The organism is Coprococcus sp. OM04-5BH (assembly GCF_003482105.1).
GTDB lineage: Bacteria > Bacillota > Clostridia > Lachnospirales > Lachnospiraceae > Coprococcus.
Window position 1 is genome coordinate 173,446 of record NZ_QULM01000003.1, and the last position, 57,671, is coordinate 231,116.

Here is a 57,671-nt window from a genome sequence, read left to right on the forward strand (position 1 = left end):
ACCTCTACAATGATGGAGAGTTATATTACTTCATGGACCCTGAGACATATGACCAGTTGCCAATAAATGCAACAGTTATAGGTGATTCATTAAAGCTCGTTAAGGAGAATGAATTATGTAAGGTATGTTCACACAATGGTTCAGTATTCGCTGTAGAGCCACCATTGTTCGTAGAACTTCTTATTACAGAGTGTGAGCCTGGTGTTAAGGGTGATACAGCTACAGGCGCAACAAAGCCATGTACAGTAGAGACAGGTGCAACAATCTACGTTCCTTTATTTGTAAATGAAGGAGATACAATCAAGATCGATACACGTACAGGAGAGTACCTTTCAAGAGTATAATGTGCGGGAACCGTAATATATCTGCAGATTGAACTGCGAGAGTAAAAGAACTCTGAAATGTGAGATAATCATGTTTCGGAGTTCTTTTTTTGCCTTCTGCCACATATATAACTATAAAGGTCATAAAAGGAGATTGAAGGCTGGAGATAAGGAGATTATGAATCAGGACATAACGGGAATATTGAATATATTGTCGGCAAATATCAGAAATCTGTGCACAAGGCTTGACATAAAGAAGAGCAGACTCATAGAGGTGAGACTCAGGGTAAATGAGCCTCTGATCCTTATGTACGACAATATGGAATATATGGTTACGACAGATGGCAGGATGAAGAAAAGCAGTGAGGTATGCAAAAGCGGGCTGTATATAGTCACTATAAAGGACATAAATGAGACTGTGGAGCATATAAGCAAATATTCCTTATACGCATACGAGGACGAGGTGAGGCAGGGCTTTATAACCATAGAAGGGGGACACAGAGTCGGCATAGCCGGCAAGGTTATTCTTGAAAATGGCAGGATCAAGAACCTTAAGCATATAACATTTTTAAATATTAGGATTGCCCATGAGGTGAAGGGCTGTGGCAGCAACATAATACCGTACATAGTAAAGGACAATCTGGTGTGCCATACGCTGATCATTTCCCCGCCGAGATGCGGCAAGACAACTCTGCTCAGGGATATTGTAAGGCAGTTGTCAGATGGAAGCGAGATCATCCGGGGGCAGTCGGTGGGAGTTGTGGATGAGCGGTCTGAGATCGCTGCATGCTTTAATGGTATGCCTCAGAATGACGTGGGTATGAGAACGGATATACTTGACTGCTGCCCAAAGGCATATGGAATGATGATGCTTATAAGATCCATGTCACCTGCTATAATCGCTGTTGACGAGATAGGCAGCCATGAGGATATAGCGGCAATATATGACGCTATAAATTCCGGCTGTAAGATAATCGCAACTGTGCATGGAAATTCAGTTGATGATGTGTTATGTAAACCTGGCTTGCGGAAGCTGGTGGAAGAGAGAGTATTTGAAAGATATATAGTGCTGAACAACAAAGGGCATATCGGAAATGTACAGTACATATTTGATGAGAGAGGAAGTGTTCTGGCATAAAACTGTTAGGGGCAGGTATTATATTCGCAGCCTGTGTCCTGCTTGCTGTCAGATATGCCCACTACAGGAACAGTCTGTTCAGACAGCTTAAGGGTCTTATATCTCTGGTGGAAATAACAGAAGGGGAGCTTAGGTACAGCTCCACCCTGTTATGGGAGATATTTGACCGGGCTGTCCCAAGACTTGATCCCTGTTTTGAGAACTGGCTTAATTATCTTAAGGACAGGCTGGTGAATACAGATATGGCAACATTTGCAGAGATATGGGCAGATGGGGAGGCTGTGCTTTTTGCGGACACGTTTCTTATGGAGGCTTACGGAGAGTATGTGGAGGAGCTTGGCGGCGTGTTAAACTATCTTGATGTCACCACGCAGCTAAGCCGTATAGAGTATCTGAAGAGCAAGCTGATGGACGAGCTTGACAGGCTTAAGGAGGACAATGCAAGGAACATAAAGCTTGCTTATTACATATGTATCCTGGCCGGGGCTTTTCTGGTGATCCTGTTGTGGTAAAGGTTGCAGGGGTGAGGTGAGACATGGGAATACAAATACTTATAAAAATAGGTGCTGTGGGTATTCTTGTGGCACTGCTTAATCAGGTGCTCAAGCACTCGGGGAAGGAAGAGCATGCGTATCTTCTTAACCTTGCGGGGCTTATAATCGTTTTGTCCTGGCTCATACCCTACATAAAAGACCTGTTTAATGCCATAAGCGAGATTATGTCTATAGGGGGGTAGAGCTTATGAGTGTTATAGATATTGTTTTGTGTATGATCCTGGTGGTATTCCTGGGGTTAAAGCTTAAGAGTGTATACGGGGAGATAAATATCATGCTGAGCCTTGGGGCATGTCTCTTCATCACATATGCAGTGGTTACCAGACTTAACATACTCATACAGTACATAAGTCGTATCACCTCTGCCATTAATCTGGACATACAGTACATAGGGATAATCGTTAAGATGTTGGCGGTGTCGTATATATGCCAGCTTGGCTCGGCGGTATGCCGGGATGCCTCATACACAGCCATTGCGGTACAGATAGATATTATAGGACGTATATCAATGGTGCTTATAGGTATGCCTGTGATCATGGGAGTAGTGGAGCTGCTCTCGAAATTAATTGCGTGATATGGTATTTGTAAATGTTTATTTGCTGGTGATATTAAGTGCATTCACACCGGGAATGAGAGAAAAACAGAATTATGTAAACCAATATGACGCGAGCAGGTGTAGTTATTTGAGTGAGTTGTCCTGTAATGTGCATGGCAGAATAAATAGTGTTGATAGTCTGGATGGTGATGAAGGTGATACATCAAGCCCGGGGTTGCTTGATGATGTAAGGGATTACTCTGATGAAACCTATGATGATTGCATAGATTTTGACAGACTGGACGCAGTGTCAGGAGACAAGCTTTCCTTCAGTCGGGTATACGAAAGGCTTGAGAACTTTGATGTGGATGGATTATTTGCAGATATAGGGGATAGTATCCTTGGGACTATCAGCGATGAGATACTGGGGAATCGTGCAATGCTGGCAGAGCTTATTATCATAATTGTAATAGGCGGTATCATGTCAGTGGTGGCGTCACAGAACAACAGCGGCGTAAAGGAAAGCAGCTTTTATGTTATTTATCTGGCACTGTCGGGGCTTATGCTGGGATCATTTGCTGTGGTATATGATCTGGCAGGAAGTGTGATCCAGAGGATAAACGATTACATGATGGCGTTTGTCCCATCCATGTCCGTTGTCCTTGAAATGACAAATGGCAGCAGAACTGCGGTGTACGCCTACGAGGCAATAATCCTCACTGCATATCTGTGCGAGAAGGTGCTGGGCAGGATTGTTCTCCCTTTGATCAAGAGTATTGCCCTGATTTCCCTTGCAAATAAATTAAATACCGAAGGCTATTTCTCGAAGCTGATAGCCCTCATGACCAGCGTTGTAAACTGGATCATCAGGATACTTCTGGCACTTGTAACCGGGGTAAATGTAGTCAAGGGCATGCTTGCGGGAGCGGCGGATTCAGTTGAGAGAACAGGCTTCTTAAAGGCTGTCGCAATGCTCCCGGGCGGCAGAGCGTACTCGGTCATTGCGGATATATTTGTAAGCAGCGGGGTTGTTGTTAAGAACATATTGGGCATAGGCGGCTGCGTGGTACTGATCTCAATACTTATAGTTCCTGTAATCAAGGTGATCATAATAATGTTCTTATACAGAGTGACCGCTGCCATAACAGGGCCTGTTGGAGACCGGAGGTACTCTGACGGTGTAAGTATAATGGCGGCAGATATAGCCCTGCTCTTAAAGTCCTTGATGGTTGCACTTCTGATGTTCCTCATCTGCATAACTATAATACTTTATTTCGTTAAGGGGACAGGTTGATGGGAATGAAGCTTTTGTAGCGGGCGATGAAAGAATGGCGGAGTGCGGTTTGTGATGTTGAATTGGCAGGCTTGATTAAGGAGGAAGAGCGTGGGAGAGTGGATAAGGAATATTTCGTTATTTGCCATATTTTCATCATTGGTCCTGATGTTAGCTCCGGACTCCAACTACAGACACGAAATAGAGATAGTTACAGGACTGATCATGCTGATATTGGTGATCAATCCTGTAACTGTTTTTTTAAACGGAGATTACGACAATGAACTCCGTGCCATAATTGCAAATGAGAACAGCAATATCCGGGATATCCTGCAACAAGATAACACTTATGTAAACCAAAAAGATGACATGATCCTTGCCCTTGCCATAAAGAAATACATATATTCAGAGATGAGCATGGATTGTGACGTAACTGTAAGCGGAAGCTACGGGGTGAGTGGAGCAGCGAGCAACAAAAGAGGAGAGACAGGCAGCAAAGCAGGGGAAATAGCAGATAGTAAAACAGTAGGGTCAAGTGGTTTAATGCAAGTTTACATAACTATAAAGGGGCGCTATGCAATGTCACAGGGAATGGAGGATAATAATGAAATTATTGAAAACCAGGTTGTAAAGCTTGTTTGTAACGGCTTTGGAATTGATGAAGAGTGTATCAGCGTAAAACTTGAGATTAAATAGAACAGCAACCATTGGAATTTGCCTACGGCAAGAGGTTGCTGTGGCGTAACGATGTCGCAGACATCATTACAATAAACAAAAATAATGCCGGGCATAGCCACCGGAAATTAAACATAGTACTTCGCCTAAAAGAAAGGAGGGCTTGATCTTTATGCGTGCATTACTTAATGACAAGAAAATAAAAAATATAATAATGGCAATACTGATAGGCGTATGTATATTGATAATATCATGGCCCTCGGATAAAAGCACCGGAACATCCGGCAATTCAGGAGCAAATGGCAATTCCGGAAGCTCATACAACAATACTGGGAATTCTTCCGGAAATAACGCGGGAAACTATATTGGGACAGAAAATAATTCCGGTAACTACGGAAGCTCCGGAAACAATTCTGACACAACCGGCAATAATTCCGGCACCGGCTCAGCCCGGGCGGATGCATATATAGACAATAAAGAGGCGGAGCTTAAGGCGTTGCTTGAGAAGGTGTCCGGGGTTGGCAGCGTTGAGGTTATGATAACTCTTGAAGATGACGGCGAGGATATAGTTTTACGGGACAGCACCGGGGAAATATCCAGTGAGGCTGATGCCAGCAGGAGCAGCAGCTCCACAAGTGCGGTGGAGGGAAGCAACGGAGATCCTTATGTTGTAAGGAATGTGAAGCCTCAGATCAAGGGAGTAGTGGTGGCATGTGAGGGTGGAGGAGACCCGGAGGTGGCACTTAAAATTTCAGAGGCTGTACAGGCATTATTTGGACTTCCTGCACATAAGATTGTAGTGTTAGAAATAAAATGATGGAGGTTATTATGAAGAGGAAGATCAAGAAGAATACTCTTGTAGTAATGGCACTTTCAGTAATGATAGGCGTAGCAGGCTATCTGAATTTCAGCGACAATGCACATAGCAGCAATAAGGCTAAGACACCTTCCGATGACAATGTGGAGGTGATTAATTATCAGGGGAATGTGAGTGCGGCAACCTCAGGGGACGCAGCGCAGTACAGCAGTGTGGATACATATAATACACCTGATGATGTGGATAAGGTGGAGCTTAACGGCGATGAGGATGATATAGGCAAGGCAGTGCTTACAAGTGCCGAGATTGCCAAGAACAATGTGGCAACTGCCAAGCTCAACAGGGAACAGAACAGATCCAAAAACCTTGAAGCTCTGCTTTCTGTTATAAATGATGAAAATAGTACTGACGCAAGGAGACAGGAAGCTATTGATTCATACGTTGAATTAAGTGATATAATAAAGATGGAGTCCGACGCAGAGACCATACTTACTGCAAAGGGCTTTGAGGATGCAATAGTAACAGTTAATGATAGCTATGTTGATGTTACTCTTATACAGGATGAGATAACGGATACCGAGAAGGCACAGATAGAGGATGCAGTAACAAGAAAGACCGGATATGATATAGACAAGGTCGTTATATCATTTGCAAACAGTAAATAAGATGCCTTTTTGTTGCCAAATACCATAAAGTTGATATATAATAATACTTTGAAGTGGTTTGAGTAAAAATAGAATAAACAGTGATAAGCTGATGTTCGAGAAAGATACTTATTATATACGGAGGTATAATTATGAGTGAAGTAATAGAAGATGTATATGATATTAAAGAGGAAACTTCCTATGGACAGGTGCAGATAGCAGGTGATGTGGTTGCTGTTATTGCAGGCATTGCAGCCAGTGAGGTTGATGGTGTGTATAAGCTTGCAGGAAACCTTTCAAATGAGATCGCCAGCAGGCTGGGAAGAAAAAATCCTGCAAAGGGAGTTAAGGTGGATCTTATTCCCGGAGAGGTCAGAGTAGATCTTGGTATAATAGTTTATTATGAGTACAAGATAAAGAAGGTTTCTGAGCAGGTTCAGGAAAAGGTTAAGCAGGCTATAGAAACAATGACAGGATTAAATGTTACTAAAGTAAATATAAGGGTGGCAGGCGTTAAGATGAACGATGCCAATTAGGATTAGATCATGACTAGAAGAGAAATTAGAGAAAAAGTATTTAAGATATTATTTGCACTTCCGTTCAACAGTCCGGAAGAGATGGAAGAACAGGTGGAGATGTCATTTGCCACTTATCCTGATGACGACGAGGAGGGAAGCATCCTTGATGCGTTGATGTATGAGGATAAGGACAAAGAGTATATCAAGAAGAGAGTTCTGGATATAACAGCCCATGTGGATGAGATCGACAAGATCATAGATGGAATATCAGAGGGCTGGAAGCTTAACCGTATAGGTAAGGCGGAGCTTGCAATCCTGAGGCTTGCCATTTACGAAATAAAATATGATGATGACATTCCTGAGAAGGTAGCTATAAATGAGGCTATTGAGCTTACCAAGTTATATTGTGACGAAGAAGCAAGAAAGTTCATCAACGCATTACTTGGCAAGCTTGTATAAAGAAAAATAATACACAGCCGGCAGAAATGATGAGAAAAAGTTCATCAAAACACTGCCTGACAGGCTGGTGTAAGGAGTACTATGACAGAGTACACTGTAGGACAGGTAAACAGCTATATTAAGAATATGATGGCCACTGATCCATTCCTTGGCAATATATATGTTAAGGGCGAGGCTTCAAATGTTAAGTACCACAGCTCGGGACACATATACTTCTCCATTAAGGACGAGACAGGGGCGGTGGCATGCGTTATGTTCAGGAGTAATGCCATGACAGGGCTTGGCTTCCGTATGGAGAACGGACAGCAGATCATCGCCCACGGAAGCATTAATGTGTACGAAAGAGACGGCAGATATCAGCTCTATGTACAGGACATAAGGCTTGCAGGAACAGGCAGTCTGTATGAGGAATACGAGAGACTGAAGCAGAAGCTGTACGATCTGGGTGTGTTTGATTTTGAGATAAAGAAGGAGATTCCCCGCTATCCTAAGCGTGTGGGAATAGTGACTGCTGCCACCGGGGCAGCTATACAGGATATAAGGAATATTGCCCGGAGAAGAAATCCTTATGTACAGCTTATATTGTATCCGGCACTGGTTCAAGGTGACGGAGCGGCAAAGGATATTGCCAGAGGTATAGAAACTCTGGATTCCATGAACGTAGATACTATTATCATCGGCCGTGGTGGCGGATCTATTGAAGACCTTTGGGCTTTCAATGAAGAGATTGTTGCCATGGCGATTTTCCATGCCCGGACACCCATAATCTCAGGTACGGGACATGAGACAGACAATACTATAGCAGATTATGCGGCAGACAAACGTGCCCCAACACCTTCTGCGGCATGTGAGCTGGCAATACCTGATGTGATGACCACCGTAAGGAGATTTGAGGATGCGGAAAGATCCATCAACAGGCTGATGGGTTTTAAGGTCAGCCAGGCATTGGCAAGGCTTGACAGTGTAGAGGAGAAGCTAAGGATATTAAATCCGAAGCAGAAGCTTATTGATCACAGCATATATGTGGACAATCTTGCGGACAGGATCGGAAGAGCCATGAACATGTCATTAGACAGGAATAAGAACAGACTCAGGATACTGGCAAGCAGGATAAACGGACACTCTCCAAGTGCCAAGCTGATAGGCGGCTTTGGATATGTGGAGTGTGACGGTGAGCCGGTAAAGGAAGCGGAAGCGGTGAACTCCGGTGACAGGATCAGGATAACCATGTCTGACGGAAGCTTCGAGGCGGATGTTGTGTGATTTTTATAAATATATACAGATCGAAGTTTTGTAGGTAAAAACAAAGACCAGAAAATAACAATAATTCAGTAAATATTAATTTGACAGATAATAACACAGGAAACGACAGCATGGAAAATAATACAGAAATGAATATTATACAAACAAATAACACAGAAAAAGGTGACTCCACAGCAGAACGCTTCGATCTTGAGGCGGCACTGGCAAGACTGGAGGATATTGCAGGTATCCTTGAGAAGCAGGACACACCTTTAAGGGATGCCCTTGATGTGTACAGTGAGGGTGTGAAGCTCATTAAGGAGTGCCGGGATAATCTTTGTGATGTGGAGAAGGAAATGATCGTCCTTAGCAAGGAGGGGGAAAATGACGTTTAGTGAAGAACTGAAGCAGAAGACCGCCCATGTGGAAGAGGTTATAACAGGCTTTCTTCCTGAGGGAGACGGTTTTAATGACACAGTGATAAAGGCAATGAAGTATTCCTTTATGGCAGGTGGCAAGAGACTCCGCCCTATGCTGATGGAGGAATGTTACCATATGTTCGGCGGAAGCGGCGATGCAGTACAACCATTTATGGCAGCTATTGAGATGATACATACATATTCCCTTATACATGATGACCTTCCTGCTTTAGACAATGATGATCTGAGACGCGGAAGACCTACAAACCATAAGGTGTATGGCGAGGCAATGGCTATCCTTGCGGGAGATGCACTGCTTAATTATGCCTATGAGACTGCTGCCGGGGCATTTGACAGTGAATGTAATATAAAGTATGCGGCAGCAGCCATGAAGATACTTGCCCGTAAGCCCGGAATAAGCGGTATGCTTGGGGGTCAGGTGGCAGATGTGGAGCTTACAGGCAGCAGGTTAAGCGAAGAACAGCTCCACTACATATATGAGAATAAGACAGGGGCACTTATAGAGGCTTCTATGATGATCGGAACAGTACTTGCCGGAGCAGAGGAGAGATATGTTGATATTATGGAACAGATCGCTTCTGCGGTAGGTATAGCCTTCCAGATACAGGACGATATACTTGATGTTGTGGGAGATACAGAGGTTATAGGTAAGCCTGCCCATTCCGACATGGATAACGGCAAGATTACTTACGTCACGATACATGGACTGGACAAGGCGGCAGAGGATGTGAAGAAGATTTCCGAACATGCTGTAGAGCTTCTTGACAGTCTGCCATATGAAAATAAATTCCTGAGGGAGCTTATATTATCCCTTATATCGAGAAATAAATAAGTTATGATGAAATTACTTGATAGAATAAATAATCCAAATGACATAAAGCAACTCAGCCGTAAGGAGCTTAAGCCTCTGGCACAGGAGATACGTGAATTCCTTATAGAAAAGGTAAGCCATACAGGCGGTCATCTTGCGTCCAATCTTGGATGTGTGGAGATAACCATGGCACTTCACCGTGTAATGAATTTCCCTGAGGATAAGATCATATGGGATGTGGGACACCAGTCCTATGTCCATAAAATACTTACGGGCAGAAAAAACGAATTTGATACTTTGAGACAGTTGGGAGGGCTAAGTGGATTCCCGAAGACCTCCGAGAGTGACTGTGACGCATTTAACACCGGACACAGCTCTACTTCCATGTCTGCGGCTCTTGGAATGGCGTGCGCAAGAGATATACGCGGGGAACATGAGAGGATAGCTGCGGTGATCGGAGACGGCTCATTTACAGGGGGACTTGTATACGAAGCCCTGAACAATATGGGCTCTAAGCAGTCAGGCTGTCTTATAGTTTTAAATGATAATGAAATGTCTATAGATGAGAATGTAGGTGGCATGTCCACTTACCTCAGCAGATTCAGAGTAGGACAGGCATACAATGAGATCAAGGGCACTGTGGAGAAGATACTTCTCCATATTCCGGTGGCAGGAGAGAAGCTTGCCAGGGGTGTTAAGCGTTCTAAGGATTCCATCAAGCAGATGCTTGTGCCGGGAATGTTCTTCGAGGATCTGGGAGTTACTTATATAGGACCTATAGACGGTCATGACATAGAACTTATGTCTGCAACCTTTGAGAAGGCTTTTCAGCTTGACAGACCTATAATCGTCCATGTAAAGACGGTTAAGGGTAAGGGGTACAAATGGTCAGAGAAGCACCCAAGCTATTTCCATGGTGTTGCTCCCTTTGATGTTGATACCGGCAAGGTTATAACAAAGAGCAGAAATAAGACCTATACAGGTATATTTGGCAGAAAGCTTGTGGAGCTGGCTGCGGAGAATAAAAACATTGTAGCCATAACAGCGGCTATGGCACAGGGAACAGGACTTGCAAAATTTGCAGAGAAATATCCCGACAGATTTTTTGATGTGGGAATAGCAGAGGAACATGCTGTGACATTTGCAGCGGGACTTGCGGCAGCAGGAATGACACCGGTGGTTGCCATATATTCCTCGTTCCTACAGAGAGCCTATGACCAGATCCTGCATGATGTATGCCTGCAGAATCTTCATGTGGTGTTCGCCATAGACAGAGCGGGACTTGTAGGACCTGACGGAGAGACTCACCAGGGACTGTTTGACATTGCATATATGTCACAGATCCCGGGTATGACCATAGTTTCCCCTAAGAACAGGTATGATCTTACGAGGCTTATGGAATGGGCTGTTTCCTATGACGGTCCTGTTGCCATAAGATATGCCAAGGGTGAGGCTTACTATGGATTAAGCTCCATACAGGAGCCTGTAGTGTATGGCAAGAGTGAATATATAACCAGAGGAAGCGGTATTGCAGTTCTGGCGGTGGGACAGATGGTCTACGAGGCCGAGAAGCTGTATAACATATTCCTTGATGATAAGAAGGAGATCACAGTGGTAAATGCGAGATTTGTCAAGCCGGTGGATCACGAAATGATAGACGAGCTTGTGAAGGAGCATGAGATACTTGTGGTCATGGAAGAGGGAATTAAACATGGTGGCTATGCCGCTGCTGTAGAGGAATATATAGCAGAGAAGGGTTACAGGATAAAGCTTGTGGTGGCAGCCGTGGATGATTGCTATGTAAAGCAGGGAAGCATAGCCGAACTGCGTAAGTTATGTAAACTAGATGCAGACTCTGTTTATGACAGGATAAAGCATGCTGAAATGGAGATAAAACTTTGAAAGAGAGATTAGATGTACTTCTTGTTAAGAAGGGACTTGCTGAATCCCGGGAGAAAGCCAAGGCGATCATAATGTCCGGGATAGTATATGTGGATAACAACAAGGAAGATAAGGCAGGACAGACCTTTAATGAGGACGCACTTATAGAGGTCAGGGGCAATACCTTAAGGTATGTGAGCAGAGGCGGACTTAAGCTTGAGAAAGCCATGAACTGCTTCGGCGTTACCCTTGAGGGGAAGATAGCCATGGATGTGGGAGCTTCCACCGGAGGTTTCACAGACTGTATGCTGCAAAACGGTGCTGTGAAGGTTTATTCTGTAGATGTGGGACACGGACAGCTTGCCTGGAAGCTCAGAAATGATGAGCGGGTTGTGTGTATGGAGAAGACAAATATCCGTTATGTGACACCTGATGATGTGGCAGACAAGATAGATTTTGCTTCTATTGATGTGTCGTTTATATCACTTAAGAAGGTGCTCCCTGCGGTTTATGATCTTTTAACTGATGTGGGTGAGGTCGTGTGCCTTATAAAGCCACAATTTGAAGCAGGTCGTGAAAAGGTTGGCAAGAAGGGTGTAGTAAGAGAGCAGTCGGTCCATGTGGAGGTTGTGGATATGATAGTTTCATTTGCAAGGGAAATGGGATTTGTGACCCTTGACCTGTCATATTCCCCTATAAAGGGACCTGAGGGCAACATTGAATATCTGCTCTATATAACCAAGGATACCTCAAGAGAGGGCAGGGAATTTGATATAAATGCCCTTGTAAAGGAATCCCACGAGAAACTGTAGATGATATATTTCCACTTTAGGTGGAATGGAGATTACTATGAAGAACTTTCTGATGGTTGTTAATCCATATAAGGATGATGAATCCACAATTTCAAGGCTGGTGGACAGTCAGATCAGGATACTGGGGGGCGATACCCTTATTACAGATGTGAGCACATTCTGTAACAGTGACCATGACAGGATGAGTGAGATGACCGGTAAAATGGATTGCATACTGGTGCTTGGAGGGGACGGTACCCTTTTAAGTGTGGCGTCAGCCATTGAGGATATAGATATTCCGTTACTTGGCATAAATCTTGGAACAGTAGGCTTCCTAACAGAGGTGGAGCTTGTGGACATAGAGAGCGTGCTCTACAGGCTTGTAAATGATGATTACGCCATTGAAGAGCGCATGATGTTGGAAGGTATTGTGAAAAAGACCGATGGCAGTGAATACAGAAAGAGCGCATTAAATGATGTGGTGGTATCAAGAGCCGGATTTTCAAGAATCATTGGTCTTAATATGTACGCAGGAAACCACATGGTGGATACATATGAGGCTGACGGAGTTGTGGTGGCTACACCTACCGGGTCTACCGGATACAGCCTGTCCGCAGGAGGACCTATCGTAAGTCCGGGCGGCAGGGTCATAGTCATAACACCGGTTTCTCCACATTCCCTTACCGCCAAGAGTATAGTCATGTCCGGTGATGAGGAGATAAGGATAGAGATCGTTAAGAAGAGAAAGACCCAGGAGACGGAGGCCATCGTGGCATTTGACGGAGGCAGCGATATAGGACTTTCTGCAGGGGATGAGATATACATCAGAAGATCGGCAAATGTTACCAAGCTTATAAAGGCAACGGACAAGAATTTCTATGAGCTTCTCAGAAGCAAATTTGGGGGTGCGCAGTAGTGAAGCAGAGACGTCAGGCTAAGATAATAGAGATAGTTGAGAACAATGATATAGAAACCCAGGATGAGCTTCTGACGAAGCTTACGGAGGCGGGCTTTAACACTACTCAGGCCACCATATCAAGGGATATAAGGGATATAAATCTCACAAAGGTGTCAGTGGCAGGAGGCAGACAGAAGTATGCCCTTGGCAAAAGTGCCGGCAGGGAATCCATCAATTCCTATAAGCAGGTGCTTTCCACCTGTATATTGTCCATGGAGGCAGCGGAAAATCTCATAGTCATAAAGACTGTTTCGGGAATGGCGATGGCTGTGGGGGCAGCTCTTGACAATCTTTCCATTAATGGACTTATGGGCTGTATCGCCGGTGATGATACCCTTTTTCTTGCAGTGCGTTCAAGGGAGCTTGTGAAATCTGTTATTACTACCATCGAAAGATACCAGAAATAAGGAGAATAAATGCTATTAAATGTACATATAAAGAATCTCGCCCTCATTGAGGACGCAGATATAACCTTCACCGACGGTCTGAATATACTGACCGGTGAAACCGGTGCCGGTAAATCCATAATTATCGGTGCCCTTAAGATAGGAATGGGAGGAAGGCTTCCCAAGGATATGCTCAGAGATCCCTCGAAGGAAGGTCTGTGCCAACTCCTTTTCATTGTGAATGATGAGCGGATTAAGGGGGCTCTTAAGGAGCTTGAGGTATATCCGTCTGAGGACGGAGAACTGATCATTTCCCGTAAGATCATGGGAAACAGAACCGTTAATACCATAAATGATGTGGCTGTTACGGCGGCGAAGCTCCGGGATGTGACCGCACTTTTAGTTGATATGCATGCCCAGCATGAGCAGCAGACCCTGCTTAAGAAGACTGAGCACTTAAACATACTGGATGCCTATGGCAAGAAGGTTCTTGATCCTTTAAAGGAGAATGTGAAGAAGGCGTATCACGCATATAAGGATATAGAGGAGAAGCTTGCTTCGGCTACCATGGATGACAGCGACAGAAACAGGCGTCTTGAGTTCCTTAAGTACGAGGTGAATGAGATAGAGGCAGCAGCCTTAAGACCTGAAGAGGACGAAGAGGTTGAGCGACAGTATAACAGGATGACCAATGCCAGGGACATTGTAAGTGCCGCCGGCTCTGTATATGCCGAAACAGGATATGAGGCTACGGATTCCGTTGGAAATAAGATAAGCAGGGCACTTAATTCCCTGAGGGCTGTGAAGGAGCTTGATCCGGAGCTTGAGAACATATATGGACAGCTTGTTACGGTCGACTCACTTTTGAACGATTTCAATGTGGATATAAGTGACTATATCCAGGGCATGGAATTTGACAATGAAACCTTTGAGGAGGTTGTGAAGCGTCTTGATGTTATAAACAACATGAAGGGCAAATACGGAGACACCATATCTGTTATTCTTGAAGAGGCAGAAAAGAAGAAGCGGGAGATAGAGCAGCTTGAGCAGTATGACCGGTACATAGCAGAGCTTGAGAGCAGTCGTTCATCTGCCGAGGAGACCTTGAAGGCTTCAGCAGAGGAACTCAGTAAGGCGAGAAAGGCTGAGGCTGTGAAGTTATGTGACAGCATAAGGGGAGCACTGGCAGACTTAAGCTTCATGGAGGTTAAGTTTGACATGGTATTTGACAGGCTTTCATTCCCTTCTGCAAATGGTATTGATGATTGCTATTTCGTCATATCCACGAATGTAGGTGAGAAGCTCAGGCCTCTTTATGAGGTGGCATCAGGCGGTGAGCTTTCAAGGATAATGCTTGCTGTTAAGTCCTGTATGGCGTCCGAGGACAATATAGACACTCTTATATTTGACGAGATAGATGTGGGAATAAGCGGCATGGCAGCCCAGAAGGTGGCAGAGAAGATGAATGTCATAGCGGCAGCCCATCAGGTCATAAGCATAACCCACCTTCCACAGATAGCAGCCATGGCAGACAGCCATTATTGCATTAAAAAAATGGCAGAAAATGGTAAGACCGTGACCAAGATAGAGAGACTTTCAGCTGAAGAGTCTGTAAATGAGATCGCGAGACTTCTTGGCGGAGCTTCAATAACTGACGCGGTAATATCAAATGCCAGAGAGATGAAATCTATGGCTTCAAACATAAAGAAGTAAGCCATAAATAAGTTCGTAAATAAAAATCATAAATGTGCAGATAATAAAGTCAGTATCATCATTTTATTTTGATGGCACTGGCTTTTTTATTGTAATGATGTATGCGACATCTTTACGTCGTAGCTGGATTTTTAAGGAGAAGTACTATGCACAGATATGACAATGAGGACAGAGCAAGGACCTATAAGAGGATACTTTACGGAATGCTGATATTTGGCTGTATGTGTGCAGCCTGTATCATATTTATATTTGTAAGGATGGAATATGCTGCCGATGATGAGGCCTCTGTCTATAGCGAATGTATAGAGGAGAACAGTAAGGAGAAGTATGTGATCCCGTCGGGGGAGCCTATAGGTATATATATCAAGACTGATGGAGTGTTCGTGGTGAACACGGAGATAGTTGATGATGTAGAGGGCGGACATACGTCACCCTGCGAGGGCAAGCTTAAACAGGGGGATTATATTGTGAGCATAGACGGAACCGAAGTAAATACCAGAAAGCAGGTCACAGATCTGGTAAATAAGTGCCATGGGGACTGCATCACCATTGGATACAGAAGAGACGGTGTAGTAAATAAAGTTGACATAACTCCGACACGGGTATCGGAATCCAGCTACAAGCTGGGATTATGGATCAAGGATGATATATCGGGAATAGGTACAATGACCTATATAGACGAAGATTCGTTTGCAGCATTGGGACACAGTGTTTCAGACTACGACACGGGTCTTGAGATGAACAGTGTAAGCGGTGGAGTATACGAGGCCACAATACTTGGTATAGATAAGTCATCCCAGGATAATCCCGGCAAGATAAGGGGAAGCATAATGTACAGCACCAAGCTTATAGGCATTGTGAATAAAAATATCTATAGCGGTGTCACAGGAAAATTAAATAAAAACTATGTGAAGAAGCATTATGATGAGGAGGAGAAAGTCCTTCTCGGAAGCTCCGAGGATGTGTCCTTAGGAAAGGCGTACATTTACTCCAGGATAACCGGTGAGCTTGAGAAATATGAGATAAATATAGTTAGGATAGATTATGACGGGGATGTGAGAAACCTCCAGCTTAAGGTTACTGATGACAGGCTCATAGAGCTTACCGGCGGCATAGTCCAGGGCATGAGTGGTTCGCCTATAATTCAGGATGACAAGCTTATTGGAGCCGTAACCCACGTTATAGTGGATGACCCAACCATGGGCTACGGTATATTCATCGAAAATATGGAATAATATATCAGGGTTCGAAATTTTATATTTTAAAAATATTTAATATAAAAGATATTTAAAATAAATGATCAATTAAAAAAATATAAAAAATGAGCCATAGATCCTTTAGGATATATGACTCATCTGAAAATATATTTACTGTAACAATTCGCTGATATGTCTTGCCACATAAACTCCGCTGGCTGAGGCATGGGAAAGAGAGTGAGTTACACCGCTGCCATCACCTATGATGTACATTCCCTTATATTTACATTCGAGGTATTGATTAAGCTCTACTTCCATATTATAGAACTTGACCTCTACACCATAGAGGAGAGTGTCGTCATTTGCAGTTCCCGGAGCAATCTTGTCAAGGGCGTAGATCATCTCCATGATACCGTCCAGTATTCTCTTAGGAAGTACAAGACTTAAGTCTCCCGGGGTTGCGGAAAGGGTAGGAGTTACAAGACCTTCCCTGATCCTGCTTTCAGTACTTCTACGACCTCTTACCAGGTCGCCGAAACGCTGGACTATTACGCCGCCGCCTAACATATTTGACAGTCTGGCTATACTTTCTCCATAGCCGTTGCTGTCCTTAAATGGCTCTGAGAAATGCTTTGAAACCAGAAGAGCAAAGTTGGTGTTCTCTGTCTGCATTTCCTCATCCTCGTAGCTATGACCGTTTACTGTAACGATCCCGTTGGTATTTTCATTTACCACTATACCATGTGGGTTCATACAGAAGGTGCGGACATTGTCTTCGAATTGTTGTGTGCGGTATACGATCTTGCTTTCATATAATTCGTCGGTGAGATGTGAGAATATAACTGCCGGAAGTTCAACCCGGACACCTATATCCACACGGTTGGACCTGGTTGGTATATCAAGGGTATGACATACCTGCTCCATCCATTTGCTGCCGCTTCTTCCAACGGAGACTATGCAGTTCTTGCAACTGTAGTCACCAGCATCTGTGTGTATTACATAGCCATCATCAGGATGTCCGATGGATGTGACCGGAGTGTTGAAATAGAAGTCTGCCTTATCCTCAAGATATTCATACAGGTTCTTAAGTACGATGTAATTAACATCTGTTCCAAGATGTCTCACGGAAGCGTCAAGAAGCTTCAGCTTGTTCTGCATACATATCTTTTTGAATTTCGTTCCTGCAGTAGAGTAGAGCTTTGTTCCTTCACCGCCATATTCCATGTTGATGTCATCAACATACTTCATAAGGTTTATGGCCTGTTTTTTTCCGATATATTCGTAGAGGGTACCTCCGAAGTCATTAGTGATGTTGTATTTTCCATCTGAAAATGCACCTGCACCACCAAATCCACTCATGATGGAACAGCTCTTACAATGGATACAGCTCTTTATCCTGTCACCGTCAATAGGACATTTTCTTCCGGATAAACGGTTTCCTGACTCGAATACACCAATGGTAAGCTCAGGCTGTTTCTTGACCAGCTCATAGGTTGCAAATATTCCTCCCGGGCCTGCGCCAATTACTATAACGTCGTAATGCTTCATCTGTGTTCCTCCTTGATAAAAAATCATAAAAAAACTACCGCAAGATACAATATACCTATAATTGAATTATAGATAACTATTTGCGGTAGTTAGTAGAAACATTCATCCGTATTATGAACTTATATAATCCTTATTCATGATAGCAGAATAAAGGCTATAAATCAATATTTATTTGCCGGTGGCACGGTATTGTACCGGTGCCATGCCGTATACTTTCTTGAAGGAGCGGGAGAAGTGCTCCACGTTGGCGTAGCCTATGCTTTCTGCTATGCTTTCAATGGTCATACTGGTGGTCTTAAGCAGTGTCTTTGCTTTCTTCATCCTTACCTGTCTTACATAATCACCAAATGTTACCTGTGCCTTTTCTTTGAAGTACTTGGACACATAAGGCACTGAGAGATTAACCTTCGTGGCCATATCCTCAAGAGTAACTGTCTGATAGTTGGTCTGTATGTAGTTCTTCATGGTTATGAGCCTTTCGTCGGCCTTGGCAGTGATTTCTGAAAGCACCGGAAGCTTGTTTACAGCACATACAAGGGCATTAATGGAGGATTTTATTATATCGTCATCGATACCTACACCCCAGTAAAGCTTTTCGTTGTAGGTGATACCTACAAATGACATTGCCTTTGAAGAAGAACCGGTGGTTAAGGCGTGCTCCTCGTATACACTTAACTCGTAGCTTATCTCAAAGAACTGCTTTATGGTGTTGGATACCGCGTCAAGACGGCCGTTTCCGTTTGCCTCTATCTTATTTATATGGTTGTCGTAGGCTATGGAGGCTTCTGCCATGATACCGTTTATCTGCTTGAAGTGGCATTCCGGTATCTGGAAGCGGGTATGGGTTGACACATAATTATCTATAAGTATGTCATATATCAGGTCAGGTGAAAGCTCCTTGTGAGCCTCGTCAGATACATGCTTTACCAGGTATCCGAATTCCTCACGCATCTTATCCGGAAGGGTTATTCCGTAGTTCTGCTTAAGTATGTAGTTGACGCCGCCCTTTCCTGACTGGCTGTTGATTCTTATTACATCAGATTCGTAGGCACGTCCCACATCCTTTGGATCTATAGGAAGATATGGCACTGACCATTTGTGCAGGTGCTTCTCCTTGCGCCATGTCATTCCCTTTGATATAGCGTCCTGGTGGGAGCCGGAGAATGCGGTAAATACCAGATCGCCTGAGTAAGGAGTTCTTTCATGCACATGCATTCTGGTGAGACGCTCATAGCAAGTACGGATCTCGGACATATTGGAGAAGTCAAGCTGTGGATCGACGCCCTGGGAGAACATGTTCATGGCGAGGGCTACTATATCAACATTGCCGGTACGCTCACCGTTGCCGAAAAGAGTACCCTCTATTCTGTCTGCACCGGCCAGAAGTCCCATCTCTGCGTCGCTTATGCCGCAGCCTCTGTCGTTATGAGGATGAAGGCTTAAGGTTACGGCGTCCCTGTTGTGGAGGTTCTTGCTTAAGTATTCCACTTGTGTTGCAAATACATGCGGCATTGCTATCTGTACGGTGGTAGGGATATTGATTATAACCTTATTTGAAGGTTTAGGCTCCCATACATCTATAACTGCGTTACATACCTCAAGGGCATAGTCAACCTCGGTTCCCGGGAAGCTCTCAGGGCTGTACTCAAAGGAGAAGTTGCCGTCTGTTTCATCAGCAAGACGCTTTAAAAGCTTTGCTCCGTCTACGGCAATCTTCTTGATCTCTTCCTTGTCTTTCTTGAATACCTGCTCCCTCTGGGCAACAGAGGTGGAGTTGTAGAGATGAATCACAGCATGGCCTGCGCCTTTAACGGCCTCGAAGGTTTTCTTTATTATGTGTTCTCTTGCCTGGGTAAGTACCTGTATGGTCACATCCTCGGGGATCATATTATTGTCTATAAGTGCTCTTATGAAGTTGTACTCTGTTTCGGATGCGGCAGGGAAGCCTACCTCGATCTCCTTGAAGCCTATGTCCACCAACATCTTGAAGAATTCCAGCTTCTCCTCAAGGCTCATAGGCTCAATAAGTGCCTGGTTGCCATCCCTTAAATCTACGCTGCACCATATAGGTGCCTTGTCTACATGATCCTTCTTCACCCAGTCGTATGTACATACAGGTGGCATAAAATATGCTCTTTCGTATTTATCGTAGCCTTTCATAACGTACCTCCTATAACAGAACATCGGTCCATTAAGATTTTGCATGTGGTAGCACTATTCTAAATGTGTCTTCGACACTTAGTACTTCTTTTGACAAAAAATATCAACCGTTTTGATGTTTGTTATGATAACACACAAAAAATGACATTTGAATGATTAAATTTAATCAATCTACATGATTAATATTAATATCTGCGGCGTAGAATGTAATATGGGGGTAGCTTTTGGTCATATGCTGTGAGTGTGTGTCGCAACTTGCGTCTTAAAGCATATTCCCAATTAATATGGGCAAATATATAATAATTTATGCGAGACATGTAAGGTTACTCCAGGTGCCTTTACAGTATATAAAAGTTGATTTGGAGGTAGATATGAGCAGGGTTAAGGTGCTTATAGCAAAGCGGGACAAAAGAGAAGCGGAACAGCTAAGCACTGCGTTAAAGGATACAGGTAATTGTGAGATAACAGGAATGTGTCATGAGGGCGATGAGGTGGCAGGCAGGGTAAGTGCCAGAACACCGGACGTTATAGTGACAGATGAAATGCTGGGAGATAAGAGCCTCATAGATATAGTTGAGGATATAAAGAACAGAACAGGAGTGGACAACCTTAAGTTTATGGTAATGGCAGATGTGGGTCATGAGAAATATCTGGAGTTTCTCTGCAGGGCACTGGAAAACTGCGCGGTGCTTAAGGTGTTCAACAAGGACGGAGATCCGGAGCTGTTAAAGAAAGAGATAGTTTCATTTGCAAGGAGCAGCAAGAATGTTCCCTATGGAAGTGGGACTACCATACCGGATGAAGGAGAATTGATGGGTATAATAACCGGCATAATACACGAACTTGGAGTTCCGGCTCATATTAAAGGATATCAATATCTGAGAAGTGCCATACTTATGGCAGTGGAGGACATGGACATTCTTAATTCCATAACAAAACAGTTATACCCCGGTATAGCCAAGGTTTACAACACTACGCCTTCAAGGGTGGAGCGTGCTATAAGACATGCCATAGAGGTTGCATTCGGAAGAGGAAAATTAGATACGATAAATGAAATGTTCGGTTATACCATAAGTGCAGGAAAGGGAAAACCGACAAATAGTGAATTTATTGCACTGATCGCAGACAAAATTAGACTTGACAACAGACGTAAGACGGCATAATATATTACTATGATATCAAAAACAATATCATATGCAAACACACAACAGCATACTATATAATATGAGCGTTATAGTGTGCACCAGGGTAGAAAAGGGGAATAAGAACATGAATGAAAAGGGAAACGTGATGAAAGTAGTAATTGCAGACAGTAACTGTCTGTCCATAGCAGAGGATCTTGCACGTTCGGGGGACGAAAGAATTGAGATTGTGGAATGTGTAAAAGACGGAAACCGTGCGTTGGCTGCTATCAAAAGACATCAGCCTGAGGTAGTTATAATTGATATCTGTCTTGCGGGTATTGATGGCCTTGGAGTTATTGAACAGCTTAAGGCAGAAAATCAGATGGAGAATACAGTGTTTATTGTATTATCATCCTTGTATTCACAGAAGCTGATCAATTGTGCATTCGAGCTTGGTGCTACATATTACATGAGAAAGCCATATAAGCCGGAGATACTGGCAAGGCGTATTACGCAGATGTATAATCTTAAGCTGAGAAAAGATACTGACTCTCATGGAGAGCTTATCTGTATGGGCAATGATCTGAAGATACCGGATGGTATTCCTGATCTCATGGCAGAGGTTACAGAGATCATCAGAGATATAGGTATCCCTGCCAATATAAAAGGATACCAGTATATAAGAGAGGGCATTATAATGTGTGTAAATGACAGTAATAATCTCAATTACATCACAAAGCTTCTGTATCCTTCCATTGCAAAGAAATACAATACTACATCATCTTCTGTTGAGAGAGCTATAAGACATGCCATAGAGGTGGCATTTGCAAGGGGACAGATAGATACAATAAATGACATGTTCGGATATACGGTCAATGCCTTTAAGGGCAAGCCGACTAACTCGGAGTTTATAGCCATGATAGCGGACAAGCTCAGGATCAAGTATAAGAAGAGAGCATAAAATGGGATAATGAAGCCGTGACAGATATCTGCGGAAGCCTCATATAGTATTTGAAAAAAGACCGGAAAAGTGTATAATATAATCAGCACATTGCGTGCGGTATAAAGTACATTGAGGTGGAATTCTAATGATAGAAACTGTTGCGTCTGCGGATATGCTGATCGAAGAGGTTATAAGGGTAAAAAAGAATCACCTTGAGCCTGATATGACTACCGGCAGGGAGAAGAGACTTAGTATAGTGTCCGGTATACATGGCGACGAGGTGGCGGGACAGTATATCTGCTATGAAATTATCAGGCGGATAAAAAGTGAGTTCACAAAGCTTAAGGGAATAGTGGATGTATATCCATTTTTAAATCCAATGGGACTCGAATCAAGATACAGGGATATACCGGTTATAGATATTGACATGAATACGGTGTTCCCGGGCTCGGCTGATGGTACGGTTGGGGAGTACATTGCAGCCAAGGTAGTTGAGGATATAGATGGGTCGGATATATGTCTTGATGTACATTCAAGCAGTGTATATCTCAAGGAGATCCCCCAGGTCAGAGTGAACTCTGATATAGCTGATGACATAATAGAGTATGCGTCAAGGCTTAATACGGACGTAGTGTGGGTACACCCATCATCTACGGTTATGCCGGGAAGTATAGCGTATGCCCTTAATGATATCGGAGTAAAAACTATGGTGGTGGAGTCAGGAGTGGCTCTGACCATTGATTATGAATATTGCAGCCAGATAGTGGAGGGTATATTCTCACTTATGGAGTACATGGGCATATGGGATGGCTGCGCGAATAATACCCACATGCCGAAGATAGCCGCTGATGCGGATGTTGCCTTTGTTAATGCAGAGAGCAGCGGAATATTTATCCCTTCAGTAAAACATTCGGGGCTTATAAAGCGCGGAGGCGAGATAGGCAAGATCGTCAATGTGCTCACCGGCTCTATAGAAGAAGTAATTAAATCTCCCAGAACAGGAGTGGTATTTTCACTCAGGTCTTATCCTATAATAGAGGAAGGCTCTCTTGTGGCAAGAGTGTTTGGAGGTCCTGATGAATAAAGAAATAGTTTACTCAATGAATACAGCTTACAGGGGTGAATACACAATATACGGCTATTCTTTTGGAAGCGGAGAAAAGGCAGCATGCATAATCGGAGCCTTAAGGGGAAATGAATACCAGCAGCTCTATATAAGCTCGCTGATGTCAAAAAAGCTTTATGATCTTGAGACAAGAGGCTCTATAGTTGCAGGAAAGAGGATATTGCTGATACCGTCACTTAATTACAGCTCCATGAATATGGGACAGAAGTACTGGATATCGGACAATGCGGATCTTAACAGGGCTTTTCCGGGTAATCCGGAAGGACAGGCGGTAAGCAGAATCGCTGATGCGGTGCTTTCTTATACAGATGGCTATGCCTATGGAATACAATTCGCAAGCTTTTATATGGAGGGACAGTTTATCCCTCATGTAAGGATGATGGAGACAGGAAGACAGAGTAATTCATTGGCGAACCTTTTTGGTATGCAGTATGTGCTTACGGCAGAACCGAGAGCATATGACAGGGCAACTCTTAATTATAACTGGCAGATGAACGGAACCGAGGCTTTCTCGATATATTCCGGAGCTACGGAGAGGATTGATGAAGTAAGTGCCAACAATGCCGTATCGGCAGTGCTCAGGTTCCTTACCAGAATGGGTATCATAAGATATAACTGCCACGCAGGATATATCTCCACGGTTTTGGATGAGGAGGAATTACTCAGCATAAGATCGGATAAGGCAGGCGGTTTCTTCAGAAGACTGGCAGGTCCGGGAGACGAGGTCACCAGAGGAGATATAATCGCCAATATCGTAAATCCTATGACCGGTGATGTGAAATCCCAGATATATGCCCCTACTGACGGAATAATATTCTTCGCTGAGGAGGCACCTATGGTGTACCAGAATTCGGTTATTTTCAAAATGATACGACGATTACACAATTAATATGAAATTACAGCTATTCAAGATTTAATAAAAGTGCTATTATTATGTATGTATGTGCATGATAACAGCACTTTTATTTATTGTAATGATGTCTGTGACATCGTTACGCCGCAGCACCCACAATTTTAAATGGTTGCTGCTCCAACTGTTGAAAATTAATTTACATTACGGAGGTCTACCATGAGTAAGGTAAGAAGAGTTTACGTTGAAAAAAAGCCGGACTACGCAGTTAAGGCTAAGGAACTCCATGACGAGATCAAGAACTATCTTAACATTGATGCTGAATATGTAAGAGTACTTGTCCGTTATGATGTTGAGAATCTTTCAGATGAGACATACAGAAAAGCAATCAATACCGTATTTTCTGAGCCACCTGTAGATATGGTCTATGAGGGCGATGAGCTTCCAATGCAGGACACAGATAAGGTGTTCTCTGTAGAAGCGCTTCCGGGACAGTTCGATCAGAGAGCAGATTCTGCGGAGCAGTGTGTAAAACTTCTTAATGAGGATGAGGATCCTATCATAAAGACTGCAACTACATATATTCTTTCAGGAAATGTTACAGATGAGCAGTTTAAGAGCGTTATGGAATATTGTATCAATCCTGTCGACTCAAGAGCCTGTGGTCTTGAGATCCCAGAGACTCTTGTTACTGAGTATGATGAGCCTGCGGATGTTATCATATTTGACGGATTTAAAGATATGCCTGAGGACAAGCTTAAGGAGCTTTATGAGTCACTTGGTCTTGCCATGACATTCAAGGATTTCCTTCACATCCAGAATTATTTTAAGAATGACGAGAAGAGAGATCCTTCCATGACTGAGATCAGAGTCCTTGACACATACTGGTCAGATCACTGCCGTCATACCACCTTCTCCACAGAGCTTACAGATGTAACCTTTGACGATGGAGATTACAAGGAGCTTCTTGAGAAGACATTTGACGCATATCGTGCTGAGATGAAGGAGATGTACAAGGACAGAGACGACAAGTTCGTATGTCTTATGGATATAGCCCTTATGGGTATGAAGCAGCTTAAGGCAGCAGGAAAGCTTGATGACATGGAAGTATCAGATGAGATAAATGCATGTTCGATAGTAGTTCCTGTGGAGGTTGACGGTGTTACTGAGGAGTGGCTGGTATTCTTCAAGAACGAGACCCACAACCATCCTACAGAGATAGAGCCGTTCGGTGGTGCTGCCACATGCTTAGGCGGTGCTATCCGTGATCCGCTTTCAGGAAGAGGCTATGTATACCAGGCCATGAGAGTTACAGGTGCTGCAGATCCTACAAAGTCCCTTAAGGAGACACTTCCTAACAAGCTTCCACAGAGAAAGATTGTTACCACAGCTGCCCATGGTTACAGCTCATACGGTAACCAGATCGGACTTGCAACAGGACTTGTAAATGAAATATATCATCCGAATTATGTTGCCAAGAGAATGGAGATCGGTGCTGTCATGGGTGCTGCTCCAAGACGTGCGGTTAAGAGACTTACATCAGATCCCGGGGACATGATAATCCTTTTAGGCGGACGTACAGGACGTGATGGCTGTGGCGGAGCTACAGGTTCATCAAAGGCTCATGATTCACACTCCCTTGAGAGCTGTGGTGCAGAGGTTCAGAAGGGTAATCCTCCTACAGAGAGAAAGATACAGAGACTCTTCAGAAGAGAAGAGGTTTCTTCACTTATAAAGAAATGTAACGACTTCGGTGCCGGCGGTGTATCTGTTGCCATCGGAGAGCTGGCAGACGGTCTTACAGTAGACCTTGACAAGGTTCCTAAGAAATATGCAGGTCTTGACGGAACAGAGCTTGCTATCTCAGAGTCCCAGGAGCGTATGGCTATAGTAGTAGATCCTGCCGATGTGGACAAAATGCTTGGGTATGCAGAAGAGGAGAACCTTGAGGCTGTAGTTGTTGCGGTAGTAACAGAGGATCCTAGACTTGTCCTTAAGTGGAGAGGCAAGGAGATCGTTAATATAAAGAGAGCATTCCTTGACACCAACGGTGCTCATCAGGAGACAACAGTTAAGGTTAATGTTCCAAGCAAGGCAGATAACTACTTTGATGAGGTTAAGGAGCCTGCTGATGTTAAGAAGGCATGGCTTGATACACTGTCAGACCTTAATGTATGTTCACAGAAGGGACTTGTGGAGATGTTCGACAGCTCCATCGGTGCTTCAACAGTAACAATGCCATACGGTGGTAAGTATCAGCTTACACCAACCCAGACAATGATAGCTAAGCTTCCTGTACTTAAGGGTAAGACAGATACTATCACTATGATGAGCTACGGCCTTGATCCATATCTTTCAAGCTGGAGCCCATACCATGGTTCAGTATACGCAGTGCTTACATCAGTTGCCAAGATCGCGGCAGCAGGCGGAGATGTTTCAAAGATAAGACTTACCTTCCAGGAGTACTTTAAGAGACTTGGAACAGATCCATACAGATGGGGTCAGCCACTGGCAGCACTTCTTGGTGCATATGATGTCCAGATCGGTCTCGGACTTCCGTCAATAGGTGGTAAGGACAGTATGTCAGGTACATTTAATGACATAGATGTTCCTCCTACACTTTGTTCATTTGCAGTTGACGTATCAAGCTACAAGCATGTTGTTACACCTGAGCTTAAGGCAGCAGGCGATGTCCTTGTAAGACTTGATGTTGATAAGGATGAGAATGACATTCCTGTATATGCTGATGTCCTTGATAAGTATGACAAGCTCCATAAGGCAATTACAGAGGATAAGATCGAGGCTGCTTATGTAATAGGCTTTGGTGGTCTCATTGAGGCTGTATCAAAGATGGCATTCGGTAATAAATTCGGTGTTGCAATAGATGACGGTGTAACAAAGAGGAAGCTTGTTTCCAAGGATTACGGTTCTATCATCCTTGAGGTTAAGCCTGAGAATGTTGACAAGCTTGGAGTTACAGTTAAGAAGATCGGTACTGTAAATGACAGTGCGGCCTTCACATACGGTGATGTGACAGTAACTGTTGAGGAAGCCATCAAGGCATGGACAACAAAGCTTGAGAAGGTATTCCCAACAAAGAGCAAGGTTCCTCAGACAGAGATCAACACAGGTCTCTTTGACGCAAAGACCGTATATACATCAAAGAACAAGGTTGCTAAGCCAAAGGTATTCATCCCTGTATTCCCTGGTACCAACTGTGAGTATGATTCAGCTAAGGCATTTGAGAGAGCAGGAGCTGAGGTTCAGACAGTAGTATTCAGGAATATGACAGCTCAGGGAATAAGAGATTCAGTAGACGCATTTGCCAAGGCAATAAGCGATTCACAGATCATAATGTTCCCGGGTGGTTTCTCAGCAGGTGATGAGCCTGACGGATCAGGTAAGTTCATTGCCACAGCTTTCAGAAATGCCAAGATCTCAGAGGAGGTTATGAAGCTCCTTAATGAGAGAGACGGACTTGCCCTTGGTATCTGTAATGGCTTCCAGGCACTTATCAAGCTTGGTCTTGTACCATACGGTGAGATCAGACCACAGAGTGAGACATCACCAACACTTACAATGAACAGCATTGGACGTCACCAGTCCAAGATCGCATACACAAAGGTTGTTACAAACAAGAGCCCATGGCTTGCCCAGGCTGAGCTTGGCGGAGTTTATTCTATTCCTATCTCACATGGTGAGGGTAGATTCGTTGCCAGCAAGGAATGGTGCGAGAAGTTATTTGCAAATGGCCAGGTGGCTACCCAGTATGTAGACTTAAACGGAAATCCAACAATGGATGAGTACTACAATGTAAATGGTTCTTACTATGCTATCGAAGGTATCACAAGTCCTGACGGACGTGTCCTTGGTAAGATGGGTCACTCAGAGCGTATCGGTGAGGCTGTTGCTGTGAATATCTACGGCAACCAGGATCAGAAGATATTTGAGAGTGGTGTGGCTTACTTCAAGTAAGAGTAATATAAATATTAAAACTATACAGAGCGCATGATGCTTGACCGGTGTCATGCGCTTTGAAGATATGTAGGGAGATTTGTATGACAGAGAATAAAAAGAAAAGATGTATATGGTTGTATTTCGTGGCATTTGCAATTCCGGTGCTTACCATGCTTGCCCATATGTTTCTTACTAATTGCTATCCTTTCGGGGGGAATACTATTTTAATAGGCGATGCGGACAGCCAGTATGTACCTTTCTTAAGTTATATGGTGGAGAGATTTAAGAATGGAAGTTCTCTGCAGTTTGACTGGCACGGAGGATTGGGCTATGACTATTATGCTACATTTTTTTATTATCTTGCCAGTCCGTTTAATCTGCTGATGTTCCTGTTTGGTACATCCCATGTGGAGCTTGGGGCACTGGTGATATTCCTTGTGCAGATAGGCGGATGTGGTGTTACGGCTTTGTATTTCTTCAGACATACAAGATATAACAAGCTTACAACAGGAAGAGACATGATGAGTCTGCTGTTTGCTTCAGCCTATGCAATGTGCGGCTATATACTGGCATATCAGTATAATTTCATATGGCTTATAAGCCTTATGCTCACTCCGCTGGTATTGCTTGGCATAGAATATATGGTTGACAGGAGAGATTACAGGTTATATTTTGTCTCCCTGCTTCTTACATTGATCACTAATTTTTATTTTGCCTGGTATGTGTGTATATTCGCAGTGATCTATTTCATAGACCAGCACTATGATGGGGCGAAGGATTTCTTTAAGAAATTTTTGAAGTTCGTATGTGCTTCGGTTGTGGCTGCACTTTGTGCCGCAGTGGTGCTTGTGCCATGTTATCTCAGCATATTAAACAGGGATGTGGATACGAGCTGGTATACGCTTAACAGCTTCGGATATGGATATTTCGGCAATATAGGAGAGTTCTTCCAGGGATTTTTCTTTGCTGCATGGATGAACCCTAACGGAGATACATTCTTTGTAAATAACAATTACTGCGGTATCTTTACTGTGGTGCTTGCGGTTATGTTCGCCTTTAATCCAAAGCCTGAGAGACATCATAAGATAAAGAGGATAGTGGAGCTTATGATTATATCTGTTGCCTTTAACTGGATGACAACAGCCTATGTGCTCCAGGGCTTTACTGTTCCTCACAGCTATCTCAGCCGTTTCATGTTTATCCTTATAATGTTCCTGCTTATAACAGCCCTTGAGGGAATAGACGGACTTGAGGATATGAGATACAGGTGGATCGGTGCAGCATTTGCAGTGTTTGCGGTAATGTATGCACTGGCACTTATATGCGGTGACCAGTTAAACAGTGCAGGCTGCCTTATGGCAACTGCGTTGATAGGTGTGTACTATGTTATATGCATAGTGCTGTTTAAGAAAAAGAGTATCAAGAAGATAAGCCTTACGGTGAATCTACTGGTGCTTGGCATTGCGGAGTTATTTGTCAATGCCATAATTTCAGGAGAGGAGAATTATTCCTACTCAAATCTCAAGAAGATAAATTATGAGGGCTGGAAGCCCTTGTATGACAGTATAGAGACAATGCCGGGTGAGAGGAAGACTTCATGGATGGGCAATACAAATACAGCTTGTTGCTCAGACGGAAGTATATTCTCATCAGTAATAAATTCCGATGTGTTAAAGCTCTATAAAGGACTTGGAATGACATACCAGAAGAATGGTGGTGTTTATGCTTACTTTGGCACAACACCGATTTCTGCGCCACTGTTTAACATGAGATATGTGCTTACGGATAATCTGCTGGGTTTTGGAGGTTACGGTGTGGCAGGAACTGCAGGTGACAGCTACATTATGGTAAATGAGGGGGATATCGCTCCCGGAATGGTCATGCCTGAGTCTGTACTGGACTGGGATGTAAGCAATGTTTATGATGAAGGGGGAAGGATAGGTGTAACACCTATAGATATCCAGAATGAGCTTACAGATAAGGTCATGGGTATTGGTAAGGCGTTTGACGAGTATGAGCCTGGCAATCTCCAGACCTCGACCTACCTGTGCGTGGCTCTCGGAAAGAAAAAGAGAATCAATGATCTGGGTCTTCCGAGGTATCTTAAGAAGAGAGACTCCATATGGTATCAGAACCTGGGACTTGATCCTGATTCAAAGTCCATGATAAATGTGGAGTTTGTAGTAAGAGAAGCTACCGATCTGTATGCATACATAAGTGATGAGATCAATTCCGTAACTTACAGCGTTGAGATAGATGGTGAGCAGGCAGGGATAAATCTTTATCCAAGCCCGGCAGGAATAGCCCACATAGGAAATCTTCAGGTGGGCCAGAGAGTCCGTATAACTGTTGCCAATAACTCTACGGCTCTTGGATATGGTGTGGCAACTATAAAACTTTATTCTCTTAATGAGGATGTGGTCGGCAGATATTATGAGAGGATAGGGGAGTCAGTATTAAAGATCGACTCATTTGAAGATAGGGATATAAAAGGCTCTGTAAATGCCGCAGAGGATGGTATCCTCTATATGTCTGTACCGTATTTCAAAGGCTTTAAGGTATATGTGGACGGAAAGCAGGCTGAGATAGTTAAGGTTGGCGGTGCAATGCTTGGCGTAAGGATAAGTGCCGGAGAACATGATATACATATTACGTACAGAACCTATGGCCTTGTTCTTGGTGGAATATTAAGCTGTATTGGTGTACTCATGGTATTGGCATATGTCATTGTGTCGAGAAAGCGGAATCAATCTATGATAAAAAAGGATTGATCTATGATAAAAAAGGATTGATCTATGATGAGAAAGTAGATTGATTTATGGCAAGAAAGCGGGACTGATTTATGGCAAGAAAGATCGGAAGGATAATACTTAATGTACTTGTTTGTATAATATTAATGGCAGGGGTATGTCTGATGGTCACCACCAGGTGGGAGATAAACAACATAGGGCAGAGCAGGTTTGACAATATATTATTCTCCATATCAAACAGGCTTGACGGAGCTAATCTTCAACCATTTTATAATTTGATAATCTTCAATATCATTGCTGTGGTGGTGATAGTGGTGGTGTCGGTGATAATATTCCGGGTTAGCAGAAAATCTGCACATGGCAGGTTGTACAGGAATATTTATATTGCTGTTGCCGGTGCGATCCTTTGCTGTGGAATATGCTATTCGGGTGTTAAGCTTGGAATATTCGACTATGTGAAGGGGCATTACGTAAAGACACAGCTTTATGAGAAAAATTATGTGGCGTATGAGGCAGATAAAGTAGAATTTCCTGAGGATGGGGATAAGAAAAATCTTGTATACATATACCTTGAGTCCATGGAGCGGACATATGCTGACAGAGCTGATGGTGGTGCAATGGATGAAAACCTTATTCCTAAGCTTACTGAGCTTGCCATGGAAAATGAAGAATTTTCCGTTGACGATGTTCTTAACGGAGCTTATGTGACCACGGGAACGGATTGGACTGCCGCAAGTCAGGTGGCTCAGACTTGTGGTGTACCGTTAAAGGATTATACTAAGGCAGATAGCTTTCTTCCGGGGGTTACAAGCATTGGGGATATACTTAAGGACAATGGCTATTCTCTTGAATACATAGGTGGTTGTTCTGCGTCATATGGTGAGCTTGAACAGTATTTTGCCGAGCATGGCAGCTATTCCATAAGAGACTATAAGTATATGAAGGGAAACAGTCTCATACCTGAGGGGTATTACGTTAATTGGGGAGTTGAGGATGAAAAGGTATTTGATCTTGCAAAGGATGAAATAACGAGATTACAGGAGAAAGGTGAACCATTTGCAGTATCTATTGCCACAATGGACACACATTTTCCTGACGGCTATAAGTGCAGACTGTGTGGTGACACTTCAGATATACAATATGAGAACTCTATAATGTGTTCGGATTCCCAGGTGTATGTTTTTGTGGAGTGGCTTCGCAAGCAGGATTGCTATGATGATACGGTTATAGTATTATGTGGTGATCATCTTACGATGGATCAGAAGTATATTAACCAGAAGGGTGTTCCGGATAAATATGAAAGAAAGGTATATACTACTATAATTAATTCGACTTGCAGGTATGACATAGACCATACCAGAAAATACTCATTGTTTGACATGTATCCCACAACCCTTGCTGCTATGGGAGTAAAGATAGAGGGAGACAGATTGGGCTTAGGTGTGAATTTATATTCGGACGTTCCTACATTGGTGGAGGAGATGGGACTTGATAAGCTTAACAGTGAGCTTGAGAAGAAGTCGGTATATTATGATGAGAAATTAAAGTGATATGAATAGAGTTTTTAAGATTTTAGGTAAGATATTTTTAGTGGTTTTTCTGACAGTATCGCTGCTGTGTGCACTTGTATCGGGATGGCTTGTGAGTCATCTGGGAACAAGAGATTTATACGGAACCATATTCTCCATAACCCAGGGAGGCGACGGGGCGAATATGGAGCCGTTTTATTCTATAATTGCCAAGAGCATAATCCTGATAGTTGTAACTGTTGTGGGTTCGGTGGTTCTGTTCAGGGTGTTCAGGAACCGGGGCAGAAGATGGTTCTATTCTGTATACATTATGGCGGTGATATCGGCGTTTATAGTATGTATGCAATATTCCGAGGATGAGGTTGGACTGCTTACACTTATCAAGGGTCAGATAACTGAGACGACATTATTTGAGGATGAGTATGTGGATCCTGATGACGTGAAGATAACATTTCCGGAGGGAAAGAGAAATCTCATATATATATCCATAGAGTCCATGGAGGATACATTTTCCTTGGGGCAGTACGGAGGTGCCCTTGACAGGGATGTGATACCTGAGCTTACTGCGTTGCAGCTTGATAAGGACAATGTGAACTTTACTGCTGAGCATAATATGTTAAATGGAGCATATACCCCGGCAAATACAGCCTGGACAGCCGCAAGCCAGGTGGCTCAGACCTCAGGTGTTCCCCTTAAGGACTATGGAAGCACGGACAGATATATGCCGGGAATCGTAAGTATTGGTGACATACTTAACAGCTACGGATACAAACAGGTGTATATTGCAGGCTCTTACATGTATTATGCGGATATGAGCGAATACTATAGGCAGCATGGCAGCTATGAAATGCAGGACATGCATTATGCAGTGAAGAACGGATTGGTTCCTTCGGATTATTTTGAGAACTGGGGATATGAGGATGAGAAGCTGTTTCAATTTGCCAGGGATGAGCTTAGTAAGATAGGGGATAGCAGACAGCCCTTTAATCTGTTTATAGCCACAATGGATACACATTTTCCTGATGGTTACAAATGCAGGCTGTGCCCGGATGATTCTGATATACAGTATGAGAATGTACTTTCCTGTGAGTCAAGCCAGCTTGAGAGTTTTATAGAATGGGTGAAGGAACAGGATTTCTATGAGAATACCACCATAATCCTCTCCGGGGATCATCCTACCATGGAGAAGCGGTATATAAGGGAAAAGAATGTATCTGACCGGTATGACAGAAAGACTTATGTGGTCGTTATAAATTCAGGTGAGACTTACACCCTTGATTATGACAGACAGTTTACAGTCTTCGACATGTACCCGACCACTCTTGCGGCAATAGGAGCAGAGATAGAGGGGGACAGACTGGGACTTGGGGTTAATCTGTTTTCCGAGACACCGACTCTGCTTGAAAGATATGGTTATGACAAGCTTAACAGTGAGCTTGAGAAGAAGTCGGTGTATTACAATACGAAGTTAAAGGCGGGGAAGTAAAGCCGGATTTTAAAGATTGGGGGATTTTATGGGATTTGAGAAATATTGGGTTATAGGAGGAATGATTGTAGCTGTTGCTTTTGGAATTGCAATGTTTATATGTTATTCCATAAGGACGGGAAAGTATAAGGGATTTTCGAAAAATAGCCTTAGAAAATACAGGTGGATTTCAAGAGAAGATTTTGAAAAGGAAAAAAGAAAAATGCAAACGCAATTTTCAGAATTGGAATTTGATAATTTCTTTTATTTTCTAAAAAATTATGGTGGCGGATATGTACGAAGAAGCTATGGAAAGATAGTGTATCAGGATTATCTGCCAAGAGAAAAGGGAGATTTAAAGGGGATATTCTATCGTCTGGTGGTGTCTAATCACAATATTAACAGTGCTAAAAAGGAAGAATTTAGAAAATATCTTATATCCATCGGGGTGACAGGTGTGGAAAACAGACCGGAGTATGAGACCAGGGCTGCCAAGCTTGTAAACAGGGAGACAGAAGAGCAGAACTACATACGAAAGGAGGTTGGAAATTTAGGCGAGAAATTGGCAAGGGCTGAACTCAGTAAACTAATACCTTTGGGTTACAAGGTGATAAACGGACCTAGACTTAAGTGGAATAAGAAGGTGCATGAATATGACCATATTGTAATTGGCGATAATGGTGTATTTTGTGTTGAAACAAAGGCGTTTGGGATGACGGACGGCAAGGAGACTGTGGCGAAGCTGCTTATAAGCAGTTCGGATCAATGGACTATAAAGAAGGGCGAAAAGATCAGGCAGGTGAAATCACCTACAAGCCAGATACTGGCGGAAAAGCTGCATCTGGAGGAGATACTGTTAAAAAAATTCATACCGGTCAATGCGGTGTTGCTATTATGTAACAGGAAACTTACCGTAGAACATAGGGAGGAGCTTTTATACCCGGTGATAAAAATAGACGGTATCGTTGAGTACATACATAACTTTAAAGGTCATATCATCGAAACGGATAAGGAGTATATTTTAAGAGCTATAGATGGCAGCAGGGAGAATTAGGAAAGTGAATTTTATTCCTGTGCTTTACAATACTCAAGAAACTTAACAAGAGCAGTAGACATTTTCTTCCCGCTGTGGAAGGAGAAGCCTACTGTTCTTTTTTCTATTTCGGCGGGCAGGGGAAGTTCTATTATCTTGCCTTCATTAAGGGCGTCCAGTGCGAACTCCCTTACTACGCTGGCAACGCCCATGCCGATGGAAGCGAAGTCTACAAGGAGGTCCATGTTGTTTATCTCAAGGAGCTGGCTCGCCTTTATTTTGTGTTCCATCATGTATCTGTCCACATGCTGTCTGGTGACGTTGCCATCTTCAAGCACAAGGAGATTGGACTCCTCAAGAAGACTTAAGGTATCGGCACCATCCATGTTAAAAGGAGTCTTTAGTACAGGGATATTCGCTGCATCATCAATGGTGCGGATTTTGGACATGGAGTCTTGTGCCGGAGCCTGCATGGTGGATTGGCCTGGAACACCTAAAAATGCACCGATGCTTCCCATCAGCATATTCTCCACCGGAGTATTGGCGCTCTCATCATTATGGGATGAAAGGAAGCTGTCTATATAGTCATAATTTGCCACGAAGATATCATGAATTTCCTTGACCGGATGGTAGTTAAGTCCCTTTGGCAGATCGGTGTTGCAGATAAGTCCGATGTCAATGGAGTCATTTTTTAACAGACTTATAGTATTTATGGTGGAGTGGCAGTCTATACTTATCCTTATGTTGGGATTTTCCTTGATGAAATCCTTAAGGTAGTCGATAAGCACATATCTGCACAGAGAGGTGCTCACTCCGATCCTTATGTGTCCCATGCCTGTTTCGGAGTATTTCCTTACATTCTCCTCCCCCTGATCCAGGTTGTCCAGGGCGCGTTCAACGTATTCGTATAAAAGGTGTCCTTGCTCTGTGAGTGATACTCCTCTTGAATTTCGATGGAAGAGCGTGGTGCCAAGCTCAGCTTCAAGCTTAAGAATTGATTTACTTATGGCGGGCTGGCTGATGAACAGCTCCTTGGCTGCACGGCTGATATTGCCACACTTGGCTACCGTATGGAATATAATATAATTGTTGAGATTATCTATCATGGAAAATACCTCCTGGGTATAACTATAAATCATAATAATTATTACTATTATGTATTACAATTATATCATGCCATATGATAAAATCAACACAGTTGATAATTTAAACACAATAAGGAGGAAAATCTAATGGGTATGACAATGACTCAGAAGATATTGGCTGCGCATGCAGGACTTGATTCAGTCCAGGCAGGACAGTTGATTGAGGCTGATTTGGATCTGGTGCTTGGTAATGATGTTACAACACCTGTTGCCATTCATGAGATGGAGAAGTTTAATAAGAAGGAAGTATTTGACAAGACTAAGATAGCTCTTGTAATGGATCATTTCACGCCTAATAAAGATATTAAGAGTGCTGAGCACTGTAAGTGTGTAAGACAGTTCTCTGCAGCGAATGAGATCAAGAATTTCTTTGACGTTGGTTCGATGGGAATAGAGCATGCATTGCTTCCGGAAAAAGGACTTATAGTTGCAGGTGAGACCTGTATAGGTGCTGATTCACATACATGTACATATGGTGCTCTCGGAGCATTTTCAACAGGCGTTGGAAGTACAGATATGGCAGCCGGTATGGTTACAGGAAAGGCATGGTTCAAGGTACCATCAGCAATTAAGTTTAACATTGTTGGCGAGAAGGCACCTTACATAAGCGGCAAGGACGTTATCCTTCACATCATCGGCATGATCGGTGTGGACGGAGCACTTTATAAGTCAATGGAGTTTGTTGGTGACGGTATCAAGAACCTTACCATGGATGACAGATTTACCATTGCCAATATGGCTATCGAAGCAGGTGCTAAGAACGGCATCTTCCCTGTAGACGAGCTTACTGAGGAGTATATTAAGGAACATTCAGATAAGCCATATACAAAGTATGAGGCTGACGCCGATGCAGAATATGATGAGGAGTACACTATTGATTTAAGTACACTTAAGCCAACAGTTGCTTTCCCACACCTTCCTGAGAATACAAAGACTATTGATGAGGTTGGGGACATCAAGATAGACCAGGTTGTCATCGGTTCATGTACAAATGGACGTATCTCAGATATGCGTATCGCTGCTGAGATAATCAAGGGCAGAAAGGTCGCAGACGGAGTGAGAGTTATCGTTATTCCTGGTACTCAGGCAGTTTATCTCCAGTGTATCAAGGAAGGCCTTATGACAATATTTGTTGAGGCAGGTGCAGTGGTTTCAACTCCTACATGTGGTCCGTGTCTTGGAGGGCATATGGGTGTTATGGCTGCCGGAGAGAGAGCAGTATCCACCACAAACCGTAACTTTGTTGGACGTATGGGACATGTTGATTCAGAGGTATACCTTGCCAGCCCTGCTGTTGCAGCAGCTTCAGCTATCACAGGTAAGATCAGCAGCCCGGCAGAGCTTGGATTATAGAAAGGAGAATTGATATGAAGGCACATGGAACAGTACATAAGTATGGAGACAATGTAGATACAGACGTTATCATTCCTGCAAGATATCTGAATTCTTCTGATCCTGCAGAGCTTGCGAAGAGCTGCATGGAGGATATCGACAAGGATTTCGTAAAGCGTGTTAAGCCGGGAGATATCATGGTGGCAAGAAAGAACTTCGGTTGCGGCTCATCAAGAGAGCATGCACCTATAGCCATCAAGGCTTCAGGGATAAGCTGTGTTATAGCAGAGACATTTGCAAGAATATTCTATAGAAATTCTATCAATATAGGACTTCCTATCATTGAGTGTCCTGAGGCGGCAGAAGCCATTGAGGCAGGAGACGAGGTAGAGATAGACTTTGACAGCGGTATAATCTACGACGTAACAAAGGGAACCCAGTACAAGGGTCAGGCGTTCCCGCCGTTCATGCAGGAGATTATTAAGAGCGAGGGTCTTATAAATTACATCAACAGTAAGAATTAAGGAGATTTTTACACATTACCGGCACGTTAGAGGTGATGTGGGAAAATAGATTAAAGATGTTTCCTGGCTGATATCAGGAAGTTTAGAAGGAGGAAAGTATGAATCTTAAAAACGACAACAATTATAACGGATATGATCCAAGTCAGAATGCCACAACCCAGGGCTACGATAACCAGACATTTGGTGGACAGAACTACGGCAACCAGTATGGACAGCCGAATAATGACGGACAGAACTACGGCGACCAGTATGGACAGCCGAATTATGACGGACAGAACTATGGCAACCAGTATGGACAGCCGAATTATGACGGACAGAACTATGGCAACCAGTATGGACAGCCAAATTACGGCGGACAGAATTACAACCAGCCATATAATCAGCCTATATATACCAATCCGAGCACAGTTTCATCAAACGGACTTGGGATGAAGTGGTATAAATTCATAATCTATGTGCAGTTATTTTTGTCTGCATTGACAGGGCTTGTTAATGGTATAAAATATATAACAGGGTCAGTATATGGAAATGCGTCTGAGAGAGAAACAATATATGCATGGTTTCCAAGCATGAAGACGGTGTCAACCATCACCGGTATCCTCATGCTCGCTGCGGCGGTCGTTGCTATAATTGCAAGACAGAAGCTGGCAGGCTTTAAGCATGATGGCCCTATGTTCTATTACATTACATGTGGAATTTCAATAGGTGCATCTCTTATATACTGCATTGCAGCATATTCAGAGCTTAGCAAATACAGCTGGCTTGTTGATACATCAAGTTATCTCGCAGGAAGTATTATCGGTATACTTATCTCAGTTGGTCTTCTGATTGCAAATATCATATATTTTGGACACAGAAAAGATATGTTTACCAATTAATATCTGCAATATAAGTAAAGATCAAGGCGTGACAGGTTCTCGTAAAGGGAGCCTGTCATTACTTAATGATAGCGGATGGATAAAACTCTACGGAGATTGAAAATGGAGGAATACAGTAATGAAATGCAATCTTGCGGTTATTAAAGGTGACGGAATAGGACCTGAGGTAGTCACAGAGGCTATGAAGGTTCTCGATACGGTAGGAAAGATATACGGGCATGAATTCGACTATGAGGAGATCCTCATGGGTGGATGCTCAATAGACGCAACAGGAGTGCCTCTTACAGATGAGGCAGTTGCCATAGCAAAGTCAAAGGACGCAGTTCTTCTTGGCTCAATAGGCGGCAACACATCAACATCCCCATGGTATAAGCTTCCACCTAACTTAAGACCGGAAGCAGGACTTCTTAAGATAAGAAAAGAACTTGGATTATTTGCCAATCTTCGTCCTGCAAATCTCTATGATGAGTTAAAGGATGCCTGCCCACTGAGAGCTGAGATAGCAGAGCGTGGCTTCGACATGATGATGATGAGAGAGCTTACAGGCGGACTTTATTTCGGCGAGAGAAAGACAGAAGAGGTTGATGGCGTAATGACAGCCGTTGATACCCTTACATACAATGAGAACGAGATCAGAAGAATTGCCATCAAGGCATTCGACATTGCCATGAAGAGAAGAAAGAAAGTTACTTCTGTAGACAAGGCAAATGTCCTTGATTCATCAAGACTCTGGAGAAAGGTTGTAAATGAAGTGGCAGCCGATTATCCTGAGGTAACACTCGAGCACATGCTGGTTGACAACTGTGCAATGCAGCTTGTAAAGGATCCTGCACAGTTTGATGTAGTACTTACAGAGAATATGTTCGGAGATATCCTTTCAGACGAGGCTTCTATGATCTCAGGATCTATCGGAATGTTGTCGTCAGCGTCTCTTAATGAGACAAAATTCGGAATGTATGAACCATCAGGCGGATCAGCCCCTGACATAGCAGGCATGGACAAGGCAAATCCTATCGCCACCATCCTTTCGGCAGCTATGATGCTCAGATATACATTTGACCTTGATAAAGAGGCTGACGCCATTGAGGCAGCAGTAAAGCAGGTACTTAAAGACGGCTATAGAACTATAGATATTCATTCAGAAGGAACAACTCTTGTAAGCTGCTCCGAGATGGGTGATCTTATTTCAGAGAGAATTAAATAGGTACTTGGAAATTTTGAAACAAAATGTATATTTCCACATTCACATATAAATGTATAGCCATACACGTGAATTTTACTACTCGGTTCGACCAGCTTATTAACCAGCAGTCGCCCAAACTCGGAAAAATCATCACTCGCTTTACTCATAATGATTTTTCCTCAAACATGGGCTTTATGCTGGTAGCAAGGTCAAACCTCATAACGAAAAATTCACTATCGTCTGGACTTATACATTATATGTGAATGTGGAACTGATCATATACACTATTATATAATTTCAAAATATGAGCGAACGGTATCATATGCCACAAGTGGACATATGAGCCCACCGGTACTTGGCGAGATATTTCGAGCCTTAGTACCGCTGTAGGGCGAATAGAGCGGGAGCGTTCCACGGCTGGCATATTGATATAGTGAGCGTATTTTGTAAAATATTTTATAAAAAATCAGAAAGTATATGAGCCCCATATAACAGCAATTGCGAAGGAATTGTGTCAAGTTTTCTATGAAAACTTGACATGTAGTGTTAGCACTCGCCGCAGGCGATTTATTATGGGCTGATGTTCAATAGGAAAGGAAGTATAGAAATGAAAAGTGATAATGTAAAAACAGGAATGCAGCAGGCACCACATCGTTCCCTTTTCAATGCCCTCGGCATGACAAAGGAAGAGCTTGAAAAACCATTAGTTGGTATTGTCTGTTCATATAATGAGATAGTACCCGGACATATGAATCTTGATAAGATCGCCCAGGCAGTAAAGCTGGGAGTTGCAATGGCAGGCGGTACACCAGTTATGTTCCCTGCTATCGCAGTGTGTGACGGTATTGCCATGGGTCATATCGGAATGAAGTATTCACTGGTAACAAGAGATCTGATCGCAGACTCAACAGAGGCCATGGCTATCGCACATCAGTTTGATGCATTGGTTATGATCCCTAACTGTGATAAGAATGTTCCCGGACTTCTTATGGCAGCAGCAAGAGTAAATGTTCCTACAGTATTTGTATCAGGCGGTCCAATGCTTGCAGGTCACGTTAAGGGACATAAGACAAGTCTTTCAAGCATGTTCGAGGCTGTGGGTTCATATGCAGCCGGAACAATGAATGAGGATGACGTATACGAGTACGAGTGCAAGACCTGTCCTACATGTGGATCATGTTCAGGTATGTACACAGCGAATTCAATGAACTGCCTTACAGAGGCACTTGGTATGGGTCTTCCTGGAAATGGCACGATCCCTGCCGTATACTCTGAGAGAATAAAGCTTGCAAAGCATGCAGGTATGGCAGTTATGGAGATGTACAGAAAGAACATCCGTCCAAGAGATATCATCACAAAGGACGCAATATTAAATGCCCTTACAGTAGATATGGCCCTTGGATGTTCAACAAACTCAATGCTCCATATCCCTGCTATTGCCCATGAAATCGGATTCGACTTTGATATAGCATTTGCAAATGAGATCAGTGCCAAGACGCCTAACATCTGCCACCTTGCACCTGCAGGCCCTACATATATGGAAGACCTCTATGAGGCAGGCGGTGTATACGCAGTTATAAATGAGCTTAAAGAGGCAGGACTTATACATGAGGATTGCATGACAGTTACAGGAAAGACCATCGGCGAGGCTGTAGAAGGTCATGTAAACAGAAATCCTGAGGTTATCAGACCGCTTGATAATCCATACAGTAAGACTGGCGGACTTGCAGTACTTAAGGGAAATCTTGCACCGGATGGTTCAGTTGTCAAGCGTTCGGCAGTTGTTCCTGAAATGCTTGTTCATGAAGGACCTGCAAGAGTATTTGAATGTGAAGAAGATGCTATCGCAGCCATCAAGGGCGGCAAGATCGTTCCTGGTGACGTGGTAGTTATAAGATATGAGGGACCTAAGGGTGGCCCTGGTATGAGAGAAATGCTTAACCCAACATCTGCTATTGCAGGTATGGGACTCGGCTCATCAGTTGCCCTTATTACGGACGGACGTTTCTCAGGTGCCAGCCGTGGTGCTTCCATTGGACATGTAAGCCCTGAGGCTGCCGTAGGCGGACCTATAGCTCTTGTAGAAGAGGGAGATATCATTAAGATAGATATAAACAATACTACACTTACTCTTGATGTTCCTGATGAGGTTCTTGAGGCAAGACGTGCAGCATGGAAACCAAGACAGCCTAAGGTTACAACAGGTTACCTTGCAAGATACGCAAGCATGGTTACATCAGGTAACAGAGGTGCCGTTCTTGAGGTTCCTACAAAGTAGTATTTATTAGGATAAAAGTAGTAGAAAGGAAATTAACATGTCAAAATTAACAGGTTCTGAGATTGTAATAGAGTGTTTAAAAGAGCAGGGTGTTGATACGGTATTTGGTTATCCGGGAGGAACCATCCTTAACGTGTATGACGCACTGTACAAACATCAGGATGAGATAAATCATGTCCTTACATCCCACGAGCAGGGTGCAGCCCATGCCGCAGACGGATATGCAAGAGCAACAGGTAAGGTTGGCGTATGTATGGCCACATCGGGTCCCGGTGCCACAAACCTTGTAACAGGTATTGCTACAGCTTATATGGATTCAATTCCTATCGTAGCCATCACTGCAAATGTTGGTGTGAACATGTTAGGTAAGGACAGCTTCCAGGAGATAGACATCGCCGGTGTTGTAATGCCTATCACAAAGCACAGCTTCATTGTTAAGTCAGTTGAAGAGCTTGCTCCAACCATAAGAAGAGCATTTAAGATTGCCAAGTCAGGCAGACCGGGTCCTGTGCTTGTGGATATCACAAAGGATGTTACGGCTGCAGAGACGGATTATGAGCCGGTTGTTCCTGAGGAGATATCTCCTGTTACAGATACCATTAAGTCCGAGAGCGTTGAGAAGGTTCTTGAGATGATCAAGGTTTCAAGAAGACCATACATCCTTGTGGGTGGTGGTGTTACTCTTTCAGGTGCTTCAGAGGAGCTTGCTGAATTTGTAGAGAAGGTTGACGCTCCTGTATGTGATACACTTATGGGCAAGGGAGCATTTAACGGCAATTCAGAGAGATATACGGGTATGCTTGGTATGCACGGTACAAAGGCTTCAAACCTTGGTGTCAACAGAGCAGATCTTCTTATTGTTATCGGTGCGAGATTTTCTGACAGAGTTGTGGGAAATGCAGCTAAGTTTGTTCCAAATGCCAAGATCATCCACATTGATATCGATGCAGCGGAGATAGACAAGAATATACCTACAAATGCCAGTATCATAGGCGATGCCAGAGAGATCCTGAAAATCCTTAATGCAAGACTTGCAGCCCAGTCAAATAAGAACTGGATGGCAGAGATAGAGGCACTTAAGGAGAAATATCCTGATCCATACAACATGGATGTTCTAACAGGACCTGTTGCCATAAGAAAGATATATGAGCTTACAGAGGGCAAGGCTATAATCACTACTGACGTAGGACAGCACCAGATGTGGGCAGCTCAGAACTATGTATTCAGTGAGCCAAGAACATTACTTACCTCCGGTGGTCTGGGAACCATGGGATACGGTGTCGGTGCATGTATCGGTGCCAAGTACGGAAGACCTGACAAGGTGGTTATAAATATTGCCGGAGACGGATGCTTCAGAATGAACATGAACGAGATTGCCACAGCGGCAAGATACAATGTTCCGATCATCCAGGTGGTACTTAACAACCATGTGCTCGGTATGGTAAGACAGTGGCAGACGCTTTTCTATGACCACAGATACTCGAATACAGTGCTTAATGATGGCGTGGATTTCGTTAAGGTTGCGGAAGGTCTTGGTGCAATTGGCATAAAGGCAACAACCGTAGAGGAGTTTGAAGCTGCCATGAAGACTGCACTTTCAGCAGGAAGACCGGTGGTTATCGACGCCCAGATCCATGAGGATGACAAGGTATGGCCTATGGTTGCTCCGGGAGCTGCTATAGATACATGCTTTGATTCATCAGATATTGAGTAATGAATAATCGGAATTATATTTACATACAATTAATCAGATTTTTCTATACTATTTGTTGAAAAAAGTCAGATAAATTCATTTATAAGTTGAAAAAAATGTAAATTTATAGTAAAACAGTAACTAAGTTTCAAAAACTGATCAGATTTCCGGGGGCGGGGTTCCCCGGGGATCGTTATTCTAGGAAAAGAGGAGAGAAAAAATGGCAAGAGTTTATAATTTTTCAGCAGGTCCATCAATGTTACCTGAGGCAGTGCTTAAGGAAGCAGCAGCAGAAATGCTTGACTATCAGGGAACTGGTATGAGTGTTATGGAAATGAGCCACAGATCAAAGGCATTTGATAATATCATCAAAGAAGCTGAGGCTGATCTTCGTGACCTTATGAACATTCCGGACAACTATAAGGTGTTGTTCTTACAGGGCGGTGCTTCACAGCAGTTCGCAGCAGTACCAATGAACCTTATGAAGAACGGTGTGGCTGACTACATTATCACAGGTCAGTGGGCTAAGAAGGCATATGAGGAAGCTAAGAAGTACGGAAAGGCAAATGCAGTTGCTTCATCTGCAGACAAGACCTTCTCATACATTCCTGATTGCTCAGATCTTCCTATTGATGAGGACGCTGATTATGTATACATTTGTCATAATAATACAATATACGGTACAACATATCACAAGCTGCCTAATACAAAGGGTAAGATCCTTGTGGCAGACATGAGCTCAGATATTCTTTCACAGCCTGTAAATGTTGAGGATTACGGTATGATCTACTTCGGTGTACAGAAGAACGTAGGTCCTGCAGGTGTGGTTGTTGCCATCATCCGCGAAGACCTTATCAGAGATGACGTAATGCCATTTACACCAACTATGTTAAAGTATAAGACTCAGGCAGACAATGATTCACTTTACAACACACCTCCATGCTACGGTATCTATATCTGTGGCAAGGTATTCAAGTGGGTTAAGTCATTAGGCGGACTTGAGGCAATGAAGGAACGTAACGAGAAGAAGGCTGCTATACTTTATGATTTCCTTGACAGCTCAGAACTCTTTAAGGGAACTGTAGTTAAGGAAGACCGTTCACTTATGAATGTACCTTTCGTAACAGGAGACGCAGATCTTGACGCCAAGTTCGTTAAGGAAGCAACTGCTGCAGGTTTTGTAAATCTTAAGGGACACAGAACTGTAGGTGGTATGAGAGCTTCTATCTACAATGCAATGCCTATGGAGGGTGTAGAGAAGCTGGTTGAGTTTATGAAGAAGTTTGAAGAGGAGAATAAGTAATATGGCAGTTAAAGTAAATTGTTTAAACCCTATCGCAGCCTGCGGTATGGAATTATTACCGGATACATATGAAATTACGGATAACTATGCTGACGCAGAAGCAGTTCTTGTAAGATCTGCTTCAATGCATGACCTTGAGCTTTCAGATAAGCTCCTTGCGGTAGCAAGAGCAGGTGCAGGTGTCAACAATATCCCACTTGATAAGTGTGCCGAGAAGGGTATCGTTGTATTCAATACTCCGGGTGCAAATGCAAATGGTGTTAAGGAGCTTGTTGTTGCGGCACTCCTTATGGCTTCAAGAGATCTTGTAGGCGGTTACAACTGGGTTATGGAGAACGCTGCAGATCCTGACATTGCCAAGAAGGTAGAGAAGCAGAAGAAGAACTATGCAGGAAATGAGATTTCAGGCAAGAAGCTTGGTGTTATCGGTCTCGGAGCTATCGGTGCCAAGGTTGCGAATATCGCAGTAAGGCTTGGTATGGAAGTATACGGATACGATCCATATGTTTCGGTAGACGCAGCATGGGGACTTTCAAAGTACGTTAAGCATATTACAAATGTTGAAGATATATACAAAGAGTGTGATTATATCACAGTTCATGTACCTGCCCTTGACAGCACAAAGGGAATGATCAATGCAGGCGCATTTGCCCTTATGAAGGACGGAGTTAAGATCCTTAACTTCGCAAGAGATGTCCTTGTAAATGAGGATGACATTAAGGCTGCCATTGAGTCGGGCAAGGTAGCAAAGTACATGACAGACTTCCCAAATCCAAAGATCGCAGGCTTCAAGAATGTAGTAGCATTACCACATCTTGGTGCTTCAACAGAAGAGTCAGAAGACAACTGTGCGATCATGGCATGCAAGGAGATCAAGGATTTCATAGACAATGGTAATATCAAGAACTCAGTAAATTATCCGAATGTAAATATGGGTGTATGTACAGATGTTGCCCGTATCACCATATGCCATAAGAACATTCCTAACATGCTCACCCAGTTCACAAGTGTGTTCTCAAAGAAGGGTGGAAATGTATCAGGAATGATCAGCCAGGCAAGAGGCGATTATGCATATTCAATCCTTGATTCCGACGCAGCACCGACAGCAGAGGATGTTGCAGCACTCGAGGCTATTGACGGTGTTGTTAAGGTTCGTGTAATAAAGTAAAAAACAATAAAATATTCTGCACGGAATGATTTTTGCGCGGGATTTTTATGAAAACATGGTATGTAACGTCAGCCATTTGTCATAAGTATATTTTAGAGGGGTTGATGTTAAATAAAAGGAGATAAAATAATGAGCAATAAGTTAAGAGTAGGTATTCTTGGTGCTACAGGTATGGTAGGACAGAGATTCATTTCATTACTTGAGAACCACCCTTGGTTTGAGGTTGTAACAGTTGCTGCCAGCCCAAGAAGTGCAGGCAAGACATATGCAGAGGCTGTTGGCGACAGATGGAAGATGGATACTCCGATGCCTGAGGCAGTTAAGAACCTTGTAGTATATAATGTAAACGAAGTTGAGAAGGTTGCTTCAACTGTAGATTTCGTATTTTCAGCAGTTGATATGACAAAGGATGAGATAAAGGCTATTGAGGAGGCATATGCCAAGACAGAGACACCTGTAGTTTCAAACAACTCAGCTCACAGATGGACACCTGATGTACCTATGATGGTACCTGAGATCAATGCAGATCATGCAGAGGTTATTGAGTTCCAGAAGAAGAGACTTGGAACCAAGAGAGGTTTCGTTGCAGTAAAGCCTAACTGTTCTATCCAGAGCTATGCTCCTGTTCTTACAGCATGGATGGAGTTTGAACCATACGAGGTTATCGTAAGCACATATCAGGCAATTTCTGGTGCAGGTAAGACCTTTAAGGACTGGCCGGAGATGCTTGGAAATATAATCCCATACATTGGTGGTGAGGAAGAAAAGTCCGAGAAGGAGCCACTTCGTATCTGGGGTAAGGTTGACAAGGAAAACGGAGTTATCGTACCTGCAGAAGGAATAACAATCACAAGCCAGTGTATCAGAGTTCCTGTATTAAATGGTCACACAGCTACAGTATTTGTCAAGTTTAAGAAGAACCCAACAAAGGAACAGCTTATCGAGGCTATGACAAGCTTTAAGGGAGCACCTCAGGAGCTTAACCTTCCAAGTGCACCAAAGCAGTTCATCCAGTACCTTGAGGAGGACAATCGTCCGCAGGTAAGCCTTGATGTAAATTACGAGAACGGAATGGGAATAAGCGTAGGACGTCTCAGAGAGGACTCCGTATACGACTGGAAGTTCGTAGGACTTTCCCACAACACCGTAAGAGGTGCTGCCGGCGGAGCAGTTCTCTGTGCAGAGCTTCTTAAGGCAAAGGGCTATATCTCAGCAAAGTAAGCTGGAGATAATAGAGGCTTGAACAGCATATATATTTTTGTTCATCAGTAGTATCTGGTGGATAACGAAAAAACACCATGAGAGAATTGTAGATATACTTTTCGATCATGGTGTTTTTGTGTGTCGCAAATATAATGATAATACATAACCCGTATCCGCCGTATCGATATATGATATAAATGACAGGAACATTGTGAAAGATTTCGTGATGAGGTTTGCACTAGCTGTCAACTCAAAGCACATGGTTGAGCCGAAGGCGAGTTTGTGCGACAGTTGACATATAAGCGTGCGAACCGAGTAGAAATCTGAACAGTTCCTGCATTATATCATATTAAGATACGGTGTATGAATGGAGTATGAATGGAGTATGAATGGAGTATGAATGGAGTATATTTGTCGTACATATGGTGCACAGAAATATGCACAAAAAAATCATCAAGTCCCTTGTAACCATATTGCAGTTGTGATAAAATTAGACCAAATGTGAAAGAAAAAGCGGAGGAAACATACATGAAGAAATTAATATTAGTTACATCACCACCTGCATGTGGCAAGACTTTTATATCAAAACAGGTTGCAAAGGCACTGCATAACTGCGTATATCTCGATAAGGATACACTTATCGTGCTTTCAAAGCAGATATTCGTTGTAGGAGGTGCAGAGTACAACCGTTCATCAGATTTCTTCCAGAAGAATATAAGAGACTACGAGTATTACTGTATTCTCGACCTTGCATTTGAAGCACTGGATTACAACGATACAGTACTTATCAATGCACCATTTACAGAAGAGATAAGAGATGATGAGTACCTTGCGAATCTCCGCGCAAAGCTTGCTGAGAAGGACGCAGAATTGTTTGTTATCTGGGTTAATACAAGAAAAGATGTATGTCATGAGCGTATGATCAAGAGAGCATCAGACAGAGATACATGGAAGCTGGAGCACTGGGATGAGTACATCAACAGCCAGAACTTTAACCCACCAACTAATATCAAGGATCTCTTTATATTTGAGAATTCATCAGAAGAGGAATACAAGGAATCTATCGAGAGAGTAGTAAAGGCTGTAAGAGGCTAATAACGATATATGAAATGTAACAAAAATGAGTGGTTGGACGTAATAAGCTGATCACTCGTTTCTGTTTTTATGGATGATAATATTTGCAGAAAGGAACCGGATATGGCGATAATCAGAAGCTTTGGTGCATACAGACCAAGAACAGATATTGTAGACAGGGTGGCAGCACTTCCTTATGACGTGTATAACAGAGAGGAAGCATACGAAGAGGTTAAGCGTGAACCTATGTCATTCCTTAAGGTTGACAGGGCAGAGACCTCATTTGGCCCTGAGGTGGACACATATGCAGACTGCGTATATGATAAGGCAAGAGAGCTCCTTGATGGAATGATAGACGAGGGCGTATATGTGCATGACGACAAGGATGTATATTATGTTTATGAGCTTATAATGGATGGAAGACATCAGACAGGTCTTGTTGCCTGTGCGTCAATAGATGATTATGTAAGCGGAGTTATCAAGAAGCATGAGAATACCCGTGAGGACAAAGAGATAGACAGGATAAAGCATGTTATGACCTGCTCTGCCCACACCGGTCCTATATTTCTTGCATACCGTTCTATAGATAAGGTTAATAAGATAATAAACAGAGTCAAGACCGGAGAGAAGCTCTATGGTTTTACAACACCTGACAGTATAACCCACAATGTGTGGATCATAGATCAGGATAAGGACATAGAAGATATTAGGGAAGCATTTGCAGGGGTAAATGAGATATACATAGCAGACGGACATCATCGTTCAGCTTCTGCAGTGAAGGCTGGACTTAAGCTCCGTGAGGAAAATCCGGGGTATACAGGTGATGAGGAATTCAACTATTTTCTGTCAGTTCTGTTTCCTCATGACGAGCTGATGATACTTCCCTATAACAGAGTTGTAAGGGATTTGAACGGCTATTCAGAGGATGAATTTATGAACGCCGTTAAAGAGAAGTTCACAATAGATAAGGTGGAGGAGCCGTTTGCACCGGAGAACAAATGTGAGTTTGGAATGTACATGGATCATAAGTGGTACAGGCTTGGCTTTAAGAAGGAATTCATGGTGGATGACGTGGTTGAGAGACTTGACGTGTCCGTGTTGCAGAATAATCTTCTGGCACCGATCCTTGGAATAGGTGATCCGAGAACTGACAAGAGGATCACATTTGTAGGTGGCATAAGAGGTCTTTCCGAGCTTTCAAAGATGGTTGACAGTGATATGTACAAGGTGGCATTTTCGATGTATCCAACATCCATCACAGAGCTGTTTGACATAGCTGACGCAGGCAGGCTCATGCCTCCAAAGTCCACATGGTTCGAGCCGAAGCTTCGAAGCGGAATTTTTATCCACAGGTTTTAGTACAGGATACTTGGGGAGAAGGCTTTCATCGGCTCCTTCGGGGATCGGTATATTGGAAGTTTAAATAAACGAAAGGGATTAAAGATAAATGAGTAACAACAATCAGATTTTTGCGATAAACAGGGATGAGGTTATGGCTATCGTAGAGGCCAGACATGATAATCCACATCATATCCTGGGCATGCACCAGTGCCTTAAGGATCTGTATGTGAATGTATTTGCCCCTGATGTTGCACAGGTTTTCGTAGTAGATATTGCAAATGGGGATGAGTATGAAACAGAGGAGATCGTCTCCGGTTTCTATACTGTTAAGATATCAGGCAGGAAGCCGTTTGATTATGAGATAAAGACAGTGTGCACAACCTTTGATGAAGCCGGTGATCTGGTGGAGCGTGCAAGGGTATTTAAGGATCCGTATGCATTTCCGTATTCTGTTGATCCTGCAAAGGTTGTGGACATAATATCCGGAAGAACATCATTTGCAGATGGGTTCAAGGTAAAGGATATATTTGGTGTGAGATATATCACCTTAAATGGTGTAAGCGGAACCTCATTCTGTATGGAGGTAAAGGGAGCAAGACGTGTAAGCGTTGTGGGTGACTTCAATAACTGGGACGCTTCCGTTCATCAGTTAAGAAAGATTGATTATACCGACATATTTGAGCTGTTCATACCTGAGGTTATAAAGGACAGTAAATATAAGTTCAGCGTGCTCTTCTATGACGGCAGAGAAGAGCTGTGGGCAGATCCTTATGCCATTTGCTATGAGAAGGCACCGGGAAATGCTTCAATGCTTACAGAATTCTCATATGAGTATCATGATGATGAGTTTGTAAAGGCAAGGAAGAAGAATAAGGAGAGCCTTAATATATATGAGATACACATGTCCACATTTATGAGAAATGAGGACGGCAGTGTGCCGGGATATGCGGAATTTGCTGGGCTGGCATGTGATCATGTGGCAGATATGGGCTATAACTATGTTGAGCTTATGCCTGTTATGGAATACAGAGAGGGAGACACCTGGGGTTATGATACCACAGGCATGTTTGCTCCAAGCTCAAGATTTGGAACCCCTGTTGATTTCATGAGGATGATAGATGTATTCCATAAAAAGAATATCGGTGTGATCCTTGATATGGTGCCGGTTTCAGATATAGACTGCATATGCTACTGGCTTGAGACATACCATCTTGATGGAGTGAGACTTAACGACAAAAATCTGGCTGCAAAGCTTAAGGAAAGCCTTAAGAACAGCGACAGCTATGTGATAATTGACAGCCTTGAGAGTGAGCTTGTGGACAGGGTTGTATCCTACATGGCAGTGCCTCCGGTTCACAGAGGAAGCTTCACAGAATGTATAGGTGACTGTACTTGCAACATGAAGGAAGATACGGGAATAATCGCTCTTTCCCATGATGATGTGGCATTTGACAAGGGAAGCTTCATAGATAAGCTGCCGGGAGGCTACGAGGACAAGTACGCAGATCTTCGTGTACTCTACGGACTTGCCATGACTCTTAAGGGACATAAGCTGTTCTTTATGGGGCAGGAGCTTGGAGCCTTCGGCGGATTTGACGGAGTCAATCCTGTTGACTGGTCTGTTCTTGAATTCGATGCGAATACTTACATACAGAAGTATGTTAGGGAGTTAAATAAGCTCTATGCTTCAGAGTCTGCACTTAAGGCGGACAGCGATATAGTATTTGCAGATAAAGATGAAGGCAGGACCGCTGTATTTGCAAGAACATGCGGAGCAGATAGGCTTTATGTTGCATGTAATTTCGACACAAAGGATGTGAAGAACTTTGGCTTGAGGGTTGATAAAGCAGGAAGCTATAAGGAGATTTTCTCATCAGATAATGTTAAATTCGGTGGAGAAGGAAATAATAATAAGGGTACTAAAAAGGCTGCAGACGGTGTGGTTACGGTGACACTGCCGGCATTGTCGATCAGTGTGTTCAAGGCTGTTAAGTAATCGGCTCCCTGTGACACGGTGTTAAATAAATGGAATGGCATTACATATTGCAGATTGTGTCAAGTTTTCTATGAAAACCTGACATGTAGCGTCAGCCCTCGCCGTAGGCGATTTATTATGGGCTGATGTTCAATGATAGGAGAAATGATCATGACTATGGATATGATAAATAATTATGGCAGAAAATTTCTTGACTGGTTTATGTCAAAGCTTGGCAGTATAGCCATTGCACTCATATTTTTGGCGGTGTGCTTTAAGGTCATTAAGATAATAGTAAAGCTACTGAGAAAGGCATTTGACAAGTCGAGGCTTGACAAGAGCGTGGCGGGATTTTTCATCTCTGCCATAAGGGTGCTGCTCCAGTTTCTTGTGATTCTTACTGCGGCGTCAATGGTGGGATTTCAGATTACATCCTTTATCACGCTGCTTGGCACGGCGGGAGTTACCATAGGTCTTGCCCTCCAGGGAAGTCTTTCAAATCTTGCAGGCGGTGTGCTGATCCTTATACTTAAGCCCTTTAAGGTTGGGGATTATATAGTTGAGAATTCCACCCACTGTGAGGGTGTTGTAGTATCCATAGATATATTCTATACAAGACTCCGTACCTACGACAATCGTACCATAGTGATACCTAACGGAACTATTTCCAACACTTCACTGGTGAATATCTCCGGCAGGGGAACCAACAGGGTTGATGTGAAGTTCTCCGTTGCATATGAGTCTGACCTGAGCAAGGTAAAACAGGTGGTGCTTGATGTGGTGGATACCATTGACGGGCATATGACCGATAAGCCTGTAGAGTTCTTTATTGAGGAATTTGGCGAGAGCGGTATCGAGATGTATGTGAGATTTTTCACACCATTTGAGAAGAGCTATGACGCAAAAAGGGAGGCTCTGTGGAAGATAAAGGAAGCCTTCGATGCGAATGGCATTGAGATCCCGTACAACAAGCTGGATGTGAACATAAAGAGTGACGGGCAGGAAAAAGCATAGCTTTGGATATTTGATCGGGGCATATGCAAATGAGAAAATATATGTAAGAGACACAAAGTTTATAAAGATATAATAAATCGTCGTGATGGGTATTCTTGCAAAAATGTGATTATGCGAGTATAATTACGGGGATGTGGAAGCATATAAAGACATTTGCAGAGGCGTTATCTGTTATGTGGCAGGTGTGGATTTTTTCTGCAGATGTCATAATATATAATTTTTAGGATTAGGAGTGAAGAAAAAATGACAAAGATTGACATTATTTCAGGTTTCCTTGGTGCTGGTAAGACAACCCTTATCAAGAAGCTTATTGATGAGGCTTTTAAGGGTGAGAAGCTGGTGCTCATTGAGAATGAGTTCGGTGAGATCGGTATAGATGGCGGCTTCCTTAAGGATGCCGGTGTTCAGATTACAGAGATGAATTCAGGATGCATCTGCTGTTCACTGGTAGGTGATTTCGGTACAGCCTTAAAACAGGTTATAACAGATTATGCTCCTGACAGGATAATCATTGAGCCTTCAGGTGTGGGTAAGCTTTCAGATGTTATCAAGGCGGTTAAGGATGTTTCGGCAGATCTTGATGTGGATCTTGACAGCTACACAACAGTTGCAGACGTATCCAAGTGCAAGATATACATGAAGAACTTCGGCGAGTTCTTTAATAACCAGATTGAAAGCGCAAATACTATAATCTTAAGCAGAACCCAGAATGTATCACAGGATAAGATTGAAAAGGCTGTTTCTATGATAAGAGAACACAATCAGGAGGCTACAATAGTAACAACTCCTTGGAATGATATAAGCGGGGCAATGATCAGAGAGGCAATGCAGAACCATAAGACTCTTGAAGAATCCATGATGGAGGAAGAGCATGACCATGATCATCATGACCACGACGAGTGTGGCTGCCATGAACACGATCATCACGACCACGATCATCATCATGATCATGACGACGAGTGTGGCTGTCATGAACACGATCATCACGACCATGATCACCATCATGACCACGATCATGGTGACGGATGTACTTGCGGCTGTCACGATCATGACCATCATCATCACCATGCTGATGAAGTGTTCACAAGCTGGGGCAAGGAGACACCTCATAAGTATAATGAGACCAAGCTTAATGAGATCCTTGATACCCTTGCAGATACAGAGAAGTATGGTATCATCCTTCGTGCTAAGGGAATACTTCCAAGTGACGCAGGTGACTGGCTGTACTTCGACCTTGTACCGGGCGAGTATGAGATCAGAAAGGGCAACCCTGATATAACAGGTAAGCTTTGTGTAATAGGAAGCAAGCTTGACGAAGCAGCTCTTGCAGAGTTGTTTGAACTCGTATAAGCCAGGGCTTTATATACAGAACAACGATAATTTTCATCAGCCCTTAAAAGGGGCTGATGTTTGGTACAATAGGAAGGAAATAATATGATGGGACGTCAGGTAAAGGAAATTCCGGTTTATGTATTTATGGGATTTCTTGAAAGCGGTAAGACCACATTTGTAAAGGAAACACTTCTTGACAGATCATTTACCGGCGGAGAGAAGACTCTTCTTCTTGTATGCGAGGACGGTGAAGAGGAGTATGATGAGAAGGAGTTAAAGAAGAACAATATATATGTTGAATATATAGAAGAGGATCAGCTTACAACAGAGCACTTGCTTGATCTTCAGGACAAATATAAGCCTGAATCGGTAATGATCGAGTACAATGGTATGTGGAAGCTTGACAAGATATTTGAGATCAGGGTTCCAAAGGGTTGGACAGTTGTTCAGGTTCTGTCATTTATAAATGCAGAGACCTATGATCTGTACTCAAACAATATGAAGGCAACAATGGTTGAACAGTTCAGCAGTGCTGACATGGTAGTGTTCAACAGATGTAAGCCTGAGGACAAGCGTGCAGAGTGGAGACGTTCGATTAAGGCAGTAAACAGAAGAGCCCAGATTATATTCGAGATGGCAGACGGAAGCATTGCCCAGGACGAGAACACAGAAGAGGATCTTCCTTTTGATGTTAAGGCGGATGTTATAGACGTGAAGGATGAAGATTACGGAATCTGGTATGTTGACGCTTCAGACGCTCCTGACAGATATAAGGGAAAGAAGATACATTTTAAGGCAATGGTGTTCCATCCTAAGAACTATCCGGATAATATATTTGTTCCGGGAAGATTTGCCATGACCTGCTGCGCAGAGGACATCCAGTTCGTAGGTTACAAATGTTACTACAACGGAGCTAAAAATCTTGTGGACAGACAGTGGGTGGATGTAACCGCTACTATTGATTATGAGTTCTATCCTGATTTCGGAGGAGATGGTCCGGTACTTAAGGCTGAGAAGGTTGTGCTTACCGGTGCTCCGGAAGAAGAAGTGGTATACTTCAGTTAATATATGACCAGAGAAATATGACAGGAAAAGCCCTGAGACAGATCAGTTGTATTTTAAATACAGCCAATCTGTCTCAGGTTTTTTTATGGCAATGTGTCAGGTGTAACATGCTTGTATTTGACGACTGCTAAATGGAATCTTATAATTTATAAAAACTTAATTTGACCGTAAACAATATCTGCGATAACCTAAGGACATAGATTTTCCCGGAGAAGCCTGCTATTTGCAGGAAGGAGAATAATGTTCAGCAGAGTAATAAGCGGTACTGTACAGGGCATTGACGCAGTAATGATACAGGTAGAGGCAGACATGTCGGATGGACTGCCCGCATTTGTCATGGTGGGGTATCTTTCATCCTGTGTCAGGGAGGCAGCAGAGAGAGTCCGCACCGCACTTCGTAATTCCGGTGTGTCCGTTCCGCCCAGACGGATAACCGTAAATCTTTCACCGGCTGATATCAGAAAGGATGGTACAGCCTTCGATCTTCCCATTGCAGTATGTATACTGATATCCATGGGGATTATTTCAGAAGAAGCAATAAAGAATACTATGATAATAGGAGAGCTGGGACTAAACGGCGACATAAATGGCGTGCCGGGAGTTCTGTCCATGGTCCATTATGCCTCAGAACATGGGATTAACAGGTTTATTGTTCCCAGGGCCAATATGGAGGAGGCAGGTCTTATTAAAGGCATTGAAGTGATTGCAGTCTCGGGACTTCAGGAGCTTATAGACTATGAATGTAACGGCAGGAAGGTCATACATGATATGAATAAAAGCACGGGATATTACCCGGATGATTGCTATGACCTTGGTGACTTCGCCGATATTAAAGGACAGGTAATGTTAAAGCGAGGTGTGGAGATTGCTGTGGCAGGTTTACATAACATAATGATGACCGGGGCGGCAGGCTCAGGAAAGACAATGATCGCAAGACGGATACCTACCATAATGCCTAAGCTTACATTTGATGAAAGCATTGAAGTTACTAAGATATACAGTGTGGCAGGTATGCTTAAGAACGGACGTGGACTTATCACCAAAAGGCCGTTCAGGGCTCCCCACCACACCATATCCACAACCGCACTGGTGGGAGGTGGCGTAATTCCGGGACCGGGAGAGATAAGTCTGGCAGATCATGGTGTGCTTTTTCTTGATGAATTTCCGGAGTTTGGAAGAAATGTTCTTGAGACCCTAAGGCAGCCTCTTGAGGACAGGGAGGTGAATATATCAAGACTCAGCGGCAGATACAGATTTCCTGCAGATTTCATGCTGGTCACAGCCAGAAACAACTGTCCCTGCGGCGGCTGGCCCAATGCAAATAAATGTACATGCACCTACAAGCAGATAAGAAATTACAATGCAAGGATAAGCGGTCCCCTCCTTGACCGTATAGATATAAATGTGGATGTTGTGAGGGTTGACGTGGAGGAGTTATTTGACCACCGGGAAAATGAATCTTCCGAAACCATAAGAAAGAGAGTGATGGCTGCCCAAGAGATACAGCAGGAACGGTACAGACATGAGAAGATAAAATTCAATTCGGGACTTGATGGAGGTCTCATAAATAAATACATAAAGATAAATGGTGACGTCCGGGATATCCTAAGGGAAATGTACGAGAAAAGTCAGTTGTCCGCCAGAGGAAATAACAGGATATTGAAGATTGCCAGAACTATTGCGGATCTTGCAGGGGATACGGATATACAGGAAAAGCATGTAAGAGAGGCGATATTTTACAGGATGAAGGAGAATGGCGTATGACAGATGAACTTTATCATCTCTGGACCGGTACATTTCCGGAGATATCAGGCAAGTCCTTTAGCATGATATGTGATTACTTTGGCGGTGCGGAGGCGGTGTTTAATGAGAGTGATGAGAAGCTGCAGGATGTACTTAAGCCGGCACATTTCAGGCAGCTCAATATATATAGAAGAGAAAATTTGATAAGGGGATTTGCAGAGGAATTAAAAAGAAAAGAAATCGCATTCACTTATCCGGGACATGAACTGTATCCGGAGCGGCTGCTTAATATTCCTGACAGGCCAAGGCTGTTGTTCATAATGGGACAACATACTGTGCTTGAAGAATTAAATGCCCATCCTTCCCTGGCGGTAGTTGGTTCAAGGATGGCGACAAATTATGGTATATCCATGTGCAGGCGTATTGTAAGTCATGTGGCAAAGGAAGGGGTAGCCATTATAAGCGGTATGGCAGCAGGTATAGATGGTGTTGCTCACAGTACGGTGCTTGATCACCATGATAAAGTGATAAATGCTCTAAGTGAAGTGTCGGATAGTGTAGCTTTAACTGTAGGAGTTCTT

The 57,671-nt window shown here is 43.2% G+C and carries 49 protein-coding genes and 1 riboswitch (2 of these 50 only partly in view); of the genes, 46 read left to right on the top strand and 3 right to left on the bottom strand.

Going from position 1 to position 57,671, the window contains the following annotated elements; genetic code table 11:
* The 20 genes from efp to DXB54_RS08080 form a co-directional block, all read left to right on the top strand.
* Positions 1 to 344, top strand: partial view of an elongation factor P gene (gene efp / locus DXB54_RS07985; RefSeq protein ID WP_118694888.1) — the 3' portion only. 214 nt of this gene lie to the left of the window's left edge; 344 of the gene's 558 nt are visible here — the last part of the coding sequence; its start codon lies beyond the left edge, outside the window; the stop codon is at positions 342 to 344.
* 157 nt (positions 345 to 501) lie between these two features.
* Entirely contained in the window at positions 502 to 1,461 is a 960-nt protein-coding gene (gene spoIIIAA / locus DXB54_RS07990) for a stage III sporulation protein AA (protein ID WP_118694889.1), read from the top strand.
* A 2-nt stretch (positions 1,462 to 1,463) separates the two neighbouring features.
* The gene (locus DXB54_RS07995) at positions 1,464 to 1,973 is read left to right on the top strand and encodes a stage III sporulation protein AB (RefSeq protein WP_279220733.1); all 510 of its coding nucleotides are present in this window, start codon (positions 1,464 to 1,466) and stop codon (positions 1,971 to 1,973) included.
* 23 nt (positions 1,974 to 1,996) lie between these two features.
* Complete coding sequence (spoIIIAC, locus tag DXB54_RS08000) at positions 1,997 to 2,197, top strand: stage III sporulation protein AC (RefSeq protein WP_021939262.1); 201 nt, start codon at positions 1,997 to 1,999, stop codon at positions 2,195 to 2,197.
* Positions 2,198 to 2,202: 5 nt separating this feature from the next.
* Positions 2,203 to 2,589 (top strand): SpoIIIAC/SpoIIIAD family protein, encoded by a 387-nt coding sequence (locus DXB54_RS08005; protein ID WP_118694826.1) that lies wholly within the window; start codon positions 2,203 to 2,205, stop codon positions 2,587 to 2,589.
* Between the two features lie 109 nt (positions 2,590 to 2,698).
* Complete coding sequence (locus tag DXB54_RS08010; protein WP_199708745.1) at positions 2,699 to 3,844, top strand: stage III sporulation protein AE; 1,146 nt, start codon at positions 2,699 to 2,701, stop codon at positions 3,842 to 3,844.
* Between the two features lie 90 nt (positions 3,845 to 3,934).
* Positions 3,935 to 4,519, top strand: coding sequence for a stage III sporulation protein AF (locus DXB54_RS08015; RefSeq protein ID WP_118694828.1), 585 nt, complete (start codon positions 3,935 to 3,937; stop codon positions 4,517 to 4,519).
* A 151-nt stretch (positions 4,520 to 4,670) separates the two neighbouring features.
* Positions 4,671 to 5,315, top strand: a complete 645-nt coding sequence (locus DXB54_RS08020) for a stage III sporulation protein AG (RefSeq protein ID WP_021939266.1) — start codon at positions 4,671 to 4,673, stop codon at positions 5,313 to 5,315.
* 11 nt (positions 5,316 to 5,326) lie between these two features.
* A complete protein-coding gene (locus DXB54_RS08025) occupies positions 5,327 to 5,980 on the top strand; it encodes a SpoIIIAH-like family protein (protein WP_021939267.1) in 654 nt (217 codons plus the stop codon).
* A 131-nt stretch (positions 5,981 to 6,111) separates the two neighbouring features.
* On the top strand, positions 6,112 to 6,495 hold the full coding sequence (locus DXB54_RS08030) for an Asp23/Gls24 family envelope stress response protein (protein ID WP_021939268.1): 384 nt from the start codon (positions 6,112 to 6,114) through the stop codon (positions 6,493 to 6,495).
* Positions 6,496 to 6,504: 9 nt separating this feature from the next.
* Positions 6,505 to 6,936: a transcription antitermination factor NusB gene (gene nusB, locus DXB54_RS08035; RefSeq protein WP_021939269.1), complete on the top strand. Its 432-nt coding sequence runs from the start codon at positions 6,505 to 6,507 to the stop codon at positions 6,934 to 6,936.
* An 81-nt stretch (positions 6,937 to 7,017) separates the two neighbouring features.
* Positions 7,018 to 8,199 carry an exodeoxyribonuclease VII large subunit gene (xseA, locus tag DXB54_RS08040; RefSeq protein ID WP_118694829.1) on the top strand — a complete coding sequence of 394 codons (1,182 nt, stop codon included), beginning with the start codon at positions 7,018 to 7,020 and terminating at the stop codon, positions 8,197 to 8,199.
* Positions 8,200 to 8,309: 110 nt separating this feature from the next.
* On the top strand, positions 8,310 to 8,573 hold the full coding sequence (gene xseB, locus DXB54_RS08045) for an exodeoxyribonuclease VII small subunit (RefSeq protein WP_243104783.1): 264 nt from the start codon (positions 8,310 to 8,312) through the stop codon (positions 8,571 to 8,573).
* Positions 8,563 to 9,450, top strand: coding sequence for a polyprenyl synthetase family protein (locus tag DXB54_RS08050; RefSeq protein WP_118694830.1), 888 nt, complete (start codon positions 8,563 to 8,565; stop codon positions 9,448 to 9,450). The genes xseB and DXB54_RS08050 overlap by 11 nt, the downstream gene beginning before the upstream one ends.
* Positions 9,451 to 9,453: 3 nt before the next feature.
* On the top strand, positions 9,454 to 11,331 hold the full coding sequence (gene dxs, locus DXB54_RS08055; RefSeq protein ID WP_330426376.1) for a 1-deoxy-D-xylulose-5-phosphate synthase: 1,878 nt from the start codon (positions 9,454 to 9,456) through the stop codon (positions 11,329 to 11,331).
* Entirely contained in the window at positions 11,328 to 12,122 is a 795-nt protein-coding gene (locus tag DXB54_RS08060; RefSeq protein WP_021939274.1) for a TlyA family RNA methyltransferase, read from the top strand. The genes dxs and DXB54_RS08060 overlap by 4 nt, the downstream gene beginning before the upstream one ends.
* Positions 12,123 to 12,159: 37 nt before the next feature.
* Complete coding sequence (locus DXB54_RS08065) at positions 12,160 to 13,017, top strand: NAD(+)/NADH kinase (RefSeq protein WP_118694831.1); 858 nt, start codon at positions 12,160 to 12,162, stop codon at positions 13,015 to 13,017.
* Complete coding sequence (locus DXB54_RS08070) at positions 13,017 to 13,466, top strand: arginine repressor (RefSeq protein WP_021939276.1); 450 nt, start codon at positions 13,017 to 13,019, stop codon at positions 13,464 to 13,466. Before DXB54_RS08065 ends, DXB54_RS08070 begins: the two co-directional genes overlap by 1 nt.
* 9 nt (positions 13,467 to 13,475) lie before the next feature.
* The gene (gene recN, locus DXB54_RS08075) at positions 13,476 to 15,158 is read left to right on the top strand and encodes a DNA repair protein RecN (protein WP_118694832.1); all 1,683 of its coding nucleotides are present in this window, start codon (positions 13,476 to 13,478) and stop codon (positions 15,156 to 15,158) included.
* 146 nt (positions 15,159 to 15,304) lie between these two features.
* Positions 15,305 to 16,393 carry a SpoIVB peptidase S55 domain-containing protein gene (locus DXB54_RS08080; protein ID WP_158578211.1) on the top strand — a complete coding sequence of 363 codons (1,089 nt, stop codon included), beginning with the start codon at positions 15,305 to 15,307 and terminating at the stop codon, positions 16,391 to 16,393.
* A 132-nt stretch (positions 16,394 to 16,525) separates the two neighbouring features.
* Here the strand turns inward: DXB54_RS08080 and DXB54_RS08085 are convergent, their stop codons facing one another.
* Together DXB54_RS08085 and DXB54_RS08090 are read right to left on the bottom strand one after the other, a co-directional pair.
* Entirely contained in the window at positions 16,526 to 17,902 is a 1,377-nt protein-coding gene (locus DXB54_RS08085; RefSeq protein ID WP_118694834.1) for an NAD(P)/FAD-dependent oxidoreductase, read from the bottom strand.
* Between the two features lie 49 nt (positions 17,903 to 17,951).
* Positions 17,952 to 18,049, bottom strand: a riboswitch (purine riboswitch).
* A 21-nt stretch (positions 18,050 to 18,070) separates the two neighbouring features.
* Positions 18,071 to 20,062 carry a 2-isopropylmalate synthase gene (locus tag DXB54_RS08090; RefSeq protein WP_118694835.1) on the bottom strand — a complete coding sequence of 664 codons (1,992 nt, stop codon included), beginning with the start codon at positions 20,060 to 20,062 and terminating at the stop codon, positions 18,071 to 18,073.
* Positions 20,063 to 20,433: 371 nt separating this feature from the next.
* Between DXB54_RS08090 and spo0A (DXB54_RS08095) the strand changes: the two genes are divergently transcribed.
* The 9 genes from spo0A (DXB54_RS08095) to DXB54_RS08135 all read left to right on the top strand — a co-directional run bounded on the left by spo0A (DXB54_RS08095) (position 20,434) and on the right by DXB54_RS08135 (position 34,860).
* Entirely contained in the window at positions 20,434 to 21,225 is a 792-nt protein-coding gene (gene spo0A / locus DXB54_RS08095) for a sporulation transcription factor Spo0A (RefSeq protein WP_021939281.1), read from the top strand.
* Between the two features lie 106 nt (positions 21,226 to 21,331).
* Positions 21,332 to 22,147 carry a sporulation transcription factor Spo0A gene (gene spo0A, locus DXB54_RS08100; RefSeq protein WP_118694836.1) on the top strand — a complete coding sequence of 272 codons (816 nt, stop codon included), beginning with the start codon at positions 21,332 to 21,334 and terminating at the stop codon, positions 22,145 to 22,147.
* Between the two features lie 127 nt (positions 22,148 to 22,274).
* Positions 22,275 to 23,213 carry a M14 family metallopeptidase gene (locus DXB54_RS08105; RefSeq protein WP_021939283.1) on the top strand — a complete coding sequence of 313 codons (939 nt, stop codon included), beginning with the start codon at positions 22,275 to 22,277 and terminating at the stop codon, positions 23,211 to 23,213.
* On the top strand, positions 23,206 to 24,144 hold the full coding sequence (locus DXB54_RS08110; protein WP_118694837.1) for a M14 family metallopeptidase: 939 nt from the start codon (positions 23,206 to 23,208) through the stop codon (positions 24,142 to 24,144). Before DXB54_RS08105 ends, DXB54_RS08110 begins: the two co-directional genes overlap by 8 nt.
* A gap of 180 nt (positions 24,145 to 24,324) precedes the next feature.
* On the top strand, positions 24,325 to 28,080 hold the full coding sequence (locus DXB54_RS08115) for a phosphoribosylformylglycinamidine synthase (RefSeq protein WP_118694838.1): 3,756 nt from the start codon (positions 24,325 to 24,327) through the stop codon (positions 28,078 to 28,080).
* Positions 28,081 to 28,163: 83 nt separating this feature from the next.
* On the top strand, positions 28,164 to 30,833 hold the full coding sequence (locus DXB54_RS08120; protein ID WP_118694839.1) for a YfhO family protein: 2,670 nt from the start codon (positions 28,164 to 28,166) through the stop codon (positions 30,831 to 30,833).
* A gap of 71 nt (positions 30,834 to 30,904) precedes the next feature.
* Complete coding sequence (locus DXB54_RS08125; protein ID WP_118694840.1) at positions 30,905 to 32,362, top strand: LTA synthase family protein; 1,458 nt, start codon at positions 30,905 to 30,907, stop codon at positions 32,360 to 32,362.
* A gap of 1 nt (position 32,363) precedes the next feature.
* Entirely contained in the window at positions 32,364 to 33,827 is a 1,464-nt protein-coding gene (locus DXB54_RS08130; protein WP_118694841.1) for an LTA synthase family protein, read from the top strand.
* 28 nt (positions 33,828 to 33,855) lie between these two features.
* Positions 33,856 to 34,860, top strand: a complete 1,005-nt coding sequence (locus DXB54_RS08135) for a nuclease-related domain-containing protein (protein ID WP_118694842.1) — start codon at positions 33,856 to 33,858, stop codon at positions 34,858 to 34,860.
* A gap of 11 nt (positions 34,861 to 34,871) precedes the next feature.
* Here the strand turns inward: DXB54_RS08135 and DXB54_RS08140 are convergent, their stop codons facing one another.
* A complete protein-coding gene (locus DXB54_RS08140; protein ID WP_118694843.1) occupies positions 34,872 to 35,945 on the bottom strand; it encodes a LysR family transcriptional regulator in 1,074 nt (357 codons plus the stop codon).
* Positions 35,946 to 36,071: 126 nt separating this feature from the next.
* On the opposite strand from DXB54_RS08140, the gene leuC reads away from it, so the two are divergent.
* The 17 genes from leuC to dprA all read left to right on the top strand — a co-directional run.
* Complete coding sequence (leuC, locus tag DXB54_RS08145) at positions 36,072 to 37,337, top strand: 3-isopropylmalate dehydratase large subunit (RefSeq protein WP_118694844.1); 1,266 nt, start codon at positions 36,072 to 36,074, stop codon at positions 37,335 to 37,337.
* Positions 37,338 to 37,351: 14 nt separating this feature from the next.
* Positions 37,352 to 37,840 carry a 3-isopropylmalate dehydratase small subunit gene (leuD, locus tag DXB54_RS08150; protein WP_118694845.1) on the top strand — a complete coding sequence of 163 codons (489 nt, stop codon included), beginning with the start codon at positions 37,352 to 37,354 and terminating at the stop codon, positions 37,838 to 37,840.
* 98 nt (positions 37,841 to 37,938) lie between these two features.
* A complete protein-coding gene (locus DXB54_RS08155) occupies positions 37,939 to 38,718 on the top strand; it encodes a hypothetical protein (RefSeq protein ID WP_118694846.1) in 780 nt (259 codons plus the stop codon).
* Between the two features lie 118 nt (positions 38,719 to 38,836).
* Positions 38,837 to 39,922 carry a 3-isopropylmalate dehydrogenase gene (gene leuB, locus DXB54_RS08160; protein WP_021939294.1) on the top strand — a complete coding sequence of 362 codons (1,086 nt, stop codon included), beginning with the start codon at positions 38,837 to 38,839 and terminating at the stop codon, positions 39,920 to 39,922.
* 586 nt (positions 39,923 to 40,508) lie between these two features.
* Entirely contained in the window at positions 40,509 to 42,179 is a 1,671-nt protein-coding gene (gene ilvD / locus DXB54_RS08170; RefSeq protein WP_118694848.1) for a dihydroxy-acid dehydratase, read from the top strand.
* 37 nt (positions 42,180 to 42,216) lie between these two features.
* Positions 42,217 to 43,893, top strand: coding sequence for a biosynthetic-type acetolactate synthase large subunit (gene ilvB, locus DXB54_RS08175; RefSeq protein ID WP_118694849.1), 1,677 nt, complete (start codon positions 42,217 to 42,219; stop codon positions 43,891 to 43,893).
* A gap of 199 nt (positions 43,894 to 44,092) precedes the next feature.
* A complete protein-coding gene (gene serC, locus DXB54_RS08180) occupies positions 44,093 to 45,175 on the top strand; it encodes a 3-phosphoserine/phosphohydroxythreonine transaminase (RefSeq protein ID WP_118694850.1) in 1,083 nt (360 codons plus the stop codon).
* 1 nt (position 45,176) lies between these two features.
* Positions 45,177 to 46,343, top strand: coding sequence for a phosphoglycerate dehydrogenase (locus DXB54_RS08185; protein WP_118694851.1), 1,167 nt, complete (start codon positions 45,177 to 45,179; stop codon positions 46,341 to 46,343).
* A gap of 129 nt (positions 46,344 to 46,472) precedes the next feature.
* Positions 46,473 to 47,564 carry an aspartate-semialdehyde dehydrogenase gene (gene asd, locus DXB54_RS08190; protein WP_118694852.1) on the top strand — a complete coding sequence of 364 codons (1,092 nt, stop codon included), beginning with the start codon at positions 46,473 to 46,475 and terminating at the stop codon, positions 47,562 to 47,564.
* A 510-nt stretch (positions 47,565 to 48,074) separates the two neighbouring features.
* Positions 48,075 to 48,641 carry an AAA family ATPase gene (locus DXB54_RS08195; RefSeq protein WP_021939300.1) on the top strand — a complete coding sequence of 189 codons (567 nt, stop codon included), beginning with the start codon at positions 48,075 to 48,077 and terminating at the stop codon, positions 48,639 to 48,641.
* Positions 48,642 to 48,743: 102 nt separating this feature from the next.
* Complete coding sequence (locus DXB54_RS08200; RefSeq protein ID WP_118694892.1) at positions 48,744 to 49,979, top strand: DUF1015 domain-containing protein; 1,236 nt, start codon at positions 48,744 to 48,746, stop codon at positions 49,977 to 49,979.
* Positions 49,980 to 50,067: 88 nt separating this feature from the next.
* Positions 50,068 to 51,957: a GlgB N-terminal domain-containing protein gene (locus tag DXB54_RS08205; protein ID WP_118694853.1), complete on the top strand. Its 1,890-nt coding sequence runs from the start codon at positions 50,068 to 50,070 to the stop codon at positions 51,955 to 51,957.
* Between the two features lie 150 nt (positions 51,958 to 52,107).
* A complete protein-coding gene (locus DXB54_RS08210; RefSeq protein WP_243104784.1) occupies positions 52,108 to 52,950 on the top strand; it encodes a mechanosensitive ion channel family protein in 843 nt (280 codons plus the stop codon).
* A 243-nt stretch (positions 52,951 to 53,193) separates the two neighbouring features.
* On the top strand, positions 53,194 to 54,300 hold the full coding sequence (locus tag DXB54_RS08215; protein WP_118694855.1) for a GTP-binding protein: 1,107 nt from the start codon (positions 53,194 to 53,196) through the stop codon (positions 54,298 to 54,300).
* An 84-nt stretch (positions 54,301 to 54,384) separates the two neighbouring features.
* Positions 54,385 to 55,347, top strand: coding sequence for a TIGR03943 family putative permease subunit (locus DXB54_RS08220; RefSeq protein ID WP_118694856.1), 963 nt, complete (start codon positions 54,385 to 54,387; stop codon positions 55,345 to 55,347).
* 240 nt (positions 55,348 to 55,587) lie between these two features.
* Entirely contained in the window at positions 55,588 to 57,111 is a 1,524-nt protein-coding gene (locus DXB54_RS08225) for a YifB family Mg chelatase-like AAA ATPase (RefSeq protein WP_021939306.1), read from the top strand.
* On the top strand, positions 57,108 to 57,671 hold the 5' end (the start) of the coding sequence (gene dprA, locus DXB54_RS08230) for a DNA-processing protein DprA (RefSeq protein WP_118694857.1). The gene runs 693 nt beyond the window's last position; the window shows 564 of its 1,257 coding nt (coding positions 1-564); the start codon lies at positions 57,108 to 57,110; its stop codon lies beyond the right edge, outside the window. Before DXB54_RS08225 ends, dprA begins: the two co-directional genes overlap by 4 nt.

What these genes read in the sequence shown, in the direction of transcription:
- spoIIIAA (WP_118694889.1), top strand. Translation starts at nt 502, where the DNA reads ATGAATCAGGACATAACGGGAATATTGAATATATTGTCGGCAAATATC.
- spoIIIAC (WP_021939262.1), top strand. Translation starts at nt 1,997, where the DNA reads ATGGGAATACAAATACTTATAAAAATAGGTGCTGTGGGTATTCTTGTG.
- DXB54_RS08005 (WP_118694826.1), top strand. Translation starts at nt 2,203, where the DNA reads ATGAGTGTTATAGATATTGTTTTGTGTATGATCCTGGTGGTATTCCTG.
- DXB54_RS08020 (WP_021939266.1), top strand. Translation starts at nt 4,671, where the DNA reads ATGCGTGCATTACTTAATGACAAGAAAATAAAAAATATAATAATGGCA.
- DXB54_RS08025 (WP_021939267.1), top strand. Translation starts at nt 5,327, where the DNA reads ATGAAGAGGAAGATCAAGAAGAATACTCTTGTAGTAATGGCACTTTCA.
- DXB54_RS08030 (WP_021939268.1), top strand. Translation starts at nt 6,112, where the DNA reads ATGAGTGAAGTAATAGAAGATGTATATGATATTAAAGAGGAAACTTCC.
- nusB (WP_021939269.1), top strand. Translation starts at nt 6,505, where the DNA reads ATGACTAGAAGAGAAATTAGAGAAAAAGTATTTAAGATATTATTTGCA.
- xseA (WP_118694829.1), top strand. Translation starts at nt 7,018, where the DNA reads ATGACAGAGTACACTGTAGGACAGGTAAACAGCTATATTAAGAATATG.
- xseB (WP_243104783.1), top strand. Translation starts at nt 8,310, where the DNA reads ATGGAAAATAATACAGAAATGAATATTATACAAACAAATAACACAGAA.
- DXB54_RS08050 (WP_118694830.1), top strand. Translation starts at nt 8,563, where the DNA reads ATGACGTTTAGTGAAGAACTGAAGCAGAAGACCGCCCATGTGGAAGAG.
- dxs (WP_330426376.1), top strand. Translation starts at nt 9,454, where the DNA reads ATGATGAAATTACTTGATAGAATAAATAATCCAAATGACATAAAGCAA.
- DXB54_RS08065 (WP_118694831.1), top strand. Translation starts at nt 12,160, where the DNA reads ATGAAGAACTTTCTGATGGTTGTTAATCCATATAAGGATGATGAATCC.
- recN (WP_118694832.1), top strand. Translation starts at nt 13,476, where the DNA reads ATGCTATTAAATGTACATATAAAGAATCTCGCCCTCATTGAGGACGCA.
- DXB54_RS08080 (WP_158578211.1), top strand. Translation starts at nt 15,305, where the DNA reads ATGCACAGATATGACAATGAGGACAGAGCAAGGACCTATAAGAGGATA.
- DXB54_RS08085 (WP_118694834.1), bottom strand. Translation starts at nt 17,902, where the DNA reads ATGAAGCATTACGACGTTATAGTAATTGGCGCAGGCCCGGGAGGAATA.
- DXB54_RS08090 (WP_118694835.1), bottom strand. Translation starts at nt 20,062, where the DNA reads ATGAAAGGCTACGATAAATACGAAAGAGCATATTTTATGCCACCTGTA.
- spo0A (WP_021939281.1), top strand. Translation starts at nt 20,434, where the DNA reads ATGAGCAGGGTTAAGGTGCTTATAGCAAAGCGGGACAAAAGAGAAGCG.
- spo0A (WP_118694836.1), top strand. Translation starts at nt 21,332, where the DNA reads ATGAATGAAAAGGGAAACGTGATGAAAGTAGTAATTGCAGACAGTAAC.
- DXB54_RS08105 (WP_021939283.1), top strand. Translation starts at nt 22,275, where the DNA reads ATGATAGAAACTGTTGCGTCTGCGGATATGCTGATCGAAGAGGTTATA.
- DXB54_RS08110 (WP_118694837.1), top strand. Translation starts at nt 23,206, where the DNA reads ATGAATAAAGAAATAGTTTACTCAATGAATACAGCTTACAGGGGTGAA.
- DXB54_RS08115 (WP_118694838.1), top strand. Translation starts at nt 24,325, where the DNA reads ATGAGTAAGGTAAGAAGAGTTTACGTTGAAAAAAAGCCGGACTACGCA.
- DXB54_RS08120 (WP_118694839.1), top strand. Translation starts at nt 28,164, where the DNA reads ATGACAGAGAATAAAAAGAAAAGATGTATATGGTTGTATTTCGTGGCA.
- DXB54_RS08125 (WP_118694840.1), top strand. Translation starts at nt 30,905, where the DNA reads ATGGCAAGAAAGATCGGAAGGATAATACTTAATGTACTTGTTTGTATA.
- DXB54_RS08130 (WP_118694841.1), top strand. Translation starts at nt 32,364, where the DNA reads ATGAATAGAGTTTTTAAGATTTTAGGTAAGATATTTTTAGTGGTTTTT.
- DXB54_RS08135 (WP_118694842.1), top strand. Translation starts at nt 33,856, where the DNA reads ATGGGATTTGAGAAATATTGGGTTATAGGAGGAATGATTGTAGCTGTT.
- DXB54_RS08140 (WP_118694843.1), bottom strand. Translation starts at nt 35,945, where the DNA reads ATGATAGATAATCTCAACAATTATATTATATTCCATACGGTAGCCAAG.
- leuC (WP_118694844.1), top strand. Translation starts at nt 36,072, where the DNA reads ATGGGTATGACAATGACTCAGAAGATATTGGCTGCGCATGCAGGACTT.
- leuD (WP_118694845.1), top strand. Translation starts at nt 37,352, where the DNA reads ATGAAGGCACATGGAACAGTACATAAGTATGGAGACAATGTAGATACA.
- DXB54_RS08155 (WP_118694846.1), top strand. Translation starts at nt 37,939, where the DNA reads ATGAATCTTAAAAACGACAACAATTATAACGGATATGATCCAAGTCAG.
- leuB (WP_021939294.1), top strand. Translation starts at nt 38,837, where the DNA reads ATGAAATGCAATCTTGCGGTTATTAAAGGTGACGGAATAGGACCTGAG.
- ilvD (WP_118694848.1), top strand. Translation starts at nt 40,509, where the DNA reads ATGAAAAGTGATAATGTAAAAACAGGAATGCAGCAGGCACCACATCGT.
- ilvB (WP_118694849.1), top strand. Translation starts at nt 42,217, where the DNA reads ATGTCAAAATTAACAGGTTCTGAGATTGTAATAGAGTGTTTAAAAGAG.
- serC (WP_118694850.1), top strand. Translation starts at nt 44,093, where the DNA reads ATGGCAAGAGTTTATAATTTTTCAGCAGGTCCATCAATGTTACCTGAG.
- DXB54_RS08185 (WP_118694851.1), top strand. Translation starts at nt 45,177, where the DNA reads ATGGCAGTTAAAGTAAATTGTTTAAACCCTATCGCAGCCTGCGGTATG.
- asd (WP_118694852.1), top strand. Translation starts at nt 46,473, where the DNA reads ATGAGCAATAAGTTAAGAGTAGGTATTCTTGGTGCTACAGGTATGGTA.
- DXB54_RS08195 (WP_021939300.1), top strand. Translation starts at nt 48,075, where the DNA reads ATGAAGAAATTAATATTAGTTACATCACCACCTGCATGTGGCAAGACT.
- DXB54_RS08200 (WP_118694892.1), top strand. Translation starts at nt 48,744, where the DNA reads ATGGCGATAATCAGAAGCTTTGGTGCATACAGACCAAGAACAGATATT.
- DXB54_RS08205 (WP_118694853.1), top strand. Translation starts at nt 50,068, where the DNA reads ATGAGTAACAACAATCAGATTTTTGCGATAAACAGGGATGAGGTTATG.
- DXB54_RS08210 (WP_243104784.1), top strand. Translation starts at nt 52,108, where the DNA reads ATGACTATGGATATGATAAATAATTATGGCAGAAAATTTCTTGACTGG.
- DXB54_RS08215 (WP_118694855.1), top strand. Translation starts at nt 53,194, where the DNA reads ATGACAAAGATTGACATTATTTCAGGTTTCCTTGGTGCTGGTAAGACA.
- DXB54_RS08220 (WP_118694856.1), top strand. Translation starts at nt 54,385, where the DNA reads ATGATGGGACGTCAGGTAAAGGAAATTCCGGTTTATGTATTTATGGGA.
- DXB54_RS08225 (WP_021939306.1), top strand. Translation starts at nt 55,588, where the DNA reads ATGTTCAGCAGAGTAATAAGCGGTACTGTACAGGGCATTGACGCAGTA.